The organism is Dokdonella sp. (assembly GCF_039926425.1).
GTDB lineage: Bacteria > Pseudomonadota > Gammaproteobacteria > Xanthomonadales > Rhodanobacteraceae > Dokdonella_A.
In genome coordinates this window covers 1-57,671 of the sequence record NZ_JBDSWZ010000087.1, presented here as the reverse complement: position 1 = coordinate 57,671, position 57,671 = coordinate 1, and the positions used below count along the sequence as shown (strand labels likewise).

Here is a 57,671-nt window from a genome sequence, read left to right as displayed (position 1 = left end):
CCCATCCGCCTGCGGAGTCGGTCAATGTTCAAGAAACTGTTCGGTCGCAAGGCAGCGGTACCGGGTAAAGCGGAGTCGGACGACCATCGGGTTCAACTAGCGCCCACCGAACCGCTCGACGTATTGATCGCGCAAGGCAATGCACTCGAAGATGCAGGCGACGTGCGTGCCGCAGCAGACGTGTACGAGGACGTCGTCCGCCGGGCTCCGGACTACTGGCGCGGTTTTCTCAACCTCGGAAACGCATTGCGACTGCTTGGTCGGATGGAGGAAGCCGCGTCACGGTACCGGCAGGCGATTGCACTGGAGCCATCGAGCCCCGCCGGCCATCTCAATCTCGCCAACGTACTTCTTGCGAGCGGGGAAAACGGACCCGCTGCGGAAAGCTACCGCAACGCGTTGCGCCATCGGCCTGGATGGGCGGACGCATGGTTCGGGCTGGGCGGCGCACTCGACCGCGATGAGACGCGCATGGAAGCGATCGACGCATTTGAGCGCGCGCTTGACGCGGATCCTGGCCATGGAATGGCGCCTGCAAGGCTGGCGCGAGCGCTCGTGAAAAATGGCGGATTCGCGTCGGCGCGAGCAGTGATTGCTTCGGCGCTCGCTCGGGAACCAGGAAACAGCCACGCACTGGCCGCAAGAGGCTCACTTGAACAGGACAGCGGCGACAGCGTGGCCGCGGCTCAAACGTGGCGCACGGTCGTCACCGCTGATCCCGCAAACTGGGAAACCTGGAGCAGCTACCTCTTCGCGCTCAATTTCATCGTCGGCGTCGACAACGAAACCATCCTTGCCGAACACCGACGCTTCGAAGAGCAGTTGACCTCGTCCGTGACGCCGATGCGACCAGCGATCCCATCGAATGGAGGCAAACGACTTCGAATCGGTTACGTGTCGGCAGACTTCAGGCGGCACTCGGTGTCGTGCTTCATCGAAGGGCTGCTCCGCCACCATGATCACGCCAACTTCGAGGTGTACTGCTATTACAACCATGCCTCGCTCGACGAGATAACCGCGCGTTTACGCGCATTGTCCGATCACTGGTGTGACATTGCCGGCGTCGACGACGACGCCGTGGCGCAACGCATCGCCGATGACGGGATTGATATCCTCGTCGATCTCGGGGGACATACGACCGGCAATCGTCTCCCCGTCTTCGCCCGCAAGCCGGCACCGCTTCAGTTCACGTGGCTTGGCTATCTGTGCACGACGGGCCTCGACTCGATTGACTATCGCATTTGCGATGCGATCACCGATCCCGTCGGCATCACGGAGCGTTGGCAGGTGGAGACGCCGGCGCGGCTCCCGGGCGCGCAGTGGTGCTATCAACCGCAGGTCGCGCTCCCTGACGTCACACGACTGCCGATGCTCGACAACGGCTATTGGACTTTCGGTTCGTTCAACCAGTCGTCCAAGCTCAACGTGGAATTGCTGCACACCTGGGCAGGCATCATTGCCGCGTTCCCGGAAAGCCGCATGCGTTTCGTCGGCGTCACGGACCCGATCCTGAGGGAGAGAATCCTTGCAGCCTTCTCGGCCCACGCCGTTTCACCGGATCGCATCGACATTGAAGGCCGCATCCCGATCGATGCGTACTTTGCCGCGCACGCAGACATCGATATCGCGTTTGATTCGTTTCCCTACAACGGAGCGACGACGACATGCGACGCACTTGTCATGGGCGTACCGGTCGTCACAGTTCTGGGTGATCGCGCAATCTCCCGTGGTGCCATGAGCCTGCTGACAAATCTCGACATGGCCGACTGGGTCGCACCATCCCCCGACGCCCTCTCGGACCTTCTCAAGCATCACCTGCGGGATCCTGAGCGCGTGGCTGGAATCCGCGCCGGATTGCGATCGAGGATGCAAGGCTCCAGCCTGATGGATGCCGAGCGGTTCACTCGCGAGATGGAGTCGATCTTTCGCGGGGCGTGGCGTCAGCGCTGTCCAGGCTGAGCCTAAATCGTCCTACAGCGCACTGCATTCCGACAAAAACGGAATCGCTTCAACGCCGCCTGCACAGCGCCATGGTCCACGGCAATGGCGAATGCACGTCGATCACCTCGAAACGCCGTTCGAGAAGCTTCAGGAATGCCGACCGACTCCAGTGATTGACGTGCCCCGGCGTGTTCCCGAAGTCCGCCAGATATTTTCCGCGCGCCATGTTCAACACTCGCCACAGCGGCTCTCGTGGCACGCTGACGACCAAGTGCGAAAGGGTCAGCTCCGCGAGGACATCGACCGCGCGTTGGGGATCGTCGAGGTGCTCAAGCACTTCGCAGCAGATCACCAGTGGCGCGCGCTCCGAGACGACATCGATCGATTCGATGGGTTGCGTCCAGAACGCGGCATCCACCCGCGCAGCGATCGCCCGCGAGCGTGCCTCTTCAATGATTTCGGGAGATATGTCGCATCCGCGGACAGTGAATCCGCGCCCCGCCAAGCGGATCGACAGTTCTCCTTCGCCACAGCCGATTTCCAATGCTGCGCTGATCGGAACTTGCGCGCAAAGCGAATCGAACGCACCGAGAAACCCGTCCATCAGCCGTCGTGCGATGGGATTGCCGGTGCGGTACTTGTCGTAGAAATTGCCTGCGGGCTGTGGTCGTGTGCTCACTCGGCGCGCTCGCTCGTGGCCGGTTCGTGCCGGTCGGATGCACACGTGGTGGCTTGCTCAACCCGACGCAGCCGCCAGTCGATGCCTTCGAGCAACCGGCGATTCACCGCGAGAAGATCGGCGAGGAACCCGATCAGGAACGCGATCAGACCGATCGTGATCGATGCGGCGGCGAGCATTGCAGACTGGACATGACCCGAGCCTTGGCCCATCGCCTTGTAGACGAGGTACCAGCCCGCAGCTGCAACGCCGAGCAGCAGGAAAAACGCCGCAATCATCCAGAAGAACATCAACGGGCGATAGGTCGCGAAAATGCGAACGATCGTCGATGCGGATCGCCAGACATACCGACCGATGCTCTTCACGAGCCGGGACGGACGAAGATCCGGATTGGTGCGGATCGGCACGGACAGAACGCGAATGTTGCTGTGCCCGGCCTGGATGATCGTCTCCAGCGTGTAGGTGTACGAACTGAACACGTTGAGACGCTGAGCCGCCTCGCGCGTGAACGCGCGGAACCCGCTCGGCGCATCGGCGACCTGCGTATTGCTGGCCATCCGCACGACCTTGCTGCCGAGTCCCTGCAGTTTTTTCTTGAGCCAGGAAAAATGCTCGGTATCCGCGATCGGGCGTGAGCCGATCACCATCTCGGCGCGGCCTTCGATGATCGGCCGCACGAGGGTCTCGATGTCGCGGGCGTCGTATTGGTTGTCGGCGTCGGTATTGACGATGATGTCAGCACCACTGTCGATCGCAGTCTGCAGACCGGTCATGAAGGCGGCAGCCAGGCCGCGATTCACCGGATGGCGCACGATACGATCGACGCCGAGCTCGGCTGCAACCCTGCTTGTCTGGTCCGACGATCCATCGTCGATCACCAGCCACTCCACGACATCGCAGCCGGCGACCTGGCGCGGAAGTTGAGGGATTGCGTGCGGCAGCGATTGCGCTTCGTTGTAGCAGGGAACCTGGATGACCAGCTTCATCGTGAACCCTCAACCGAAGTGGGCATTCGACGGCCGTTCCCGATAATCATGCATCCGAAGCCCTCATGGGTGACTTGATTTGCAAGTCTAGTCGAAGCCGTTGGCGAACACGGTGTCATAGGCTGGCTGGGCCAACTCGTAGGCCCCGATGTCCGCCCGTGACCCGGCAACTCGCGGGGCACCGCGCTGGTCCGTTGGCAGGCCAAAGAAATTGTCGCCGGCGTCTATGGCGGGACTGCCGGACAGCAACGCGTGACTCCACGTCGGGCCGCCATTGTCGGCAAGCGCACCCAGCATCGGGTCGGACACCAGCGTGTCGGAGGGCACGGTGATCAATGTGTCCCATGATGCGATCAGGTTGGAGTTGCCAGCGACCGACACGGGAGCAGTAAAAGGTCCTCCGTTGGCCGTGGACAAATCAGCCGCGTGAGTCGATGTGTCGGCAGCCGTGTTGTTGGCGATGATGCTGCTGTGAATCAGCAGCGCGTCTGGAAAACCGAGGAAATAAACGCCGCCAGTCGAGTGCGTCGCGTGATTGCCAGTGATCGTGCTGTTCTCGATGGTCAACGCGTACAGTCCGCCGAGTCCGCCATCGAACTGGGCGGAGTTTCCGGAGATCGTGGTGTCGATGATCGTCACGCCACGTGAATAGTGATCGATGTCGTTGCGGTCCTCCGATTTCGACAGGCCACCGCCGCCAAACGAGGATATGTTTCCCGTGACCAGCGATTTCTCGAGCACGATGTTGCGCAGTCCCAGGACGCCGCCGCCATACGCAACTTGCGTTCCGCTGGCTTCATTCGCGCTGATCGTGGACTCGACGATGTGAATGTCGCCGACGGCGAACACGCCTCCCCCGCCCGTGAAGCCGAACGCTGAAAGCCCGGTGCCTGCGACCGAATTTCCGTTGACGACACTTCGCGTGAGCAGCAATTGTCCACCCACGAACATTCCACCACCGGCGGCGTCTGCCACGGCATTCGAAGCGCTCGATGCGCTGATCGTGCTGGACGTGACGTCGAGATCGCCGAGCACGCCGATCGCGCCACCCTGCACGGACTGCACCGATGCTGATACATGACAATCGGTGACCGTGACGTGATCGAGGCTGACATTTCCGGAGGATGCGATGCAGGCGGCCTGCTCACTGGTCGAATACCCATGCGCGATCGTCAGATGCGTGATCTTCAACGACCCGATGTTGGGCGGCGCATTGCCATGCACGAACACCTGGTCTGCACCGCCGCCGTCGATCGTCAGCATCGCATCCGTCGGGCCACGGATCGTCACGGAGCCCAGCGGATGCGGGCCGGTGGCGCTCATGTCGATCGGACCCTGCGTCAACGTGATCGAGCTGCACGTGAGGCCACCGAGATCCACGTCGGCACCTCCAGCCGCTTCGGACAGGATTGTCCGCAAGGTTCCCGGACTCCCATCGTCCAGGCAGCTGGTGACCGGAACTGCGACTAGCGACGTCGCTCCGGCGTGAGACGCATTGCATGCGAACAGAGTCACCAGCGCCGCCGCCAGCGGGCTTAGCTTGCAGGAACGTTTGATCGTATTCGAGTCTTTCACCGTTTCCCCTCCATGTGACGATCAAACGTGCGCTCGTGCGCTCGGACCGTTCGCCGGATCTTAACCCCCGGGGCATACAGAACGCGCTGTTCCGGACAAGAAGGCTCAGGGTATCCAGAGTCCACGAATGGCGGCGACTCCCTGCGCGCCGGACATCTGCGCGGCAACGATGTCATCCGATTCCAGGCCGCCCAACGCGTACACCGGCAACGTCGCGCGCGCGACGATTTCGGCAAAGCGGTCCCATTCCAGTGGCTCGGCGTCTGGATGATCCGGTGTGGCATACACCGGCGACAGGGTCACGAAATCCGCGCCGATGCGAGTGGCGTGGGCGATCTCCGCCTCGTCGTGACAGGAGACGCCGACAAGATGACTGGCCGACAGCGGGCGCTGGACCAGCGAAGCAGCGACGCGTGCCGGCAGATGCACGCCGTCGAGACCGAGCACGCCAGCAAGGCGCCAATCGGAATTGACGAGAAGTTGTGCGCCGTAGGTGTGGCAGAGATTGCGTGCGCTGCGGGCAACGCGCCCAAGTGCATCAAGCGGCCATCCTGGCAGTCGCAGCTGGATCAGGCGGACGCCACGACGGCATGCGCGCTCGATGCCTTGCATCACCGCGTCGGATTCGGTCGGCTTCAGTGCGGGCGTGATGAGATAGCGATCGGGCAGGCGCAGCGCGGTGAGCACCGGGCGATCGGCGGGCGGCATGGGTACGCGATCGAGATCCGAGGAGGCCATCCAGGCAATGCGCTGCCCTTCGTTCGACTGCGGCGTTCCCGACCATGCGGTGACGTGCCACACGTCGAGCACGATGTCCTTTCCGGGGTACGAATGCGGAATGCCGATCAGCGGGCGAGCCGATTCAACGGTGATGCCGATCTCTTCGCGCAACTCGCGTGCAAGCGCATCGACCGGCGCCTCGCCGTCTTCGCATTTGCCACCGGGAAACTCCCACAGCCCGGCGAGGTGCTTGCCGGGGGGGCGTTCGGTGAGGAGGATGCGTCCGTTCGCGTCGCGCAGGACGCCGGCAACCACGTGGATCGGCGCGGTCACCGGCACGAACGGAGTCGGATCAGTCGATCCGGCCGTGGCACTGCTTGAACTTCTTCCCGGATCCGCAGGGGCATGGATCGTTGCGACCGACTTTCGGCGTGTCGCGCTGCATCGGCAACTGCTGCAATGTCGTCGGCTGCATCACGCCTGCCTCGGGGTCTGCCGGCAGGTCGGCTGCGGAAAATCCTGCGGCGTCGGCGTGCTGGAACTGCATGGCGCGGGCTTGTGCCTCGGCCTGCTCGCGCTGCTGTCGCTCCATCGCTTCGACTTCGTCTTCACTGCGGATCCGGATGCGCGCGATCATCTGCACGACCTCGTGCTTGATCCTGCCGAGCATGCTTTCGAACAGCTCGAAGGCCTCGCGCTGGAATTCCTGCTTCGGCTGCTTCTGCGCATATCCGCGCAGGTAAATGCCCTGCCGCAGGTAATCCATGTTCGACAGATGATCTTTCCAGCTGTTGTCGACGACGGTCAGCATCACGTGCTTTTCGAGCCCGCGCATCACCTCGGAGCCGATCATCGCTTCCTTCTCGCGGAACAGGCGATCGACTCCCGACTGGACGTGCTCCAGAACCGCATTCGCATCCGCTTCGGTCTGATCGTCAAGCCATTGCTTGAGATTCATCTGCAGGCCGAAGTCGGACAGCAGCTCGGCTTCGAGCCCGGCAAAATTCCATTGTTCGTCGATCGAATCGCGCGGCACGTAGCGATGGACGAGATCGACGACGACATCCTGACGGATGTTGGCGATCGTCTCGGCGACGCTTTCGCTGTCGAGAAGCTCGTTGCGCTGCTGGTAGATCACCTTGCGCTGGTCGTTGGCGGTGTCGTCGAACTCGAGCAGGTGCTTGCGGATGTCGAAGTTGTGCGCTTCGACCTTGCGTTGAGCCTTTTCGATCTGCCGGCTGACCATGCGGTCCTGGATCGCGTCGTCTTCCTTCATGCCGAACATGCGCATCAGACGCGCGACGCCCTCGCCCATGAAGATGCGGATCAGGTTGTCTTCGAGCGACAGGTAGAAGCGGCTGGAGCCGGCATCGCCCTGGCGACCGGAACGTCCGCGCAGCTGGTTGTCGATGCGGCGCGACTCGTGCCGCTCGGTGCCGACGATGCGCAGGCCGCCCAGCGCCAGCACTTCGTCGTGGCGCTTCTGCCAGTCTTCCGTCACGCGTTGGCGTTCGGCCGGCGTCGCATCTTCGGGAAGTGCTTCCAGCTCCGCCTCGAGGTTTCCGCCGAGCTTGATGTCGGTGCCGCGACCGGCCATGTTCGTCGCGATGGTGATTGCGTTCGGGCGGCCGGCCTGCCCGACGATGTGCGCCTCGCGCTCGTGCTGCTTGGCGTTCAACACTTCGTGCGGCACGCCGCGCTTTTTCAGCAGATCTGAAAGCAGTTCGGACATCTCGATCGATGCGGTTCCGACGAGCACCGGCTGGCCGCGCTCGTGCGTCTCCTTGATGTCCTCGACAATCGCGTCGTACTTCGGCCCGACCTTGAGAAAGATGACGTCGGCTTCGTCCTTGCGCACCATCGGGCGGTGCGTCGGAATCACCACCACTTCGAGGCCATAGATCGACTGGAACTCGTACGCTTCGGTATCCGCCGTGCCGGTCATGCCGGACAGCTTCTTGTACATGCGGAACAGGTTCTGGAACGTGATCGACGCGAGCGTCTGATTCTCGCGCTGGATCGGCACGCCTTCCTTCGCTTCGACCGCCTGGTGCAGGCCGTCGGACCAGCGACGTCCGGCAAGCGTGCGTCCGGTGAACTCGTCGACGATGATCACTTCGCCGTCGCGCACAATGTAATCGACGTCGCGCTGATAGATCACGTTCGCGCGCAACGCGGCATTGAGGTGATGCACCACCGCGATGTGCTGCGAGTCGTACAGGCCTTCGTCTTCGCCGATGATGCCGTCCTCGCGCAACAGATCCTCGGCGTGCTGCATGCCCTCTTCGGACAGGTGCGCCTGCTTCTGTTTCTCGTCGACCCAGTAATCGCCGGGCGGCGGCGGCTCGTTCGGGGTCGGTTCCTTCGTCTGGCGCGTCATCCGCGGCACGATGCGGTTGACCTTCACGTAGAGCTGTGGCGATTCGTCCGACGGACCCGAGATGATCAGCGGCGTGCGGGCCTCATCGATCAGGATCGAGTCCACCTCGTCGACGATCGCGTAGTTCAGACCGCGCTGATAGCGCTGGTCCTTGCTCAACGTCATGTTGTCGCGCAGGTAGTCGAAGCCGAATTCGTTGTTGGTGCCGTACGTGATGTCGGCCGCGTAGGCGGCGCGCTTGTCGGCGTGATCCATGCCCGGCCAGACGACGCCCACCTCGAGTCCGAGGAATTCGTACACCTTGCCCATCCAGGCGGCATCGCGCTTCGCCAGATAGTCGTTGACGGTGATGACATGGACGCCCTTTCCTTCAAGGGCATTGAGATACACGGGCAGCGTGCCGACCAGGGTCTTGCCTTCGCCGGTGCGCATCTCGGCGATCTTGCCGCTGTGCAACACCATGCCGCCGATCATCTGCACATCGTAGTGTCGCTGCCCAAGGACGCGGTGCGCCGCTTCCCTGACCGTCGCGAACGCTTCCGGAAGAAGGCTGTCGAGCGTGGCGCCGTCGGCCAGACGTTGACGGAATTCGACCGTTTTGGCTTTCAGCTGGTCGTCGGAGAGCGCTTGGCACTGCGGCTCCAGCGCATTGATCTGCGCCACGGATTTGCCGAGCTGGCGCAACACGCGTTCGTTGCGGCTGCCGAAAATGCGCGTCAGGAAGCTGTTGAGCATGGATGGTCTTCGATTGAGAGTCGGATGCCGCGCGGGCGCGGTCAGGTCTTTGCGGGACGTCCGGCATGGACGGCGGGTCTCGCGTGCGATACGTCCGCATGCGCGACGCAGCCGACGATGATACGGCTCCCCCACGACACAAGCCAGTTTTGTGCGGGTGGTCGCCCTTTCAAGTGCGCCGATGATTCTGCGAACGGGCGGGTGTCGGCTCTGTCGTCCGCGGCGCCTGTGCTACCGGACGCGCCTGCGCAGCCGCGATCGGCGTGACCAGAAGCCGTTCAGCCGCGCGCCGCGCGGGTCGACTTGACGTAGGCCATCGGATTGACCGCGTGGCCGTTCAACCACACTTCGAAGTGGCAATGCGCTCCGGTCGAACGCCCGGTGGAACCCACCTTGGCGACGATCTGCCCGGCGTGCACACGCGTGCCCACTTCGGTGATGAGAGCCGAGTTGTGCGCGTAGCGCGTCATGTACCCGTTGCCGTGATCGATCTCGATGACATTTCCATAGCCATTTCGCTCGCCCGCAAAGGTGACGACGCCATCGGCCACGGCACTGACCTGCGTTCCCATCGGCGCGGAGAAGTCGACCCCCATGTGGATCGCCTGATGCCCGTCGAACGGGTCGGAGCGGTCACCAAAACCCGACGAGATGTAACCCTGGGCCACAGGCATGCCACTGGGAAGCAACGCATTGTCGATTTTGCGATCACGCAGGAGGTTTTCCAGCACGTCCAGCTGCGACTGCTGGCGGTCGAACTCGGCGCGCAGATTGTCGATGCCGCTCTGGAAGGGCAACGCCATCGTGACGCCGTTCGCGGGCTCCTCCGGACCACCGAGAGCTGGCTCGGAGGCAAAGTCGAATTCGCCATCGTCGAGCTTGCCCACTTGGGTCAGGCGCTCGCCGAGGGCATTGAGTCGGGTTGCCTGCGCCTGCAATTTTCCGAGCTGCAGCGCGAGTGCATCGAGGTTGCGGTGGGAATCGGTATCCAGTGCCCCCAACCGATCCCGCTGGGCGGCAACGAGTGTCTGCAGTTGCGCCACTTCGCCCAGATCTGCACGCCGCGGATTGTCCAGCAGCAGGGTCGCGCCGACACCCATCGCAACGAAGAACAGCGCGCATCCGCCGACCACCGCCGCTGCGAGCATTCGGCCGCGCCGTCCTGCCAGATCGATTGTTGCTGGCAGGAAACGCGCGTTGCGGACGATAATGATATTCATGCTTCAGCTGACCGGTTCGTGTTCGTCATGCCGCCACGTCGCAATCTCCTCAGTGACCCCGCGAAAGGCCTGAAGCCTGTCGCGGAGTGCATCGCGCTCGATGCGCTCGCGGACCGCGCGCGCGCACTGGATGCACTCGATGAGAGACTGCGCCACCTTTTGCCTGCCGCGGTTGCCCGCGAGACGAGGCTCGCGGACGTGCGCAACGGGCGAATCGTCTTCCTGGCGTCCAGCGCGACATGGGCCAGCCGAATCAGACTCCATCAATCGAGCCTGCTTGCCGAAGCCCGCATCGCCGTGGGCGACACTGTCGAACGTTTCGCCGTGAAAGTGGCGCCCTTGCCGACTGTCCCCCCGGACCCGACAAAGCCGAAACCGCTTTCCTCCGCCACCGCACGCCACCTGCGCGCAACAGCGAAATCCCTTTCCGATCCTGAAATGCAGGACCTCTACCTGAAGCTTGCGTCCATTGCCTCGGACGAATGATTTCCTTGATCCCGGCCGGGGCGGCTCGGGCTGACGCGCACGACCTTCAGGCGAAGGTCCTGGATTCATCTGCGGGCCGGGCGTCCTGCCTTGGCCTGCGTCGGACGATGTCCCTCGGGAGGACACTTGCCGCTCCGATTCGACGTCTTCGCGCCTTCACCGGACTGGCACCTTACCCGTGCCGACATTCAATTCCTGTGATGCGCGTCGCTCAAGGCGCGACGAGTACACTTTTTCGCAATGTGCTAGACCGCCTGCGCCGGATGGGCATAGGAAATCGGGGCGGAACTCTCGTCCTCGAAGCTCACTTCTTCCCACGCCGCCGCGTCGGCGATCAGGGTGCGAAGCAGCTTGTTGTTGAGCTCGTGACCGGATTTGTAGCCGTAGAACGCGCCAATCAAGCTGTGTCCAAGAAGGTACAGATCGCCAATCGCGTCGAGGATCTTGTGCTTGACGAATTCGTCCTCGTAACGGAGGCCGTCCTCGTTCAGCACGCGGTAGTCGTCGAGCACGATGGCGTTGTCCATCGAACCGCCCAGTGCGAGGTTCTTCTCGCGCAGCATCTCGATGTCGCGCATGAAGCCGAACGTTCGCGCGCGGCTTACTTCCTTGACGAATGAGGTCGTCGAGAAGTCGATCTCCGAGGTGGAGGTCCGCTTGGTGAACATCGGATGGTTGAAGTCGATCGAGAACCCAACCTTGAAGCCGTCGAACGGCTCGAACCGTGCCCACTTGTCGCCGTCACGCACGGTGATCGGCTTCTTGATGCGAATGAAGCGCTTCGCCTTCGCCTGTTCCTCGATTCCGGCCGACTGCAGCAGGAAGACGAAGGGACCGGCGCTGCCGTCCATGATCGGCACTTCGGGCGCCGAAAGGTCGACGTAGGCATTGTCGATACCCAGCCCGGCCATGGCCGAGAGAAGGTGTTCGATCGTCGCGACGCGGACGTCACCCTTCACGAGGGTCGTGGAGAGGCGGGTGTCGCCTACGTTTTCGCAACAGGAGCGGATATCCACCGGGTTCGGCAGATCGACGCGGCGAAAAACAATGCCGGTGTCGACGGTTGCCGGTCGCAAGGTCATGTAAACCTTGTCGCCCGTGTGAAGACCCACGCCCGTCGCCCTGATGACGTTCTTGAGCGTGCGCTGTCTGATCATTTTTATGGTTTGACCCCTGGGGCAGGAGTTTGCAAAACGCCGGCGAGGTTAACACAGGGTGAAGGGGCTGAGAAGTTCAGGCGATGTATACGCCCCACACTCTGTAGTTTTTTCGCAACACCTACCGACCCGCGTGGGCATGAAACACTGTTTTTCAGGGTCGACCGCGATCGCCACCCTGCCTGCGCAGGGGAGCGATCGGGGCCGGCGACGTGTTCGAGCGCCGCCGGCAAAACCACCGCCCGTCGTGCCGACGGGATCGATGGTCAGGATGGGTATGCAGCGTGCGTCAGTCGGCCTGGCGACGCAGGAACGCAGGAATGTCGAGATAGTCGCCCGACGTTTCCGCGGCAGCAACGGGATGATCGACCGCCGTTCGCATCGGCTGTCCCGGAATGCCGAGATAGTCCACTTCGCCCGTGGACGCGTTGCGCACGACGCGCATCGACGGCCGCTGGGTGGAAATGATTTCGCGCTCGCGGGTATCGCGCAGCGGTTGCCGCACGACCGCCCTGTTGAGCCCTGTCGCCACCACCGTCACACGGACGTCATCGCCCAGCTCCGGATCGAGCGCGGTACCGACCACGACCGTTGCGTCCTCGCTGGCGAACTCGTGGATCACCTGACCGATGTCGTCGAACTCGCGCATGGTGAGGTTGGTACCGGCAGTGACGTTCACCAGGATGCCGCAGGCGCCCGCCAGATTGACGTCGTCGAGCAGCGGATTGTTGATCGCGGCCTCAGCGGCTGCCACAGCGCGGTCGTCGCCGCGCGCAGTGCCAGTGCCCATCATTGCCATGCCCATCTCGCTCATCACCGTGCGCACGTCGGCGAAGTCGACGTTGATGAGGCCTGGCCGGGTGATCAGGTCGGCGATGCCCTGGACCGCACCGAGCAGCACGTCGTTCGCCTGCTTGAAGGCGCTGAGAAGGGTCACGTCGCGACCGAGCACGGTCAGCAGTTTTTCGTTGGGCACGGTGATCAGCGAGTCGCAGTACTGGCCGAGATCCTCGATGCCCTTCAGCGCGACCTGCATGCGCCGACGGCCTTCGAACGGAAACGGCTTGGTCACCACCGCAACGGTGAGGATGCCCATCTCCTTTGCCAGCTGCGCCACCACCGGTGCCGCTCCGGTGCCGGTGCCGCCACCCATACCGCAGGTGATGAACGCCATGTCGGCGCCGGTCAGCAGTTCGACGATGCGCTCACGATCTTCCAGCGCGGCCTGGCGGCCGACCTCCGGATTCGCACCGGCACCGAGTCCCTTGGTGACGTTCGCACCAAGTTGCAGGGTGAACTTTGCACCGCTGCTCTTCAGCGCCTGCGCATCGGTGTTCGCACACACGAAATCGACGCCTTCGACATTTGCCTGCACCATGTGGCTGACTGCATTGCCGCCGCCGCCGCCCACACCGATCACCTTGATGATCGCATTCGGTGCCATTCTTTCAACGAGCTCGAACATTTCCCATCCTCCGCAAAAAGTTAAGTGCCGCTTTTCTATTTATCGTTTCCGGGCCCGTGATCGACTCCCCGATCCGTCCCGTATGCAGCAGCTGGCACGCTGCCGGTTTGCGACCGTTTCGGTCGCCCGCGATGCTCCGCATCGCGGTTGGAGAAACCCGTCAGAATTCGCCTTTGAACCAGGTCGAGACCCGATTCCACAATCCACCCGCCGTCGATCCGGCCGTCGCGCTGACGTTGCGCGTCCCGTCACGTCGACTGCCATGCAGAAGAAGACCCACGCCGGTGGCCTGCATCGGATTCGCAACCACGTCTGCCAACCCGCTGACATGCTGCGGCGTTCCCAGCCGCACCGGCATGTGGAACAGTTCTTCGGCAAGATCGAGCGCGCCTTCCATGCGCGCCGCGCCGCCGGTCAGCACGATGCCCGCGCGCACGAGTTCCTCGCGTCCGCTGCGGCGCAGATCTGCCTGCACCATCTCGAAGATTTCCTCGTAGCGCGGCTGCACCGCTTCGGCGAGGTTCTGCCGCGCGAGACGCCGCGGCGGACGGTCGCCGACGCTCGGCACCTGGATGGTCTCCTCCGCATGCGCAAGTTGCGCGAGAGCGCAGGCATAGCGCACCTTCAGTTCCTCGGCATGCGCGGTCGGAGTGCGCATCAGATGCGCGATGTCGGACGTCACCTGGTCGCCGCCGATCGCAAGAGACGTCGTGTGACGCAACGCTCCGCCGGTGTAGATCGCGATGTCGGTGGTGCCGGCGCCGATGTCGACCAGGCACACGCCCAGTTCGCGCTCGTCGTCTGTCAACACCGCGCGCGCCGACGCGACAGCGGCCGGCAACAATTCGTCGACCTGCAACCCGCAGCGGTTGATGCACTTGGTGATGTTCTGGATCGCGCTGGCGGCACCAGTGACCAGATGCACGTTGGCTTCGAGACGCACACCCGACATGCCGACCGGGTGGCGGATGCCTTCCTGGCCGTCGATCAGGTATTCCTGCGGTTCGCGGTACAGCACCGTGCGGTCGGCCGGAATGGCGATCGCGCACGCGGAGTTGAGGACCGCGTCGAGGTCGCTGGCGGTGACTTCCCGGTCGCGGATCGGCGCGGTGCCGTGCGAGTTCTCGTCCCTGATGTGGCTGCCGGAAATCGATGCGTACACCGAGCGGATCTGGCAACCCGCCATCAGCTCGGCCTCTTCGATCGCACGCTGGATCGAATGCACGGTTGAATCGATATCCACCACGACTCCGCGCTTGAGACCATGCGCCGGGTGCGAGCCGATGCCGATGATTTCGACCGCCTCGCCCGGCGCGTGTTCGCCGACGATCGCGACGATCTTCGACGTACCGACATCGAGGCCGACGATCAGGTTTTTTTCGCTCTTTCGATTCATGTCGGAGCCGGGATTCGGGATTGGGGATTCGGGATTTGTGTCACCAGACGCAGGTCGTCGCGAGCGGGAATGTGCAGTCCCCGATCTCGTATCCCCAGACCTACAGGCGGCGGCGCGACAGGCAGCGACTCGGCCCAGCGCATTGCAAACCCGTTTTCGTAGCGCAGGTCCACGTAGGCGAGCGAACCGGCGTGCGAGCCGGCGAGGCGCGGCCAGACGTCAAGGAAGCGCTTCAACCGACGCTTCGAACCCTCGTGGCCCAGTTCGATGACAGCGCCAGACGCGAGATCCAGCCTCCAGCCACCGCGCGGCGACAGCGTCAGTGCATCGATGACCAAGCCGCTGCCGGTCAGTTCACGGAGGCAGTCTGCGTAGAACACGAGCACATCGCCCAGACGGTCGTCGGGACCCGCGAGCTTGGGCAGACCTTGCAGGCCGTCGGTGCCGGCGACGGTGAAGATCTTGCCGTGGCGATTGACCAGCCGGTCCTCGCCCCAGCGCGCATAAGGCTGCTGTTCGTAGACGACGAGATCGATCGTGTCGGGCCAGCGCTTGCGCGCCTCGGTGTACTCGACCCACGGAAGTCGCGCGACTGAATCACGCACGTTGTCGAGCTTGATCGCGAAGAAACCTTCACCGAGCAGCGGTTGGGCCGCCGCACGGATCTGCTCGGCATTGACGTGATCGAACTCGGCACGGACGCTCAGCTTCGTGACGGGCCAGCGGTCGCTCGCGAACCAGCCGTTGAGCACACCGACAATCGGCAGCGCGACCAACGTCAACGCGATCGCCCAAGCCACGAATTTCAGAAGGCCGTTCATGGCTCGTCCCTCCCGAACGAGGTTTCCAGAACGCGCCAGCAGAGCGTCTCGAAATCGATGCCGACCGTGCCTGCGGATTTGGGAACCAGCGAATGGCTGGTCATTCCCGGCGCGGTGTTCACTTCGAGGAGAAAATTGTCGCCGCCACGGTTGCGCATCACGTCGACGCGTCCCCACCCGGAACACCCGACTGCGTCGAACGCGGCGAGCGCGAGCGCGCGGATCTGCGTCTCGGCATCGCCGTCGAGGCCTGGACACAGATACTGCGTGTCCTCCGCCACGTACTTGGCGTGGTAGTCGTAGAACGCAGTCTTCGGCACGATGCGGATCGACGGCAGTGCGTCGCGACCAAGGATCGCAACCGTGAGCTCGTCGCCTTCGATCATCTCCTCCACCAGAAGATCGCCCGGGTAGCGCGCAGCAAGCGCCGCTGCTGCGGCGAGATCGGATTCTTCGAACACGCGCGTCACACCGACGCTCGACCCTTCGCAGGCCGGCTTCACGATGACCGGCAAGCCGATTGTCGCGGCAGCCGCGTGCACATCGACTCCACCCGACCCAACACCCTTGCGCAATGCGACGTAGCGCGGCGTCGGCAAGCCTTCGGCGATCCACACCTGCTTGGTGCGCACCTTGTCCATCGACAGCGCGGAGCCCAGCACGCCCGATCCGGTGTACGGAACATGCAGTGATTCGAGTGCGCCCTGCAGAACGCCGTCCTCTCCGCCACCATGCTGGCCGTGGAGGATGTTGAATACGCGTGCGTAGTGACCCGCACGCAACGCATCGAGCAAGGCGGGAATTCCATCGACCGCATGTGCATCGACATTGCGCGCGCGCAGCGCCGCGAGCACGTTGCGACCGGAGTCGAGCGACACCTCACGCTCGGCCGACTGTCCGCCCATGACCACGGCGACGCGGCCGAATTCGCGTGCATCGTGGATCGTCATGCGTGCGTCTCCGTGCGCAAATGGCCGCGAGCGCCGAGCTCGCTGGCCGCGGCACCGATGTCGCCGGCACCGAGCAGAAGCAGCAGGTCGCCGTCACGCAGCAGCGGCGGCAATGCGACTCGCAGGTCACGTGGGTGCTCGACCAATACCGGATCGACCTTGCCACGCCCGCGTACCGCACGCGCGAGTGCGCGACCGTCGGCGTTGGTGATCGGCGCTTCACCGGCCGGATAGACTTCCGTCAGCACCAGCACGTCCGTTTCAGCAAGGATATTCGCAAAGTCGTCGAGCAGGTCGCGCGTGCGCGAATAACGGTGCGGCTGGAACGCGACCACCAGCCGTCGATCCGACCAGCCCGCACGTGCAGCCGCAAAGACCGCCGCAAGCTCTCGTGGATGGTGGCCGTAGTCATCGACGAGCAGCACGTGCCCGTGATCGAGAGCGATGTCGCCGCGCAGTTGGAAGCGGCGCCCGACGCCCTGGAATTTCGCCAACGCGCGCTGCATCGCTGCCGGCTGGACGCCGAGCTGCCACCCCACCGCGCATGCCGCCAGCGCATTCAACACGTTGTGCGCGCCCGGCAGATTGAGCGTGATGTCCACATCGTCGACGCCGCCAGGAAGATGAAGCGTGAATTGCGTGGAGCCGCCAAGCTGGCGCAGATCGGACGCGCGCACATCGGCGACGATGTCCGCATCACCATGCGCCGAGCCTTCGATGCCGTAGGTCAGCACACGACGATGGGTTTCCTGCGCCAGCGCCGCGACCTCCGGATCGTCGATGCACAGCGCCGCCACGCCATAAAACGGCAGGCGATGGAGGAAATCCGCAAACGCCTTCTTCACCCGCTCGAAATCGCCGCCATAGTTCTCAAGATGATCGGCATCGATGTTCGTGACGATCGCAACGACCGGCGACAACAGGAGGAACGAACCATCCGACTCGTCGGCCTCAGCGACGAGGAATTCGCCCGTGCCGAGGCGTGCGTTTGCGCCGGCGGCGATCAGCTGGCCGCCGATGACGAACGTCGGATCGAGTCCCGCCTCGGCAAGCACGCTCGCGGTGAGACTCGTCGTTGTGGTCTTGCCATGCGTGCCGGCGACCGCGATGCCGCGACGGAAGCGCATCAACTCACCGAGCATTTCCGCGCGCGGAACCACCGGAATACGGCGTGCGCGTGCAGCGACGAGTTCGGGATTGTCCGGCTGTATCGCACTCGACACGACGAGCACATCGACATCGACGACGTGCGCGGCGTCATGGCCGTGATCGACGCGAACGCCGAGGCTGGCGAGTCGGCGCGTCGTTGCATTGTCCGCCTTGTCCGATCCCGAGACCGAATAGCCAAGCGTGCACAACACTTCGGCAATGCCGCTCATGCCGACGCCACCGATCCCGACGAAATGGACGCGTCGGAAGTCCTGCATGATGTCCGCGTGGTGGGCGAGGCGCTCGGGCGTCATGCACCCACCTGCACGCAGATGTCCGCGATCTGGCGAGCTGCATCGGGCTTCGCCAGCGTGCGGGCGGCGATCGCCATTTGCAGAAGCTGCGACCGCTGACTGATCTCTTCGAATGCGATGCCGAGCCGTTTGACGAACTCGTCGTCTTCGGCGACGAGGCGCGCCGCGCCCGCATCGACCATGGCCTGCGCGTTTTTTGTCTGATGATCATCCACTGCGTGCGGATAAGGCACCAGAATCGCAGGCACACCCGCGGCAGCGAGCTCCGCGAGGGTCAACGCGCCCGCTCGGCAAATGACCAGATCGGCCCATGCGTACGCGGCAGCCATGTCTTCCTCGAACGGAACGACGTCGGCTTCGATCCCGGCATTCATGTATGCCGCGCGCGCCTTGTCGAAATGCTTCGCGCCGCACTGATGGCGCACCGTCACCGGCAGCCGCGATCCACGCCGGCGCAACACCTCCGGCAATGCCGCATTGAGGCTTTGCGCGCCCTGGCTGCCACCCAGCACGAGCAGCTGCAATGGTCCTTCGCGACGGGCGTATCGGCGCGCGGGTTCCTCGATGCCGGTGATGGAGGCGCGCACTGGATTGCCGACCCATTCACCACGCGGGAACACATCTGCAAAACCGGTCAGCACGCGCTGCGCGTAGCGAGCGAGAAGCCGGTTGGTCAGTCCTGGAACACGGTTTTGTTCGTGAACGACCAGCGGCAATTTTGCGAATCGCGCAGCGATTCCGCCGGGGGCGGCCGCGTATCCGCCAAGGGAAATCACACTGCGCGGCGCATGCCGCTTCAGCACGGCGCGCGCGGCGACGATCGCGCGGATGAGGCGAAACGGCATCGCCAGCGCCGTCATGAGGTTTTTCCCGCGCACGCCGCCGATGTCGATTGTCTCGATGTGGATGCCATTCGGCGGGACGAGTCGCGTCTCGAGGCCACCGGTTGCACCGAGCCAGATCACCGGAATCCTGCGCGCTGCCAGTTCGGCCGCGACGGCGAGACCTGGGAAGATGTGTCCGCCGGTGCCGCCGGCCATGATCAGCACCGGCCCCCCGGATTTGGCGACGGGCGCGTTCACGGCTGCACCTCGACAAACTGCCGTTCCGCGATGGCCTGCATCACCGCATTTTCATCGCGGCTGACCTCATAGCTGACGCGCACCAGCAGCCCGATCGCCGCGCACGTCATCATCACGCTGGATCCGCCGGAACTGATCAGTGGAAGCGTCAGGCCTTTCGTCGGCAGCACACCCAGATTCACGCCGATCGAGACGAGCGCTTGCAGCGCAAGCATCATGGAAACGCCGAAAGCACAGTATCCGGCGAAGCGCTGGTTCTGATTGATCGCGCGGAGGCCGATCATGAAACCCCGGCCGACCAGCCAGGCGAAGAGGCCCAGAACGAGCACGATGCCGGCGAGTCCCAGTTCCTCGGCGATGACAGCAAGGATGAAATCCGTGTGCGCTTCGGGCAGGTAGGACAGTTTCTGGATCGACGCGCCGAGACCCACGCCGAACCATTCACCACGACCGATCGCGATCAGGGCCTGCGTCAACTGAAAGCCGTCCTTGAATGGATCGGCCCACGGATCGAGGAACGACGTCATGCGCTTGACGCGGTAATCCTGGCTCATCGCGACGGCGGCAAGTGCGGGGACAGCGATCGCACCGAGCAACGCGAGATGCCGCACACGCGCCCCGCCGAGCCAGACCATCCCGATCGTTACCGCCCCCAGCAGCGTCGCGGATCCGAAATCCGGTTGCGCAAGCAGCATCACCATCAGCAAACCGGCGATCGACAGAGGCTTGATCACGCCGAACAGCCGGGTCTGGACGTTCTCGCGATGGCGTACGAGGTAGCTCGCCATGTAGACGATCAGAATGAGCTTCACGGCCTCGACCGACTGAAACCCGACGAAGCCGAGGCGGATCCACCGTCGCGCGCCGTTGACGCGGATGCCGATGAACGGCACAAACACGAGAAGCAACAGCATGATGCCGCCGAGCAGCAGGAGGACCGCATTTTTCTCGACCCAACGCAATTCGATCCGCGAAACGACGACCGCGGCCGTCAGGCCGAGCGCGATGAACGCAAGGTGGCGAGCCAGGTAGTAGAACGGTCCGACGTGCGCGGTTTCGGCGACCGCGATCGAACTGGACGCGACCATCACGATGCCGAGGCTCGCCAGCATCATGGCTGCGAGCACGAGGCCGAGGTCGTAGCGACCTTTTGCGTCGCTGAAGCGCGTCGCCTGCGATTCGTTGTTGAAATCAAACAGCAGCATCAGCGCACCTTGAGGGTCGCGAGACCGATCAGCACCAGCACCACGCTGATGATCCAGAAACGCACGATCACGCGGGGCTCCGGCCAGCCCTTCAGTTCAAAATGATGGTGGATCGGCGCCATGCGAAAGATGCGCTTGCCGGTGAGCTTGAAACTCGCAACCTGCAGGATGACCGACACGGTTTCCATCACGAACACGCCACCCATGATCAGCAGAACGACTTCCTGCCGAACGATCACCGCAACGCAACCGAGTGCCGCGCCGATGGCGAGCGCACCGATGTCTCCCATGAAGACCTGCGCCGGATACGTGTTGAACCACAGGAATCCGAGGCCTGCGCCGCCGAGCGCACTGCAGAACACGGCCAGTTCGCCGGCACCCGGAATCGCCGGAATGCCGAGATACTCGGAAAAGACGCGGTTGCCGGCGAGGTAGGCAAACACACCAAGCGCGGTGCCGACCAGCACGCTCGGCATGATCGCAAGTCCATCGAGACCATCGGTGAGGTTCACCGCGTTGGAGAATCCAACAATGATGAAATATGCGAGACCGATGAACGCAATGGCGCCGAATCCGGCGAGCCACGGCGAGCTTGCCGCTGTCGTTGCCGCGTACGCGAGCGGAACCTGTGCGTGCTTGATCAAAGGCAGGTAGAAGGTCGTCGCCGCCGGCGTGTCCGCGGTGAAATACAGGAACAGTGCAACCGCCAAGCCAAACACCGACTGCCACAAATACTTCCAGCGTGCGGCGAGGCCGCGGCTGTCTTTCAACACGAGCTTCTTGTAGTCGTCGTAGAAGCCGATGGCCCCGAACGCGAGCATCACGCCAAGCACGAGCCACACATAGCGATTGCGAAGGTCGGCCCACAGCAGCGTCGACACCGAGATCGACGCAATGATCAGCACGCCACCCATCGTCGGCGTTCCGGCCTTCACCAGATGCGATTGCGGACCGTCGCTGCGGATCACCTGACCGGCCTTCACCGCGGCGAGTTTGCGGATGATCGCGGGGCCCGCCAGCAGCGACACCGCGAGCGCGGTGAGCGTGCTCATGATCGCGCGGAACGTAAGGTACTGGAAAAGGTGGAAGCCGCTCACCCAGGCTTTGAGCAGATCGGCGAGTTCAAGCAACATGGCGCTCGCCTCCATGCGCGTGCTGACGCTCGAGCAGTGCGTCCACCACGCGGTCCATCGCAGACGAACGCGATCCCTTCACCAGCAACGTCACACCTTCGCGCACGTCGCGGCGCAATGCATCGGAAAGCTGTGCCTGGTCGCCGAAGTGGATTGCGTCACCCTTGAATGCGTCGACCGCCGCACGGCTCAACTTTCCAACGGCGCGCAGCTTCTGGATGCCACTGCGTTTCGCGAGCGCACCGACTTCGCCGTGCAGTCGTTCGGCGTCCGGCCCGAGTTCGGCCATGTCTCCCATCACCAGCACGCGCTCGCCGGGTTCATCGGCAAGTGTCGCGATCGCTGCCGCAAACGAACCTGGATTCGCGTTGTAGCTGTCATCGATGAGGACAGCACCCGACGCGTGGGCATGTCGCATCAGGCGGCCGGCGACGGACGGTGCCGCTTCGAGACCTGCACGAATCGTCGACAACGGCACACCAAGCGCCATCGCCACGGCACTTGCCGCAAGCGCGTTCATCACGTTGTGACGGCCCGCCAGCGGCAGCGCGACATCGGTACTGACATTCGGCGTGAGCAGTCGGATGTGGCCTTCCGCGTTCACTTCGGAATCGAGATTCGCACTGATGTCCGCACGCCGGAGCAAGCCGAAGCGCAGCGTCTTGCGCGCACTTGAAATGCGCGCGAAGTATTCGGCGAATGCGTCATCCGCATTGATCACCGCAACGCCGTCCACGGGAAGCGAGCGGTAAATCGCTCCCTTGGTCTCGGCGACGCCTTGCAACGAACCCATCCGTTCCAGGTGCGCAGCAGCGACGTTGTTGACCAGAGCGACATCCGGCTGCGCAATACGTGCGAGATACGCGATGTCTCCCGGCTTGCCAGCTCCCATTTCGACAACCGCGTATTCGGCATCCTCCGGCATTGCGAGAAGGGTCAGTGGAAGACCGATCTCGTTGTTGAAGTTGCCGGCATTGACGTGGGTGCGACCGTGCCGTTCGAGGATCGATGCAACCAGCGTCTTCACCGTGGTCTTGCCGTTCGAGCCGGTGATCCCGACGACGCGTGCACGGCTGCGCGCGCGCACCACGCGCGCCAGTTCGCCGAGTGCGAGCAGCGTATCGGCGACGACGACCTGTGGCACATCGATCGCCAGTTCGCGCGACACCAGAAGCCCTGCTGCCCCGCGCGCAGCGGCGGCACCTGCGAAATCGTGCGCGTCATGGTGTTCGCCGACCAATGCCACGAACAGGCTGCCCGCTTCCAGCGTCCGGCTGTCGATCCACACCCTGTCGATCACCGCGTCCGTACCGAACAGGCGGCCGCCTGTCCACTTCGCGATGTCGGTCAGGCGAAGGTTCAACATGCGCGTTGCTCCAACGTCTGGCGTGCGACCTTCAGGTCGTCGAAGGGATAACGCGTCCCGCCAATTTCCTGGTACGGCTCGTGTCCTTTCCCTGCGACCAGTACGACGTCGCTGCGGGTTGCCTGTTCGATCGCGCTGCGGATTGCAGCAGCGCGGTCGCGTTCGATGATCGCTTCCTGCGGTCGCGCGAGCCCCGCAACAATCTGGGCAACGATGAGGTCGCCGTCCTCGGAGCGTGGATTGTCGTCGGTCACGATGATCGTATTGGCCAGCGCCTCGGCGATCGCACCCATCTGCGGGCGCTTGCCTTCGTCGCGCTCGCCACCGCAGCCGAAGACACAGATGAGCCGGCCGCTGCAATGTGCGCGGAGGCTGGTCAACGCTTGCTCGAGCGCGTCGGGCGTATGCGCGTAGTCGACAACGACCAGCGGTTGCTCCGCGCTGCCGCCGAGGCGGCTCATGCGCCCTGCGACCGGCTCGAGCGTCATCAGCGCCGACTGGATGTCGTCGAATCCGAAGCCGAGCTGCCCGAGACACGCGGCAACCGCCAGCAGGTTCGAAATGTTGAATCGCCCGAGCAGAGGCGTGCGAACGCGCCCTTCACCCCATGGCGTAATCAGGTCGAACTCCTGTCCCGACGCTGCGGTTTCCAAGGCCCTCGCAATGACGTCTGCATCGTCGCGCTCGATGCCGTAGCGCAACACCGCGATTCCGTGCGGAATCGTCGTCGCCAGAGCCCGACCGAACGCATCGTCAAAATTGATGATGGCCGCGCGCAGCCCTGGCCATGAGAACAATCGCTGTTTCGCAGCGCCGTAGGCGGCCATCGAGCCGTGATAGTCGAGATGATCCCGCGTGAGATTGGTGAACACCGCGAGATCGAACGCGACCGCATTGACGCGCCCCTGTTCGAGCGCGTGCGACGACACTTCCATGGCGACGTGGGTCGCGCCCTCCTCCAGGAACTGCCCCAGCAATCCGTGCACGGCGATCGCGTCGGGCGTGGTGCGCTCGCTCGCTTCGACGTGTCCGTACATGCCTGCGCCAAGCGTACCAATGGTTGCGGATGTTCGGCCGGTCTGCTGGAGCGCCTGCGCCAGCAACTGCACGGCCGATGTCTTGCCGTTGGTGCCGGTCACTCCGACGATGGTGAGGTGATGCGACGGATCGCCATTGAAACGCGAGGCAATCGAACCGAGCGTGTCGCGCAAGTCGTCGATCCACACGACTGGAACAGGGTCTCCGGCGTCCTTGCCGGAGGTGGAGACGTCGGGCGCGGATGCGGAAGTGACCGGCGTTTCCGCCAGGACAACCACCGCACCGCGATCCGACGCCGCCGGGGCAAACGTGATGCCGTGCATCCGCGTTCCGGCAAGCGCGACGAATGCATCGCCGGCACTGACGCGACGCGAATCAAGAGCGAGTCCGCTGACGCGGATATCACCCGACGAGCCCGGGATGTTGCGACCTTCAAGAAGGTCGCGAACGCTCATGGCGCGGCGTGGGAGATTCATTCGGGCACGCCTTCCGAAAAATCCGGCTCCACAGCCGTGCCGCCGGGCGCCTGATGCGCAGCATTCAGGGTGCGCCCGCTTTCGGGCGCCGCGGTGTACCAGTTCTGGACGTCGTCGGGCGGAACGTCCAACAGCCGGAGGGCGCCTTCCATGACCTTGCCGAACACCGGCGCGGACACCAGCGCACCGTAGTAGACGCCCTGCGGATCGTGAATCACGACCACACCCACCAGACGCGGCGCACTGACAGGAACCATGCCGGCGAACAGCGAGATATATTTTTTCTGATAACCACCACCGATCGCCGTTCGCGACGTGCCCGTCTTGCCCGCCACGCGGTAATTGGTGATCGACGCCTTGATTCCGCCACCCGGCGGATGGACGACAGTTTCGAGCATCGTGTTGAGGCTCGCCGCAATCTGTGGATCGATGACGGCGCGATCCGGGCTCTGTGCGCCCTTCACGAACGTCGGCGAACGCAGGCGCCCCTGATTGGCGAGCGCGGCGTAACCCTGCGCAAGTTGCAAGGGCGTGACGCTCAGGCCGTAGCCATAGGCGATCGTCGCTTGTTCAACAGGCCCCCAGTTCTTGGAAATCGGCAAATTGCCCGGCGATTCCCCCGGGAATCCGCATCCGGTCACCTCACCGAATCCGAACCGGTGGAAGACGTCGTACATGTGTTCACGCGTCATGGTGCCGGCAATCCTTGCGGCACCGACGTTGCTGGAATAGGTGATCACGCCCGTGACGTCGATCAGTCCCTTGTTGTGGACGTCGCTGATCGTGTGCCCGTACAGCGTGTACGTGCCGGGCGACGTGTCGATCGGTGTATGCGCTTTCCATTTGCCGCTTTCCAGCGCGGCTGAAATCGTGAAGGCCTTCATGGTTGAACCCGGCTCGACGACGTCGGTGACCGCGCGATTTCGCCGGTATGCCGGATCGATGTTTGCGCGCGCGTTCGGGTTGAACGATGGCTGGTTGACCATGGCGAGAATTTCGCCGGTCGGCACATCGAGAATCACCATCGACCCCGACGAGGCGTGATGTTCCGCCAGTGCAGCCTTCAATTCGCGGTACGCGAGATACTGGATGCGCCGGTCGATCGAGATCGTCAGGTCCTTCCCAGGGCGCGCTTCGCGGACCAGTTCGACGTTCTCGACCTCGTGACCGAGTCGATCGCGAATCACACGCTTCACGCCCTTTTCACCGGCCAGCCACTGGTTGAAGGCGAGTTCCAGACCCTCCTGCCCGGCGTCGTCGATGTTTGTGAAGCCGAGCACGTGGGCGACCACTTCGCCGCTCGGGTAATAGCGGCGAAACTCTCGCTGGCTGGCGACTCCGGGAATGTCGAGCTTGAGGATTGCCTGCGCATCATCCGGATTCAGATGTCGCTTGAGATAGACGAATTCCTTGTCGGAGTAAACCGCCAGCTTCTGTTTGAGTGCGTCCTCGTCGAGGCCGGCTGCATTCGCAAGCTCTGACAGCCGGTCGGCGTGATCAAGCAAGGTCGACGGATGGGCCCAGATCGACTCGACCGGGGTCGAGACCGCGAGCGGCTCGCCGTTGCGATCGAAGATCGTTCCACGCGAGACCGGAATCTCCAGATCACGCAGATAGCGCGCGTCCCCTTGCTCCTGGTAGAAATCCTTGCGCACGACCTGCAGGTCGACCGCGCGCACGACGAGCGCGCTCGACGCCAGCCCGAGCATGGCAACCACGACGTACAGTCGCGTTCGCGGATTGATCGGCTGCACGCGCTCGTTCATTGCATTGCCGCCAGTCCATCGACGCATGCGCGAGCGTTCAAGTCCAAGACCAATGCGTGATGAGCGCGAGCAATGGAGGCGCGGGAGGGGAGCATGATCGTCACCGCTTGATCACGATGGTTTCAGTAGCCTTGGGCGAAATCATCCCGAGCCGGCCGCGTGCGATCTGGTCGATCCTGTTGTTTTCTGCCCAGGTGGCCTGCTCGAGCTGCAGTCGGCCGAACTCGACGTTGAGGTCGTCACGCTCGTTCCCGAGGCGGGTGAGTTCGCCGAATGCGAGGCGGCTCTCCTGGCGCGCATACACCACGCCGATCGCGGTCACGAGCGTGGCCGTCAGCAAGATCGCCATGGCGACCGAACGCACGATCACGAACGCTTCTCCGCAACGCGCAATACCGCACTGCGCGCGCGCGGATTCGCTGCAAGCTCCGCCTCACCCGCGAACTGCGCCTTGCCGATTGCGATCAATGCAGACGGAACAGAATCCGGAAGTGGCAGGCCGCGTCGGACCGGCTTCGCAATCTCGCCGCGGACAAACTGCTTGACCACGCGGTCTTCGAGCGAGTGGAAACTGATGACGACCAGCCGACCGCCGGGCTTCAAATGCTCGGTCGCCGCATCGAGCCCCTGCCGCAGTGCGCCGATCTCGTCGTTCGCGTGAATTCGCAGCGCCTGAAACGTGCGCGTCGCGGGATGTTTGTGCCGCTCGCGGTAGCCGATGGTCTTTGCCACAAGGTCGGCAAGTTCACGCGTCGTCGCCAACGGACGCTCACGTTCCACGATTGCCCGGGCGATGCGTCGACTCATCTTTTCCTCACCAAGACGCCACAGGACATCCGCAATGTCCGTTGCGTCCGCCGCTGCCAACCACTGCGCCACACTTGAGCCACGCGTCGGGTCCATGCGCATGTCCAGCGGCCCGTCATTCTGGAAACTGAAACCACGCACCGGATCGTCCAGTTGCGGCGAGGACACACCCAGATCCAGCAATACGCCGTCGAGGCCCGCCTCTGCCTGTACCCAATCCGCCATCGCCGCAAAATTCGCGTGATGGATTTCCACCCGCTCGTCGCCTGCAAATTCACCACGCGCTGTCGCGATGGCTTCCGGATCACGGTCCATCAAAAGGAGCCGACCCTTCGGCCCCAGTCGTGCGAGCACTTCCCGCGCATGTCCACCGCGACCGAAGGTGCCGTCCAGATACACTCCGTCAGACCGAACGCGGAGGCCCTCCACGGCTTCCGCCAACATCACCGGCACATGCCCCCGCTGGGCGGCGCTCATGGACGAGCCGCCTTCACAACTTCAGCTCGAGCATGTCCTCCGTGATCTGGTCCTCTCCGATCGTTTCGCGGATCTTCGCCAGATGAGCCTGTTCGCCCCACAATTCGAATTTATTGCCCATGCCAAGCAGAACCGCACGCTTCTCGATGCCGGTCGCGGCACGTTGGCTGGACGGCAGTGAGATGCGTCCATTGCCATCCGGCTCGACGTGCGCGGCCGCGCCGACCAGCTTCATCTGCAGGTTGCGATGGACCGACTTCACACTCGGCAGCAGATTGACCTCGTCACGAACGCGTTCCCATTCCTTCTCCGGGAAAATCCACAGACAGCCGTGCTCGAACGGGTTGTACGTCACGACCAGCCGGTTTGCGCTCGCCTGTGCAACGAGCTCACGATAGGCCGCCGGGATCGCTACCCTGCCCTTGTCGTCCAGCGTGACTGCCGATTCGCCCTGCAACATGATCCACTAAACACCACTAAAAACCACTTGAATCCACATTAGGCCGCAAGTCATGGGCTGTCAAGGAAAATCCGGCCGCAAACCGCCCGCAATCCAGCGATTTGTGAGGGCAAATGGGCTGATATTTCAGAGACCACGTGAGGAGAGGACGCCAACGTATTGAAAGCAATACGTGCGGACAGGCGCGTGGACGCGCGGCCCTTTCAGTACGGGATGACGCGGGACGCGGCACCGCGAGACGAGTCCCGGCACAGTCGCGCCGGGACCGACGAAGTGGGAGCCGGCCGATAAGCCGGGTTCTGTCGTGGGCAGCCATTCCTCTAGACCCTGCGTCACCGCAGGGCTCAAGCAACCAACCCGGGAACGACGCGGGCCACGTCATGGTTCCCCTATTTGGTCTTGCTCCAGGTGGGGTTTGCCGTGCCACGCGACGTTGTCCCCGCGTGCGGTGTGCTCTTACCACACCGTTTCACCCTTACCACGCGCATCTTTCGATGCCGTTCGGCGGTTTGTTTTCTGTTGCACTTTCCGTCGGCTTGCGCCGCCCAGGCGTTACCTGGCACCTTGCCCTGTGGAGCCCGGACTTTCCTCGGCGCTTCATCAGCGACGCGGCTGCCTGGCCGGCTCCCGAGCCAAGTCTAACCGGCGCGGCGATCACACGACAGCTGCGCAGATGGATCCGGCACGCGACGCCTCGCGCTCAGACGGGGTTGAGTACTTCCTGAAGTGGGATGGGCTTGCCGACCAGCCAGCCCTGCGCGTAACGGCACCCGAGTTTGTGCAGGACCTCGCGCTGCTCGTGCGTCTCGACACCTTCGGCGATCAGGTCGCAATCGAGCGCACGCGCCATTGCGACAATCACGCCGACGACCGCGACGCCGCGGGAGGTGTCGAGCGCCTTGACAAAGCTTCCATCCAACTTGATCTGGTCGAAGCTGAGCGTCAGCAACGGCCCGAGATTCGAATAGCCGGTGCCGAAGTCATCCAGCGCGACGTGCATTCCGGCGGCATGGCAACGCGCGAGGAATTCGGCAATGTGGGCCGAGTTGAGCACGAGGCTCTCGGTCACTTCGAGCTTCAATCGGTCCGCCGGCAATCCACGCGAATGCAGCAGGGCCAGAATGCGCTCGACCATCTTCGGATCATCGAGCTGCCGGGCCGACATGTTCACGGCGATGAAAGGCAGCCGTTTGTCGCCTCGCTGCTTGAATTCCAGAAGCATGTCGCACACCCGCTCCAGAACATAGTCACCGACCGGGAGGATCAGCGACGTCTCTTCGGCAAGACGGATGAATTCGGCCGGCGATACAGCGCCGCGCTCCGGATGCTGCCATCGTACGAGTGCTTCGTACCCTGCGATGCGGCCACTGACAATTTCCTCGATCGGCTGGAGACGTACTTCGAGTTCCTTTCGCTCCAGCGCAGCACGCAGCTCGCTTTCCAGCCGGATCTTGCCGAACGCGTCAGCGTTGCCGTGCCGACCGAGGGCGACGTTCTCCGTGCCTGGCGTGCCACCCGTCAGTGTCGCAAGTGCGGAGCGATAGCGCGTGAGCTGACTCATGAGCAGCGCGCGAACGATCGGATCGGCCGCGGCCAGTCGCTCGGCGAATTGATCGGCATCAATGGGGGTCAATGCGCAGTCAGTGACGGCGCGGGCCGTTGCGGTCCTCGGTGAATCGTCGAGCACGGCCATTTCGCCGAGGAGCATTCCGGGGCCGAGCTCGTCGAGAACGCGGTGCTCGCCGAATTGCCGGGTGCTGATTTCGATGCGGCCGGACTCGATCAGGTAGGCGCCAGTCGGCGAATCACCCTCCGCAAATATGATCGAGCCCGTTTTGAATGACTCGCTGTAGGGCTGCACCGCGCGACTCCCCGGAAATGCGTACACGCGCCGCGGAATGAGGGCGACGAACCGATGCTACACAAAAAAAGGGCCGCATTGCTGCGGCCCTTCGTTGTCGAGCTCAGGTGAATCGAATCAGGGCGTCGGCGGACACGTCGGCGGACTGAAGTCGTTGCACGTTGCGGTCCCGCTGAACGTCACGGTCGCACTGCCGCTGCCGGGAGTCGAGAACACGCAGCTACCCGTGCCCGTCGTCGGCGGCGTGCCCGCGGAGACGAATCCGCTGGCGGCGGCCGAAAACGTGGCGGTTCCGGACGCGGACGTCGATGCGCTTGAAGGCGTCAACGTGATCGTTCCCTGCGACGCGGAACACGTGCCGGTGATCACTGCGCCCGGAACCACAGAGCCGCTCGCTGTGCGCGCGGTGACCGTGATCAACGTCGTGTTGCCCGCGGTAGGTACATGCACCGAATTGGGCGAAACCTGCAGCGTCGCGACCTGGACAGAGATGTTCACGCTGGTTGTCTGCCCTGCCGCACTCAGATTCAGCACACCACCCGCGGCGCCCGCTGGAATGCCCGCGGTGACGACGACGCCAGTCGCGCATCCGCTGGTATTGGTGAGGTCGGCAAACACGCCGCTGCCAGGAACGCCATCGATCGAGCCGGTGCCACCGCCCGTCAACACGAACTGGAAGCCAACCGGCAGACCGCGCAGAGGAATGCCCAAAGCGTCTGCAACGCAAACGGTGACCTCTGAGGTGGTGTCTCCGATGATTGGATCCGGGGACGCCGAAATCGTCGCCGGTGCGACACCCGGGTAGGTCAGGGTTCCAGCGTCGGTCACAACGTTCGCTCCGTTGGTGACCCGATCGATTCCATCACCTTGTGCCCAGATGGCCACCGAACTACCTACGGTGCTGACGGTGTATGTCAACGAGGCATGCGCAACGCCCGAAGCGTCTGTCGTGCTCACTGCCGTGATGCTGCCATGACGCGAACGTCCGATGAGATACGGAAGGATCGGGCCCTGATCCACGCTTGCGCCAGTGGTGTCGTTGCGATTGAACGCGGGTCTGACCGTGAGGTTCGTGGCACTGTTCACCGACGTCACCGTAACTGCGCTTTCAAGATCGGCATTGCCAGGAACCGCCTGCCCGAAGACGACCAGTGCGTCACCGGGACCCGCGCCGTTTGCTCCGGTGAAATGGCCTGTCGGAGCTGTGAACGTCGTTCCGCCTTCCTGCGGATTGCCATCGAACCCGGAGAGAAGAAATTCATTGTCATTGGATGCGCCGGGCGCGCCGACCGGTTCGTCGACCGAACCGAACCGGATCGGTGTGCCTGGAAGTACCGGATTACCCTGACGATCCTGCGCCTTTGCCGTCACAACGAGACTGAGCGTGGCGTCCGGGTTCGGCGGAATATTCACGTCGGCAGACACGTTGCCGGTGCTGTCCGGGCACGGATCGGTCACGCAATTGATCGTGATTCCCGGAAGGCTCGGAGCAATGATCGGCGAGGTGATCTGGATCGAGTACAACTTGCCGTCGGAGACGATCACGGACGTCGTCTGCGACACCGGATCCTGAATGCCGTTGGAGACATTGTTGTCCGCGCGATCAACGGTTGCCCGGATTTGAATCGGCGCCAGCGGCGTTGTGTCGCCGGCCTGGAAGGAGGCAGTCGCCTGGCCTTGCACCGTGTGCGAAGTAACCGTGGTTCCCGACACGGGACCGGTGACCGAATTGGACGAGAGCGTCGCGTTTCCGGCGTCGCTGATGATCTGGAACTGGACATTGTCGACGCCGGAATTGCCTGTGGCCGGATCGGGCACAAACTGGCCGCCGCCGTCACGAACGGTCGCCTTGATGGACGAGGCGTTGTTGCCTCCGGAGCTCGGCAGGTAAACGCCCGACGGACTCGCCGCGAGGTCGACCGTCGCGGGAGAATTGCCGACACCACTGGTGACGGTGAACGTCAGCGTCTGACTGATTGTGCGACCAGTGCTCGCGTCCTGCGTCGTCGCGGTAAACACCGTCGTGCCGGCGACAAGACGGGCGTTGACAAACGCCGTTGCGACACCGTTGCTTCCCTTGATCGGGTAGGTTCCGAAGAGCTGATCCGAGGTGGCTGTACCGTCATTGAGGACGGAGATTGCCGCCACGTTGACGGGGGAAATCGCGACAGTGATATCGCCAGGCATCAGCGAACCATTCGGGTTTCGCGCAGTGATGGTGATCTCAGCCTGATTTGGACCGTGGTCGTCCGGGGAGTAGTTTCCCGTATTCGTCGGCAACGTCGTCGTCGTCGCGCTGAGTGTCAACGTGCCACTGGTGGGGGCCTGGAAGCTACCGCCACCGCCGCCACCGCCGCAACTCGCCATTGCCAGACTGGCGAGCACCAGTCCCAGGATCTTGCCGGAAACATTCATTTTGGATCTCCAAGCCTTCATATTCGTTTCACCGGGGATGCCGGATCGGCATCCTGCGCGTGTTGCGTTACACCGGCCGGTCACTTGAGGTTGTCGCTCAGGATACGCGGCGTGACGAAGATCAGGAGCTCCGCCTTGGTGTCATTGCGTCCCTTGTTCTTGAACAGGTTGCCGAGGACGGGAACATCACCCAACAACGGTACCTTCTTGACGTTGTCGGACTTGCTGACCTCGTATACGCCGCCCAGCACCACCGTCTGACCATTGTCGACCAGCACCTCAGTGCTGATCTCCCGCTTGTCGATCGTCGGGGTCTGTCCGCCCCCGGGACTGTTCACGTATCCGGCAACGGCATCTTTCTTCACGTTGAGATTCAGCACCACGCGGTCGTCGGCGGTGATGGTCGGAGTCACCTTCAACTCCAGCACTACATCCTTGAAGTTCACGGTCGGAGTGCCGGTGCTGCCACCCACACCCGCCTGATACGTCACATAGCCAATTTCCTGACCCTGTTTGATGTCGGCTTCACGCTGATTCGCCGTGATGACGCGTGGACTTGAAACCACCTCGCTGCGTCCTTCCGTCTGGGCGGCGGAGAGCTCGAGATCCAGCAGGTAATCGGCACCGAGGATTGCGAGACCGAAACTTCCCGCGGGATTGGCAGCCGGCATGTTCACATTGAGGCGGTTGCTCAGATTGTTGTCGGTTTGCGTGACGCGGCCACCCTCGAGACCCGGCGGATAAATCGGATAGGGAACTCCGTTCGCGAGCCGACCGGCGAAAGCCTGGTCAGCCATGTAGTCTGCACCTGCAATATTGCCACTCGTCACGGCGACATTTCCGTTCGAATCGGTGTGAGCACCGCTGACGCCGAACTTGACACCCAGCTCACGCGCGAAACTGTCCGTTGCAATGACGATGCGTGCCTCGATCAGTACCTGCTGGACCGGTCGATCCAGAACCGCGATGAGCTGGCGAATTTCCAGGATCTTGGACGGAATGTCGCTGACCAACAGGGTATTCGTGCGGTCATCGAAGGTGACGCTTCCGCGCGACGACAGAAAGCCGCGCTGTTGCTGGCCCGCAGTACTGCTGCTGCCTGACTGCCCGGACTTCGCATCTGACGTGAGCAGGGACGCAATGTCCTTGGCCTTGCCATAGCTCACGGGAATGTAGTCGGAAACCAGCGCTTCCTTGTCCTCGAGTTTCAGGCGCGCGTCGGCGATCGATTCCTCGCGCTCCGCGATCTCTTTTTGCGGAGCCACCCAGATCACATTTCCGCGACGTCGCTTGTCGAGGCCTTTGGCCTGCAGCACGATGTCGAGTGCCTGGTCCCACGGAACATTGATCAGGCGCAATGTGACATTGCCCTGCACGCTGTCGGCTACGACGATGTTGAGATCCGAGACGTCGGCAATCAGCTGAAGCACCGATCGTGCGGGAATATCCTGGAAGTTGAATGTGACGCGGCTGCCGGAATACTCCGGCTCGGCGTTCTTTCCCTTCAACTTCGGATCGTCTTTCTTCTGCGACACCTCGACCACGTATTCGCTACCGGTCTGGTACGCCAACTGCTCGAAAGGCGGCTTCGCGACGATCTGCATATGGATGCCGCCGTTCTTGGCGCGCGTGTCGATCGATTGCACCGGAGTGGCAAAGTCGAGAACGTCGAGATGCTGCGCCTGATTGGGTGGCAACTTGACGTTGAGCAGATCGAGGTTGATCGTTCCGCCTTCGCGCTTGAGGTTGGCCGAAGCACCGGGACCGGTGAAGCTGATGACGACACGGCCTTCGCCGTTCTTGCCGCGTCGGAAATCGATGTTCGATACCTCGACAGTCTGTGGTGCCACCACGGCTTTCGTGGGATCGCTCTTCGAAACCGCGGCTGCGATGCTGCTCGAACCCATCACGCCATTGTTGATTGTAAGAACCAGATTGTTGCCATTGACGCGCGTTTCATACCCCGCGATGCGGAAGAGGTCCACAACCACGCGCGTTCGTCCGGCGGCTTCGATCGCCGATACCGCGGAAGTCGCTCCCGCACTGACATCGATATGCCGCTTCGCAAACCCGTTTCGCGTGTCGGCGAAGTCAAGTGCAATACTCGGAGGCGTCTCGGTGGAGAACACCTGGGGAACGGTTGCCGGGTTCGCGAACTTCAGCGTCACCTCAACTTTCCCGCCAGGCAACGCAGTCGAACTGAGATCCTCAAGCACGTTCTCGGCACGGGCGACCGGGCCCAGCAGGATACCGATGAGGAGCAGCATCCCGCAGACACAGATGCGGATCGGCCCGGAGGCAAACCTGTGCTTGGAGGTGGCGGCGAATGTGGTAGTCATGAGCTTTGTCCCCAATGAAGCGATCATTTCTTGGTGTCGTCCAGGGCAATCGTCGCTTGCCGTTCCATCCAGCTACCGGCTCCGTTCGGAACGAGTTCAACCAGATCGATACGGTCCTCTTCGACGGCGGTGACGCGGCCGTAGTTCTGGCCCAGATAGTTACCGACATGTATGCGGTGAACGACGCCGTCCGGGTCGCGCACCAGCCCTTCGATCTTCTTGGCCACTCCCAATGTTCCGGACATTTTCAGTCCGTCGAGTGGAAATGACTCCAGCGGTTCGCGCGGCCTGTTCTGGTCTGGCTGCGGACCGTTGCTGGCACTCTGCTGCTGTTCTTCCGCACTCAGCGCAAACGGGTCACGAAGATCCTGATCCTTGTAGATGAAGGTCTCGAACGTCTTGATGACCGGCAGCGGCTGTAACGGTTGACCCTTTTTGGCCTTCTCACGCGCGACCCATTGCCTCGGGTCCTCGCTCGGTGTGCAGGCTACGAGGAGCAGCAATATGACAATCACCGCGCAACTACGAGCCGAGGCGAGGGAAGTTTTCATGCTCATTTCGCTCCCGCCGCCGGCTTGCCGCCGGGGTTCTTGGCATCTGCAGCCTGTTTCGCCGTCGCTTGCTCGTCGTCGTCCAGATAACGGTATGTCTTCACGGTTCCCTCCAAAAGCAACTCGGAACCGGCCGCGCTTGCACCTTGAGTACTCGGAGTCACTGCCTTGAAGGGTCGCAGCGAAACATCGTGCATCGTGAGGATGACAACACGCGGTAACGAGGCGACGTTGCTGATGAACGTGCCAAACTGGTGGTAGGTTCCGCGCATCTTCAACTGGATGGGCTTCTCGGCGTAGAAGTCCTTCATGAGTTCCGCACCCGGTTGGAACAGCTCCGTTTCGATGCCTGCACCAAGCGCCGCTTGTGTAATGTCGTTCAAAAGATCCGGCATTTCAGTCTTGCTCGGCAATTGCCGAAGCATCGTCTGCAGCATCGCCGTCATGTCTGCCAGTTGCTTCCGATACGGCTCGAGATTGACGACCTTGGCCTGTTTGTCGGCAAAATCCTTTTTGAGTGAAATCTCTTTCCTTTCAGAAGCTTTGAGATCGTCCTGCTGCGTACTGATCTTGAAATACCAGCCGAGTGCAAAGATAGCGATAACGATCAGGCTTGCGAAGAAAACCTTGACCGACTTCGGCCATGCACCAATGTTGTTGCGATCGAGATTGCGAAGATCTGCGAAGAAGCTCATTTCTGCTCCCCTGCACTCGAAGTTGCCGGTTTGGCTGTGACGGGAGAATTTTGGCCTTCGGTGACTGACGGCGCTGGCACCGATGTGCCCTCTTCATTCACTTCCTGATCCGCCTTGGGTGTACGCAGCTGGACGTCAAGCGAGAACGCGTACGGCAACTTTTTTTCGGCATCCTTTAAATCGGACTGGTTTTCGATCTTCTTCAGATCACTGTGACCCATCCAGGGCGACACGTTGATATTGCGCATGTAGCTGGCAACGCGCGAATTCGACTCCGCCACTCCTTCGATGGTCAACACTTCTCCAAGCTGCTTCATGGTTCCCATGCGCGCACCATCGGGAATCGTCTTCACCATCTCGTCGAACAAATGCACCATTTGCGACCGGTTCGACTGAAGTTGCTCGATGATTTCCTTGCGGGTCAGCAGTGCGGAGCGCTGCTTGTCGAGTTCCTTGATTTCTTCGATCTGCTTGTCGAGATTCTTGATCTCGCCCTGCAAATAGGCGTTGCGCGAATCCTGGTTGTCGATCAGCTGTCCCATCCACAGGATTGCGACCAGCAAAATCGCCGCTGCCGCTACGGCCGTGCCGAGCAGCATCATGTAGAACTCGCGCTCGCGCTGCTTGCGCCGGTCGGCGCGCCACGGCAGAAGGTTGATGTTGGCCATCAGTCGTAACTCCTGAGAGCGAGACCGCAGGCGATCATCAAGGCCGGTGCGTCCTGGGCAAGCGTCTGCGCCTGCACCCGACCAGAGAGCGTCATGTCGGCCAGCGGATTGGCAACGATGCATGGAACGCCGAGGTGTTCCTCGACCATGTCGGCGACGCCGGCAATGGCGGCACAACCACCCGCGAGCACCACCTGATCGACGCGGCTGTATTCGCTGCCGGCGAAGAAGAACTGCAGGAGACGGCTGATCTGCTGGACCATCGCTTCCTTGAAAGGCTCCAGCACCTCGACTTCGTACGATTCCGGCAATCCGCCCTGCCGCTTGGCAAGACCTGCTTCTTCGTAGCTGAGCCCGTAGCGGCGCATCACTTCGTCGGTCAACTGCTTCCCGCCGAAGACCTGCTCGCGCGAATAGATGGTGCGCTGGCTCTTGAGCACGATCAGCGTGGTCATGGTTGCGCCGACGTCGACGACCGCGACGACCGCATCCTTCGGAACCGATAGCTGGTCGGAGATGAGTTTGAACGCGTTTTCCATCGCAAACGCTTCGACGTCCATCACCTTGGCGCCGAGGCCCCCGAGGTCGAGCGCTGCGATGCGCAGGTCGACGTTCTCGGTTCGCGATGCCGCGAGCAGGACGTTGACCATGTCCGGGTTGTCCTTGACGCGACCCAGCACCTCGAAGTCGAGGCTCACTTCCTCAATCGGATAGGGAATGTACTGGTTTGCCTCGATCTGGATCTGCGCTTCCATGTCGTCTTCCGACAGGTCGCCCGGCATCGGGATCACCTTGGTGATCACGGCCGACCCCGCAACGGCGGCGGCGGCAAACTTGGTCTTGGCACCGGAACGACTGAGCGCGCGACGGATCGCATCACCCACCGCCTCGACCTCGACGATGTTTTTCTCGACGACCGCGTTCGGCGGCAGCGGCTCCACCGCGTAGTGTTCAACGCGATAACGACCACCGACCTGCACGAGCTGAAGCAGCTTGACTGCGGTCGAACTGATGTCGACGCCGATCAACGGCGGCGCTTTTGGTGTGAATAGGCCCACACTTTTTCCCCTTCCCACGCGCCCTTACGAGCGAAAGATGCGCCGTTACATTAAATACGATCATTAACGGTTTTTCAACGGCTGTCCACAACAATTTCAAATTCGATGCCGGACAGAGACTTGCGTCTCACTCGGCACCCCAGTCGCCGCCCCGACGGGAGAGTGACTGCTGTATCGTGCAATCACATACCCTATATACTCCGATACTTACGGTGCATACCTTGACTGGCATCACAAGTCCCGCCGCATGACCTTATTTCTTCGTTTGCTGCGCTATGCGCTCTACCTCGCGCTGGCCGGCGTCCTGCTGGGCACAATCGCTCTTGGCACCGCCTACTGGCTGATCTCGCCACGCCTGCCGTCTGTCGACACCCTCAAGGACGTGCGCCTCCAGGTGCCGATGCGGGTGAGATCTGCCGATGACAAGCTGATCGCCACGTTCGGCGAAACCAAGCGCACGCCCGTGCGCATCGAGGACGTGCCGGAGCGCCTCAAGAACGCGTTCCTCGCGGCCGAAGACGCGGACTTCTACTCTCACCGCGGAATCGACATCGGCGGAATCGCGCGTGCCGTGTGGCTGACTGTCACGACCGGCAGCAAGCATGTGGCAGGCGGAAGCACGATCACGCAACAGGTCGCGCGAATGTTCTTCCTCAGTTCCGAGGTCAGCTACACGCGCAAGCTGTCGGAAATCTTCCTCGCGTTCCGGATCGAAGGCGCGCTGACGAAGGACGAAATTCTGGCGCTCTACCTCAACAAGAGCTTCTTTGGCCACCGCTCCTACGGGATTGTCGCAGCTGCCGAGTTCTACTATGGGAAGACGCTCGACCAGCTGACGCTGGCGGAGTGCGCGATGCTGGCATCGATCCCCAAGTTTCCGTCGACGGGCAATCCGCTGAGCCGCCCGCAACGCGCCCTGGAGCGCCGCGGCTATGTGCTTGGACGGATGCTGGAGAACCACTTCATCAGCCCGGCGGAACACGCGGACGCGCTCAATCAACCCGATCTTGCCCAGGCACACGAGGCTCCGGTCGAAGTCGATGCACAGTATTTTGCGGAGCTCGTGCGACTCGAGGCGATCGAGCGTTTGGGCAACAACGCGCTGACCGATGGCTACGTGGTCAAGACGACGCTTGATTCGGTGCAGCAGGAAGGCGCAACGCGCGCATTGCGCGGAGCGTTGATGAGCTACGACCAGCGCCATGGCTACCGCGGTGCGGAAGCCCATATCGACCTGGCGCCCGCTTCCAATGGATCCGATTGGGACGACACGCTTGCGGACTACCGCTCGGTGGCCGGACTGGAGCCTGCACTCGTCACTGCGAGCGGCAAGGAAGGCGTCACTCTCTACCTCGGCGACAACCACACCACGATGCTCGATCCGGTATCGATCGCCTGGGCGAAACGCGGGAGCTCCAAGAGCCTCGCCGAGTTGTTCAAGCCAGGTGACATCGTGCGGCTCGCGCATGCCGAGGGCGACAAGCAAGCCGAGGGGGAGAAGAAAGCCGAGGGTGAGAAGAAAGCCGAGGGCGCGAGGAATGAGTGGAAGCTCACTCAGATCCCTGCAGCGGAAGCCGCGATGGTGGCGTTGAATCCGGACGATGGCGCAGTGGAGAGCATGGTCGGTGGACTCAGCTTCCAGCGCAGCAAATTCAACCGCGCAACCCAAGCCGCCCGACAGCCCGGTTCCGGATTCAAGCCGTTCCTTTATTCGGCTGCGTTCGAGCGCGGGTTCACGCCTGCTTCGGTCCTCAACGATGCGCCAGTCCAGTTCCCCGACCCTTCCAAGCCCGACGGCATGTGGTCGCCGAAGAACGACGACGACGCCTTCCAGGGTCCCATGCGCCTGCGCGAGGCACTCGTCAAATCGGTCAACCTGGTATCGGTCCGCCTGCTCGATGCAATCGGCGTCCGCTACGGTCGCGAATACATCACGCGCTTCGGCCTCACGCTCGACCAGATTCCGGAGAATCTGTCGATGGCTCTCGGCACCGCCGCCGTCGCGCCACTTGCGATGGCGCGCGGTTACGCCGTATTCGCCAATGGCGGCTACCTGATCGATCCGTACATGATCAGGGAGATCGTCGACCGTGACGGCAAAGTGGTTTGGCGCGCGGACCCTGTCGTCGCCTGTGCGAGTTGCAGCGGACGCGGCCAGGCGGACGCCGGACTCCCTGCGCGTCCAACCGGTGCTGCAAGCGCAATGAACCCGATGGGTACGGCCAAGGCGGATACGCCAGCGACCGCTGAAGCAGCCGCGCAGCCGCATCTTGCGCCCCGGGCGATCGATGCACGCAACGCGTATCTGATGACCTCCATGCTGCGCGACGTCATTCGTCGCGGGACGGGCTCGGCAGCCATGGTTCTCAAGCGCAACGACCTCGCTGGCAAGACCGGATCGACCAACGATCACCGCGACGCGTGGTTCACCGGATACAACGCCAAGCTCGTTGCCAGTTGCTGGGTCGGATTTGACGACTTCAGCTCGCTCGGCAGAGGCGAATTCGGCGCAAAGGCGGCGCTGCCGATCTGGATCGACTTCATGCGCGTTGCGCTGAAGGACGTTCCCGAGCAGCCGTTCGACATGCCGCCCGGAATCACTCGGGTGCGCATCGATCCGGGCAGTGGACTGCTGGCGGCGTCAGGTGATCCCGGCGCGATCCTCGAGGTGATGAAGGCGGAGGATGCGACGCGTCTTGCGACCCAGCCGGAGCAGACCGATGACCCCAATGGCGAGCAGCGCGAAGCCTACGACGTGTTCTGATGGCCTCGCGGCGCGGCAATGATCCACATGTCCAGGAAACCCGGCGCCGCATCGCGCTCGAAGCAGCGCGGCTGATGAGCGAAAGCGGCCTGCGCGACTATGGCCACGCCAAGCAGAAGGCGGCCACCCGACTCGGAGTGTTCGACGAGGCCAGTCTTCCGAAGAACAGCGAGGTCGAGGATGCGCTCCGGGAACATCAGCGCCTTTTTCAGCGGAGTGCGCACACGCGCAGCGTGAAGCAGTTGCGCGAAGTGGCGCGCGAAGCGATGCGCTTTCTGGCGCGTCACGAACCCAGGCTGGTCGGCGCGGTGCTTGAAGGAACCGCCGATGAACATTCAGCGGTGTGTCTTCATCTCTACTCGGACCAGCATGCCGATGTCATCGCCCAGCTGCGCGAAAGCGGGATCCCGTACGAAGAACGAAGCCGGCGCCTGAGGCTCGATCGCGACACGGCGCAGGATTTCACGGTGCTGCAGTTCAGCGCCGACGGCACGCCGATCGACCTGACCTTGTTGCCCTACGACATCCTTCGCCAGGCACCGCTCGACCGCATCAGCGAGAAGCCGATGCAGCGCGCGACGGCGGCGGCACTCGACCTGTTGATCAAGCTCGAAGATCGGGCTTGACCGGACGGAAACTCAGCGCTTCGACGGTTCCACGTAATCGCGTTGCGGTGCGCCAGTGTAGATCTGGCGCGGGCGACCAATGCGGGTCTCAGGATCGAGATGCTGTTCGAGCCAGTGAGCGACCCACCCTGCAGTCCTCGCGATGCCGAACATCACCGTGAACATCTCGGTCGGGATCTTCAGCGCCTTGTAGATCAGCCCGGAATAGAAATCGACGTTTGGATACAGCTTGCGCTCGATGAAGTAGTCGTCCTTCAGTGCCGCCTGTTCGAGTTCGAGCGCGACATCCAGAAGCGGATCACTGACCTTGAGATCGGCCAGTACCTTGTGGCACATCTCGCGGATGATCGTCGCGCGCGGGTCAAAATTCTTGTAGACGCGATGACCGAAACCCATCAGGCGGAATCCGGAGTTCTTGTCCTTCGCCTTGTCGACCGCCTTGCTGACGTTCTTCGAGTCACCGATCTCGCCGAGCATTTTCAGCACCGCTTCATTCGCGCCGCCGTGCGCGGGGCCCCAAAGCGCTGCGATGCCTGCCGCGACGCACGCGTACGGATTCGCTCCGGTGGAACCGACCAGTCGAACGGTTGACGTCGACGCATTCTGCTCGTGATCCGCATGCAGGATAAAGAGCAGATCGAGCGCCTTGGTGGCGACCGGATTGAGCTCAAGTGGTTCGCTCGGCACTTCGAACATCATGTGCAGGAAACGCGTGACGTAGTCCTGATTGTTGCGCGGATAGCGCACCGGCCAGCCGATCGAATACCGATACGCCGCCGCCGCGATCGTCGGCACCTTGGCAATCAGCCGGATGGCCGCCAATCGGCGCTGCTCCGGATCGTTCATGTCGAGGGTGTCGTGGTAGAACGCCGACAACGATGCGACGGAGGCGCACAGCATCGCCATCGGATGCGCGTCGTAATGGAAGCCATGAAGGAAGTTCTTCAGCGACTCATGCATCATCGTGTGATGCGTCACCTCGTCTTCGAACGCCGACATCTTCGCCGTGTCGGGGAGTTCGCCATTGATCAGCAGGTACGCAACTTCGAGGAAGTTGGACTGCTGGGCCAGCTGCTCGATCGGGTAACCGCGATACAGCAATACACCGGCGTCACCATCGATGAAGGTGACCGCACTACGCGTCGCGGCGGTCGACCCGAAGCCCGGATCGAACGTGAAATAGCCGGTCTCCTTGTTGAGCCGTGCGATATCGATCGCCGGATCCCCCAGAGTGCCTGTCACGACCGGGAACGTGCTGCTCTTGTTCGTGGCGGAATCGGTGAGCTGGACGGTTTTGTCGGACACGGCGTAACTCCTTGCTGCGGACGGCGGCCCCGCGAATCATCGCGGCAAGCGGCAGACGAGAAATGCGTTGGGGGCCGTCATGATCATGCACGGCCAATGCATAATTATTGCACGGCAACATCCGCACGCGCAGTGCTTGACTCCAGAGACGGGGATGCTGCGCGGCAGTGAAATCGCACGTCACGCCGAGCGTTGCGCGCAAACGCAGACACCGGCCATTCGGGCCGGTGTCTGGGAATGCTGCTGTCGTCGCCGCGCGATGCGGCGAGTGACCCGCGTCGTTACTTCGCGTAGCGGCGGCGGAACTTGTCCACGCGACCCGCGGTGTCGACGATCTTCTGCTTGCCGGTGAAGAACGGGTGCGAGTGGCTGGAAATTTCCACCTTGATCAGCGGATATTCCTGTCCGTCTTCCCACTTGATCTTGTCCTTGCTGGACATGGTCGACTGGGTGAGAAACGAGAAATCGCTGGAAATGTCCTGGAACACGACCGGCTTGTAGTTCGGATGGATATCGGCTTTCATGGTGGGTCCTGATCCGCGGAGTCGGCGGGATAAAAGAGCGGCAGTTTATCCTGCGCCGCATGGGGCACGCAAGTTCGACCACAGCCCGGCTTCATCGGCTCGGCGGCGCTTCCCGTGCGCCCAGCGCGCACGCAACGAGTTCCTCGAATCGGTGCCGGTCGACATCGAGCACGATGTTTGCGTTTGCGCGCTGGCCGAGCCGGTTGTCCCAGTCGACGACCGTTGCTCCCCGTGTGAGATGTCCACTCATTTCGATCGCAACATGGTGCCGCTCGGACCGGGTCACGATTGCCGGATCGAGCGCCACGGCCATGGCCAGCGCGTCGGCGAGAATCATTCCGGATCGTTCATGCGAAAGACTGAAGGCGTGCGCCTTGCGCGAGATCGCGGTATAGAAACGGGCTCGCGCGTCTCCGCTGCCAAGCAGATCGTCGAAGCGTGCGAATCCGATCGCATGCCGCATGCAGGCCTCCCAGTCGACCAGATCAAAAGCCGGCCACTCGGAGAATACGATGTGCGCCGATTCGGGATCGAAGCCGATGTTGAACTCGGCTGGCGCCCGATGCGTATTGCCACGGCCATTCACTGCACCGCCCATCACGACAAGTCGCTTGATCCGCGTCGGCAACGCGTGATCGAGACGCAGTGCCAACGCAATGTTGGTCAGTGGCGCCAGCGCGACCAGGGTGAGCTCTCCCGGACGCTCTTTTGCCAGACGGACGATGGCCATGGCCGCGTGTTCAGCGCTTGCGGTTCGCCGTGACGGAAGGCCGCCGGTGTCGCCAAACCCGTCTGCACCGTGCACGAACCCCGCGTCGTCCGCAGGAAAAACAAGTGGCACCGAGCAGCCGGCGAATACCGGAGTTTCGGCACCGACACGATCGATCAGGTTCAACGCATTTCCAACAGTGTGCGCGAGCCCGACATTGCCTGCGGCAATCGTCAGAGCCACGACGTTCGCGCTCGCATGCGCCATCAGGATCGCCAGAGCGTCGTCCACGCCCGGGTCCGTGTCGATCAACAATTCCGGCGCTGGCACGTCCACTCCTTCATGACCGTCACGACATCAGGCTCCAGCGAATCGAGCTGCGCTGCCGATCCAGCGCGCGATCAGTCGTTCGGCCAAATCCGGATGGTCGCGCGCAAGGACTTCACCAACCGCCTGGACCGAAGACAGCAACCCCGCATCCCGGGCGAGGTCGGCGACGCGGAATTCGAGCTGCCCGGTCTGGCGCGTGCCAAGCAGTTCGCCCGGACCGCGAAGCTCCAGATCCTTTTCGGCGATGCGAAAACCGTCACTGGTTTCGCGCATGACCGCGAGCCGGGCGCGGGCGGCCTGCGACAACGGCGGCTGATACAGCAGCACACAGCTCGATGCCGCGCTGCCGCGGCCGACACGTCCGCGCAGCTGATGCAGCTGTGCCAATCCGAGCCGCTCCGCGTTCTCGATCACCATCAAGCTCGCGTTCGGCACATCCACGCCAACCTCGATCACAGTGGTCGCGACCAGCACGCGGAGCGCACCGGACTTGAACGACTCCATGGCGGCCTGTTTTTCTTTCGCCTTCAACCGGCCATGCACCAGACCGATGCTCAACTCCGGAAGCGCCGCGGTGAGCTCGGCGAAAGCCACCTCTGCGGCCTGCGCTTCCAGTTGCTCGGACTCCTCGATCAACGTGCATACCCAGTACGCCTGGCGTCCTTCGGCGCACGCAGCGCGGATGCGCTCGATCACTTCGATGCGGCGAGCCGCCGAGATCGCGACCGTCTGTACGGGCGTGCGACCCGGCGGAAGTTCGTCGATGACCGACACATCGAGGTCGGCGTACGCCGTCATCGCCAGGGTTCGCGGAATCGGCGTCGCCGTAAGAACGAGTTGATGCGGAACGCTGTCACCGGCGCGCCCCTTGTCGCGCAGGCTGAGCCGCTGGTGCACACCGAATCGATGCTGCTCGTCGATGATCGCAAGTCCCAATCGCTTGAACACGACACCTTCCTGCATCAGCGCATGCGTGCCGATCACCAACGGAGCGCCGGCTGCCACTGCAGCGCGTGCCACGTCGCGCGATCGGCCTGTCACCTTGCCGGCCAGCCACACCGGTTCAACACCCAGCGGTTGCAGCCACTTCTGGAACAGGCGCCAATGCTGCTCTGCGAGCAACTCGGTCGGCGCAACGAGCGCTGCCTGCCAGCCCGCTTCAATCGCGGAGAGAGCAGCCATGGCCGCCACCACGGTCTTCCCGGAGCCGACATCCCCTTGAACAAGCCGCAACATCGGCACGGGCTTGCGTAGATCGCCTTCGATGTCCGCCACGACGCGCTGCTGGGCGCCCGTCAATGCGAAAGGAAGCTCCGCCCTGAAGGCCGTTCGCAACGCTCCGTCGCCGTCGAATGCAGGTGCGGCATGTCGTCGAACCTGCGCGCGCAGACGCTTCAGACTCAGATGGTGGGTCAGCAATTCCTCGAACGCCAGACGCTGCTGGGCCGGATGACGTCCGGCCATCAACGCCGCGATGTCCGCGTCGGCCGACGGTCGATGCACGGTCAACAGCGCATCCCGCAACGATGCGAAGTGCAGCGGCGCGCGCAACGCCTCCGGAATCAGTTCCAGCACGCCCGATTCGGGCAGGCTCGCGAGCGATCGTTCAATGACGCTGGCGAGACGCTTCTGCCCCAGGCCCTCGGTGGTCGGATAGACGGGAGTGAGGCGTTCTTCGGGCAGCGCTGCGAGTGTGCCGGAAACACGTTTGTATTCCGGATGCACCATCTCCGGACCCTGCGCACCGTGGCGGACTTCGCCAAAGCATAGAACACGCGTTCCGGGAGCGAGCTGTTCCGCTTGGGCGCGATTGAAATGGAAGAACCGCAGCGTCAACGTCGACTGGGAAGAATCCCCGACCGCGACGCGCAACTGCGGGCGAAACCGAAAACCGCGTTCGACGGCTTCGACGATTCCTTCGACCTGGGCGCTTTCGCCGATGCGCAAATCGCGGATGGCTGTAATGCGCGTGCGATCCTCGTATCGCAGCGGCAAGTGGAACCACAGATCCTGCACGCAGGCGATGCCGATTCGCGCAAGCGTGTGCTCGAGCGCGGGCCCGACGCCGCTCAGGGACGAGACTGGCGCAGACCCCGAATCCGTGGATCGTTCACTGGACTGACGCGGTGCGGAACGAGGCATGCGGGGCGTCTCGATCGATGGCCCGAACGCGCCGCGCGCACTGCTCAGTCGAACGTCGCGACGAGATCGATCTCCACTGCGGCTCCGCGTGGCAACGCGGCGACGCCAATGGTCGAGCGGGCAGGATACGGTTCGCTGAAATGGCGCTTCATCACCTCGTTGACCGCAGCGAAATTTCCGAGGTCCGTGAGATAGACGCCGACGCGTACGACATGATCGAATGAAGCGCCTGCCGCAGTGAGCACCGCTTTCAGGTTCTCGAACACCTGCTGTGTCTGCGCCGAGATGTCGCCGGCTGCCAGTTCACCGGTCGACGGAACCAGCGGAATCTGGCCGGACAGGTACAGCGTGTTGCCGCTGCGCACGGCCTGGGAATAGGGGCCGATCGCCTTGGGCGCGTGGTCGCTGTGGATGATCGTGCGGGACATGGCCGTCCGGAATCGGGAAAGGGTTCGGCAGGATAGCAAACGGCGGCGACCCGGTATTCCGTTCGGCAACGCCGATTCGCGTCAGACCGGATGACGTCGCACTGCGGTGACGACGTGCAATCGCCGCACGCGACGCATCACGTCGGCAAGACTCTTGCGGTTCTGCACTTCGATCGTGAAGAGCATCGTCGCGGTCATCGCATCGCGTTCCTTGTATTCGACGTTCTCGATGTTCGAGCCGGCCTCGGCGATCGCAGCGGCAACCTGCGCCAGCACACCCGGTTTGTTGGTCACCTCGATGCGCAACTCGACCTTGTAGTCGCCTTGCACGCTGTCGTCCCACGCGATCTCGATGCAGCGCTCCGGCGACTTGCGCAATTCCGGCACGTTCGGACACTCGTCGCGATGCACCACGATCCCCTTGCCCGCGGACAGGTATCCCATGATGTTGTCGCCCGGAAGCGGGTGGCAGCAGTTGCTGAAACTCAGCACGCCCCGCTCGGCCCCGGTGATCATGATTTTTTCGTGTCCGCGAAGCCGCGACGCCCGCGTCGACTCGCCCTGACCGGACAGCAGCGCCTGCGCGACAGTGTCCGCGACGCGATTGCCCAGTGCGATGTCGGCGAGAAGTTCTTCCAGCCGCTTGAACTTGTGCTCGGTCAGGTAGCGATCGAGCGCGGCATGCGGAATCGCCTCCAGCGACATTCCCTGCAGGTCCAGCGCGCGATCGAGCATGCGATGACCGAAGTCGACCGCATCCTCGTGTTGCAGGCGCTTGAGGTGATGACGGATGGCGGTCCGCGCACGTCCCGAAACGACCCAGTCGAGCCATTGCGGGCTCGGTGTCGCGGACGGCGCGGTGACGATCTCGACCGTCTGCCCGCTCGCCAGCGGCGTGCGCAGCGGAACGAGCTTGCGATCGGCACGTGCGGCCACTGCATGGTCGCCGACATCCGTGTGCACGAAATACGCGAAATCGAGCGCCGTCGCATTGCGCGGCAGTGCGAGGATCTGCCCCTTCGGCGTGAAGAGATAGACCTCATCCGGAAACAGGTCGATCTTGACGTTCTCGATGAACTCCAGCGAGGACGGCATGTCGGACTGCCGGTCCATCAGGTTCGACACCCATTCGCGTGCGCGCGTTTGCGCACTGTTGGAGGGCGACGTCTCCGTCTTGTACACCCAGTGGGCAGCGACGCCGCGTTCAGCGACCGCGTCCATCTCCTCGGTGCGGATCTGGATCTCGATCGGCGCGCCGAACGGTCCGAACAACACCGTATGCAGCGACTGGTAGCCATTCGCCTTTGGAATTGCAATGAAGTCCCGAAACCGGCCTTCCAGCGGTTTGTACAGACCGTGAGCGGAACCGAGCGCGTGATAGCAGTGCGCTGCGCTGTCGACGACGATGCGCAAGCCGTAGACATCCATGACCTGCGCAAATGATTTGTTTTCGCTGCGCATCTTCGTGTAGATGCTGTAAGGCGATTTGATCCGGCTGACCACGCGATGCGCGATCTGCTCGGCTGCAAGGCGCGTATTCAACGCAACTTCGATGCGTGCCATCGCTTCACGGCGATTGCCGAGCACGGCGCGGATCCGTTCCGCGATGACGCGATGGCGATCGGGATACAGCGCGCGAAAGCCGAGATCCTGCAACTCGGACTTGAAGCGGTTCATGCCGAGGCGCTGGGCGATCGGTGCGTAGATGTCGAGCGTCTCGCGCGCGATGCGGCGACGCGAGTCGGCCTCCATCGAGCCGAGCGTCCGCATGTTGTGCAGCCGGTCGGCGAGCTTGATGAGAATGACGCGCAAGTCGCGCGCCATCGCGAGAAGCATTTTGCGGAAACTCTCCGCCGCCGCTTCCTGGCGATTGCGGAAGCGCACCTTGTCGAGCTTGGTGACCCCGTCGACCAGCTCGATCACCACCGGCCCGAAGTCGGCGCCGATCTGCTCGGCGCTCAGTTCCGTATCTTCGAGCGTGTCGTGCAGAATCGCGGCAATGATCGTTTCGGCATCCATCCCGAGTTCGGCAAGGATGCTCGCCACAGCGACCGGATGCGTGATGTACGGCTCGCCGCTCTTGCGGGTCTGGCCGGAATGGGCGTTGGCACCGATTTCGTAGGCCTTGCGGACTCGCGCGACCTGCTCAGCCGGAAGGTAGGCGGCGAGTTGATGCTCGAGCGCACGCACGTCGGCGGGAGGCTGGCTCACCGCCGGCACCCTTTTCTGCTCGGGCGCGGTCGTGGCCATGGTGCCCGGGCAGCCTCTCAGGCCGCCCCGTCGTCAAGGCACTGGCGCCAGCTCAGAGCCATCAGAGGTCGTCGCCGCCCTTGCCCAGATCGTCGTCCACTTCCGCGGCGGCCCACTCCAGCGCCTCGCGTTCGGCCTTTTCGCGTTCCTGCTTGTCGATCTCGTCGATCAACTTTTGATCCACCTTCCGCTCGGCAATCTCGCGCAGGGCAAGCACCGTCGGCTTGTCGTTGTGGACCTCGACCGCGGACGTCGCTCCTTTTGCCAGCTGCCGGGCGCGCTTGGTCGCCATCAGCACGAGCTCGAAGCGGTTGTCGACGACTTTCAGGCAATCTTCTACGGTGATACGGGCCATGCATCCCTCTCCGAAACAAAATTGAAGCCAATTCATGGCTTTAGCAAGGGCGGATTGTAGCGCGCCGCTCTTGTGCAGCGCAATCGCGCGTTCGGTCGCAGGTCGTTGGAGCACACTTATGGCGTGCACGCGGACCCCGCTTTCGCGTAGCCTTGTGGCGCGGAAGGGATAGCCAGCTGCCGCGGTCGATTTCGTCCGCGCGCCCCAGAGAAAAAATAACGACCCATGCAATCCAAAACCATCCAGCGCCAGCTTCGTGCAGGCCTGATTGCCCTGAGCGTCCTTTTGCTTGCCGGTTGCACCATCGCCAAACCCCGGAACGACGATCCGTGGGAAGGATTCAACCGCAAGGTCTACAAGTTCAACGATGCGGCCGACAAGGCTGTCATCCGACCCGTCGCCGCGGGGTATCGAAAGATCACCTCGTCCGACATGCGACGCATCGTGTCGAACTTCTTCGCCAACGCGCGGATGCCGATCACGATCGTCAACGACGTCCTGCAGGTGGCACCGAAGGCCGCCCTGCACAACACCGGGCGGTTTGTGATCAATTCCACGGTGGGTTTCGCCGGGCTTTTTGATCCGGCAAGCGAACTCAAACTGCCTCCGGACGATACAGACTTCGGCGTCACGCTCGCGAAGTGGGGATTACCCGAGGGTCCGTTTCTGGTCTTGCCACTCATCGGTCCCAGCAGCGCGCGGGACGTCTTGCGTCTTCCCGTCGACAGCTACTTCGATCCGCTTTCCTGGTATGCCAAGGATCACGATCTGCGGCTGCATGCGGAGGAATTTCCCTCGATCCTGTATCTCATCACGCTGCGGGCGCGCGGAATCGATGCCGAAGGCCTCCTCGACGGCATCTATGATCCATACGTTTTTTATCGAGATGCGTACCGGCAACGACGTCTGTACGACATTTATGACGGAACCCCGCCAGCCGAGGTGACCGACCAGTTGCAGGGCACCGGCGACATGGACGTGGACAAGCTGCTCGACGAACAGCATGCCTATGAAAAGAAACAGGGTGCTGGCACGACGAACGACCAGCACTGATCCAGCGGCGTTGATGGATCAGGCGATGCCGAGCATCGGTTCGGCGTCGCACAAGTGGGCGAGTGCGCGCAGCCCGACAGGCACGCCTGTGTAGCGGATCCGTTTCCCGTCCGTTTGCGCCCGTGCGGCCCAGGCCAGCAGTACTGCGAGGGTTGCACTGTCCACGGCTTCGACGCCGGCGACATCAACGGACATTTCGCTTGCCGCGCCATTCAGCAATTCTTCGCTACGCGCAAAAGCGGCCGGCGCTTCGATGAAGCCGAGACGGCCAGTCACTCTCGCGTGACTGGCGTCGCTGCGCTCGATCCGCAGCGCAGGCAATGTCACTGACCGCCCTTCTGATCGTGCTCCATCGAATCGAGCACCTTGTCGCCCTGTGTTTCCAGGCGGCTGATCAATGCGTCGAGGTTGGACTTCTGGATTTCAGCACCGACCTGGTTGCGGTAATTGGTGATGTACGAAATGCCCTCGATCACCACGTCATACGCCTTCCACTCTCCTTCGCGCGTCTTTCGGAATGCGTAGTCGACAGCGAGCTTCTTGCCATCGTCCAGAACCACTTCGGTACGAACGATCGTCCGCTTGTCACTCATTTCGCCTTTGGTCGGGAGCACCCGCACGGCGCCACGCGTGTAGTTGAGCAGACCTTCGGCGTAACGGTGGGCAATCGAGTTGTAGAACGCCTTCGCGAAACGTGCACGCTGCTCCGGCGTGGCCGTGCGCGCGTACTGGCCAAGGACCAGGATCGATGCGTAATCGATGTCGAATCTCGGCAGCAAAATGCCGTCGATGATCTTGATCAGCTTGTCACGGTCGGCTTTGAGCTCGTCCTTGTGACCGACAATGGCCTTTCCGAGCTCGTCCGCAATCCCCTGCACGACGGCATCTGGCGTCTGCACATCAGCACGCGCCTTCGGTGCCGATGCGATTCCGAAAGAAAAAACGAGTGCGAGCGCGATGGTACGCAAAAGCATGGTGTCACTCCTTGGATTCAGTGCTTTGGATCAGGTGTGGTGCTGGTGGGTTCGCTGGCTGGCTTGTCCGCAACCGGCGCCGTTGCGGGCGGCGCATCGGCGGATTTTTGCGGAGAACCGTTGACCAGGAATTTTCCGATCAGATCTTCGAGCTGCATCGAGGACTGCGTGAGAATGAACTCGTCGCCGTCCTTGAACATGTCGGGCGACCCTCCCGGCTGGATCCCAACGTACTGGTCGCCGAGTAAACCGCTGGTGAATATTGCGGCCGCGGAATCGTCAGGGAGATTGTTGTAGCGGTTGTCGATCGAGATGCGCACCTGCGCATCGAGTTTGGCCGGATCCACCTCGATCGACTCGACCGAACCAATGCGCACACCTGCAAGCTTCACCGGCGCCCGCAGTTTCAACTGCCCGATGTTGGTGAAACGCGCATTCAACACGTAGCTCGCGCCCTGTCGGAAATTCGCGAGCGAGGTGGTTTGCGTCGCTAGATACGCAAGCGCGACAAACCCGAGCAGGATGAAGAGTCCAGTGCCGATCTGGTACGAACGTCGTTGGGTCATCTGGAGAGTCCTGTGGCCTTTCGGGTGGACGAGACGCCGGAAGCGAAGGCCAGGCATGGCCCGCGCAGTCGGGATCGGTCTACATCAAGAATGCGGTCATGACGAAGTCGATCGCCAGCACGACGATCGAAGAGGACACCACCGTCCGCGTCGTCGCGTAAGCGACGCCTTCACTGGTCGGTGGCGTGGTGTAGCCCTGGAAAACTGCAATGAGGGCGATGACTGCACCGAATGCCGTGCTCTTCCACGTCCCGTTGATCACATCCTTCCAGACATCCACGCTGGAGGTCATGTTCGACCAGAAGGTGCCGTTATCGAGTCCGAGCCAGGTGACGCCGATCAAGTGCGCGCCGAGGATGCCCATGGCGTTGAACACGCAGGCGAGCAGCGGCATTGCGACGATGCACGCGAGAAAGCGCGGCGCGGCGACATAGGCGAGCGGATCGACCGCCATCATCTCCATCGCCGACAGCTGGTCGGTTGCACGCATCAGGCCGATCTCGGCCGTGATCGAGGTGCCTGCACGTCCTGCGAACAACAACGCGGTGACGACCGGACCCAACTCGCGATACAGCGACAGCGACACGACCGTGCCGAGCGCGGCGGTGCCGCCGAAGATCGAGAGCACGTAATACAGCTGCAAACCGAGCACCATGCCGACGAACAATCCGCACGTCATGATGATGACGAGACTCATTGCACCGACGAACCAGATCTGCCGAATCGTCTCGCGGACATGACGAAGGCTTTTTGGAATCGCTGCCAGAATCTGCAGCAGGAACAAGCCGCAGGCGCCGATCTGCGCGAGTGCATTGCCAATCATCGAAGACTGTTCGGGAGGATCCTTGCGCACGGCGTTCATGCGGCACCCCGCACGTTCGTTGTCGCAGGAAAACCCAGCTCTGTCGCGTAGTCGAGTGCCGGATACTGGAAGGGTACGGGGCCATCCGATTCGCCGCCGAAGAACTGTTTCGTCCACGCCGACTCGCCGCGGGCGAGTTCCGCAGGGGTGCCGCGGGCGACGACCTTGCCCGCAGCGATCAGATAGACGAGGTCGGCAGCGCGTGCAACCGCGGCGAGTTCGTGCGCGACCAGGATGCTGGTGATGCCGAGTGTCTCATTCAAGGTGCGAATGAGGCGAAGCACCTGGTTGAGCGCGATCGGATCGAGCCCGACGAAAGGCTCGTCGTAGAGAATCAGCATCGGATCACGGATCATCGCCCGCGCCAGCGCAACCCGGCGTGCCATGCCGCCGGACAGTTCGCTCGGCATCAGGTCCGCTGCGCCGCGCAGGCCCACGGCCTGCAGCTTGGTCAGCACGATGTTGAGAACGAGTTCCTCCGGCAGTTTCAGATGCTGGCGCAGCGGAAACGCGACATTCTCGAACACGCTGAAATCGGTCAGCAAAGCCGAGTTCTGGAACAGGAAACCGATCTTCTCGCGCAGCTCGAACAGAGCATTGCGCGAAAGCGACGGTACGTTCTGGCCATCGACACGGATTGTTCCCGCATCCGGCATCAATTGACCCGTGATGTGGCGCAGCAGGGTGGTCTTGCCGGTCCCGCTCGGGCCCATGATCGCAACGATCCTGCCGCGCGGAATATCGAGATCGAGGCCATCGAAGATCGTCTTTCCGCCGAGCACGGTCTGCAAGCCGCGCACCTGCACGAGGGCGGCTTCGGTCGTCGATGCTGGCGGATGGATATCGGTCACTGGGCTAGGCTCGTGGTTCGGGTTCGACGGTGCCGCGTGCCGGTTCGCTCCAGGGAGCGGCGAGCTACCTTAGCCGAAGGTGGGCGGCGGCTGCACACGGGCGCCATGCGCATTCAATCGGCCTTCAGCAGATCGTCGATCAGCGCTGCGTGCCGCGCAAGCTGCGCGCTTCGGCGCAAGCGCTGGCAACACACTATTGATCGCAGATCGGTCAGCGCATCGGCGAAATCGTCGTTGATCACGAGAAAATCGAAATCCGCGGCATGGGCGATCTCCAGGCGCGAGTCGACCAGTCGCCGCGCGATCGCGTCGGCGTGATCGGACGCGCGCGTGCGCAGTCGCCTTTCAAGCTCGGCACGGGAAGGGGGGAGGATGAAGACGCTGACGAAATCCGGCCGACCCGACACGGGACCCTGCGACAGCTTCGCGCGGATCTGCCTGGCCCCCTGCCAGTCGATCTCCAGCAGCACATCGCGGCCCTGCGAAAGGATCGGTTCAACAGCACTGCGCGCAGTGCCCTTCAGGTCGCCGTGCACGCTTGCGTATTCGTAGAACGCATCGGCGCCGGCCATGTGCTCGAATACCTCGCGCGACACGAAGTGGTAATGCCGGCCATCGACTTCGCCAGGACGCGGCATGCGCGAGGTGTACGACACCGAGAGGCTGATGCCCGGCTCCCGTTCCAACAGCGCGTGCACGAGACTCGTCTTGCCGGCGCCGGACGGCGCCGCAACGATGAAAAGCGTTCCGCTCATTCGAGGTTCTGGACCTGCTCGCGCATCTGCTCGATCAGCACCTTGAGCTCGACCGCAGCGTTGGTGGTGCGCGAATCGGCGGACTTGGAGCCGAGGGTGTTCGCTTCGCGATTGAATTCCTGCATGAGGAAATCGAGGCGGCGACCGACTGCTTCCTTCAGACCGAAGATGCGCCGCGCCTCGGCGATGTGCGCCGTGAGTCGATCCAGCTCCTCGTCCACGTCGATGCGCTGCACCTGCAGCACCACTTCCTGCTCGATCCGACCGGGCTCGAGTGGCATCTTGAGTTCCGCCAGCTTCGCATCGAATCGCGCCCGCAGCGCGGCGCGGATTTCGGGCAGAAACGTGCGCACGTCGGCAACGATGCGTTCCATGCCGTCGAGCCGTTCGCGCATGAAGCCTCCGAGTCGCTCGCCTTCGCGCGCGCGCGTCGCAACCATGTCGTCCAGCGCGTCGTCGAGCAGCTTGAGTGCCGCGTCGCGCAGAAACTCCTGGTCGGTGTCGCGATCGAGCAAAACGCCGGGCCAGCCCAGCAACGAGGTGAAATCCACGTTGAGCTGAGGGAACCGTGCCGCAAGCGACTGCGCCGTGTCGGCAAGCCGTGTCACCAGCGCCTCGTCCACCTTGATGGCCGACGCATCGGCAACCGCTGCCTTGAACCGCATTCCGAGATCGACCTTGCCTCGCGACAGCCTGGCGGCGACGCGCTCGCGCACCACGGCTTCCAGGCTTCGCAATTCCTCGGGCAGGCGCAGGCCGAACTCGAGGTAGCGATGATTGACCGAGCGCAACTCGATCGCGAGAGTGCCGTGCCCGGTATCGGCTTCGGCGCTGGCAAAGGCGGTCATGCTACGCAGCATCGACAAGTTCCACGAAGGCCAAGGGGGCGCAATGGTAAGCTCCACGGCCCATTTGCCAAAGCAAATCCTCGCATGACGGGTTTCTCTGCATGACTTCGGCCTCTCCGACTTCCACCACGAACGCGAACGCCCGACCTTCCGGACGCGCGCCCGACGAATTGCGCTGCGTGAGCATCCAGCGTCGCTTCACCCGCCACGCCGAAGGCTCGGTGCTGGTCTGCTTCGGCGATACGCAAGTGCTGTGCACCGCGAGTGTCGAGGAAAAGGTGCCGCCATTCCTGCGCGGCAAGGGTGAGGGCTGGGTGACCGCGGAGTACGGCATGTTGCCGCGCGCGACCGGGAGCCGGACCCAGCGCGAAGCTGCGCGAGGTGGCCAGGGCGGACGGACGATGGAAATCCAGCGCCTGATCGGACGCAGCTTGCGCGCATGCATCGATCGCCACGCGCTCGGCGAACGCACGATCACGCTCGACTGCGACGTGTTGCAGGCCGACGGCGGCACGCGCACGGCCGCGATCACCGGCGCGTATGTCGCGCTCGTCGATGCAATCAGCTGGCTCAAGTCGCGCAACCAGATCAAGCGTGATCCGATCTTCGGCTCGGTTGCGGCGGTGTCCGTCGGCATCCACAAGGGAATGCCGGTGCTCGACCTCGACTACGCAGAGGACTCGGCGTGCGACACCGACATGAACGTGGTGATGAACGATGGCGGCGGGTTCATCGAATTGCAGGGCACCGCTGAGGGTCATGCATTTCGCCGCGATGAACTCGACGCGCTGCTCGCGCTCGCCAGCAAGGGCATTGCGGAATTGTGCGTGAAACAGCGCGAGGCGTTGGCCGGCGCGTGACCGCGCTGTCGCGCTTTTCCAGTTCCGGCATTCGACGACCGCGACCATGCGCCGAATCGTTCTCGCCAGCAGCAACGCCGGCAAACTGACCGAGATGCGCGCGATCCTGGCCGGCCTCGACGTCGAGCTGATTGCGCAGTCGGACCTCGGTATCTGCGACGCCGAGGAAACCGGAACGACGTTCGTCGAAAACGCAGTGCTGAAGGCGCGTCACGCGTCGGCGAATTCCGGCCTTCCCGCACTCGGGGATGATTCCGGCCTCTGCGTGGACGTGTTGGGTGGCGCGCCCGGGCTCTATTCCGCCCGTTACGCCGGCGCGCATGGCGACGCGGCCGCGAACATCGCAAAGCTGCTTTCCGCACTCCACGGCGTCGACGAAGATCGCCGTACGGCGCATTTCCATTGCTCGATCGTCTTGCTGGCTTCCGCTGCGGATCCCGCGCCGCTGATTGCAGAAGGTCGTTGGGCCGGTCGCATCCTGCACGCCGTGCGGGGGCATGGAGGGTTCGGTTATGACCCGATCTTCTTCGATCCGGCAACGAACCTCGGTGCTGGCGAACTCGACGCGTCGACAAAGAACCGGGTGAGCCATCGCGGCCAGGCGCTGGCTGGCCTGCGCGAGCGGATCGGCGGGTAGCCCCGACGCGCTGGCACGCCGCACCTACAATACCGGCATGTCCATCATTGCCCCGCCGCTGTCCCTCTACATTCACATTCCATGGTGCGTGAAGAAGTGTCCGTACTGCGATTTCAATTCGCACGCGCAGAATGGCGAGCTGCCGGTGCAGGCCTACGTCGACGCCCTGCTGGCCGATCTTGATCGCGACATCGAATCCTTCGCGGGTGCAGTCGCCGGCCGACCGCTGCACAGCATCTTTTTCGGGGGCGGCACGCCGAGCTTGTTCGCGCCCGATGCGATCGCGCGCATTCTCGATGGTGTCGGATTGCGACTCGCGCTTCCCGACGGTATCGAAGTGACGCTTGAGACCAATCCGGGCACCGTCGAACACGGGCGATTCGACCAGTACCTTCGCGCCGGCGTGTCGCGCCTCAGCTTCGGCGTGCAGAGCTTCGACGATTCCAAGCTCGCACGACTCGGGCGCATCCACTCGGCCAGCGACGCCGAACGCGCGATCCGCGACGCACAGGATGCTGGCTACTCGAACATCAATCTGGACCTGATGTACGCGCTGCCGGAACAGACACTGGCTCAGGCACTGGACGATGTCGAGCGCGCGATCTCGCTCGAGCCGACGCACCTCTCCCACTATCAGCTGACCCTCGAACCGAACACGCTGTTCGCATCGCGGCCACCTCCTCTGCCCGACGAAGACAGCGCATGGGACATGCAGGACGCCTGTCAGGAGCGCATGTCGGTCGCCGGCTTTGCGCAGTACGAGGTGTCGGCGTATGCCAAAGACAGCCGGCACAGCCTCCACAACCTCAACTACTGGCAGTTCGGGGATTACCTCGGCATCGGTGCCGGCGCCCACGGCAAGCTGACAGACGTGGATCGCGGAACCATCGTGCGCACCGCCAAAGTCAAACTGCCGCGCAGTTATCTCGAGCGCGCCGCACGGGACGAACCGGCCGGCACATTGAATCCGGTCGACGCGGCCGAGCGCCCGTTCGAATTCATGATGAATGCGCTGCGGCTGAACGCCGGGGTCGATCTCCGTCTGTTCGTCGAGCGATGCGGAATGGATTCAAGCGCCATCGCCGATGCACTGCGATCGGCGCGTAAACGCGGCTGGATCAGCGACGACCCCGAGCGCATCGTCGCGACCGAACTCGGTCGGCGGTTTCTCAACGACGTGATCGGCCTGTTTCTGCCGGATCGTCCGGGGAAGGCTTGAAAACCGCATTGATCGGGCTGACGACGTGTGAGTGCCCGGCCACGAACCATCGGGTATCGTGACGGGCCTATCCGCCGCGCACCCGCTTCCGATCATGATCACTCCCATCGTTCTTCACTGCCCGTATTGCGGCGAGTCGTTCGAAACGCAGGCCGATCTGTCGGAAGGATCATCCCGCTACATCGAGGACTGCGCTGTCTGCTGCCGACCGATCGAGGTGAGTGTCCGGGTCGGCGACGACG

Annotated in this window: 51 protein-coding genes and 1 other RNA gene; 9 read left to right on the top strand and 43 right to left on the bottom strand. The window is 62.9% G+C overall.

Features of this window, described 5'->3' with window-relative positions; all coding sequences use genetic code 11:
• Window positions 1-24 precede the first annotated feature (24 nt).
• Window positions 25-1,959 (top strand): tetratricopeptide repeat protein, encoded by a 1,935-nt coding sequence (locus ABIV12_RS05750; RefSeq protein WP_348057157.1) that lies wholly within the window; start codon window positions 25-27, stop codon window positions 1,957-1,959.
• Window positions 1,960-2,008: 49 nt separating this feature from the next.
• On the opposite strand, the gene ABIV12_RS05745 is transcribed toward ABIV12_RS05750, so the two are convergent.
• The 6 genes from ABIV12_RS05745 to ABIV12_RS05720 form a co-directional block, all read right to left on the bottom strand.
• On the bottom strand, window positions 2,009-2,620 hold the full coding sequence (locus ABIV12_RS05745; protein ID WP_348057155.1) for a methyltransferase domain-containing protein: 612 nt from the start codon (window positions 2,618-2,620) through the stop codon (window positions 2,009-2,011).
• Window positions 2,617-3,606 (bottom strand): glycosyltransferase family 2 protein, encoded by a 990-nt coding sequence (locus ABIV12_RS05740; protein WP_348057153.1) that lies wholly within the window; start codon window positions 3,604-3,606, stop codon window positions 2,617-2,619. The genes ABIV12_RS05745 and ABIV12_RS05740 overlap by 4 nt, the downstream gene beginning before the upstream one ends.
• Before the next feature lie 87 nt (window positions 3,607-3,693).
• Window positions 3,694-5,025 carry a choice-of-anchor Q domain-containing protein gene (locus ABIV12_RS05735; RefSeq protein WP_348057151.1) on the bottom strand — a complete coding sequence of 444 codons (1,332 nt, stop codon included), beginning with the start codon at window positions 5,023-5,025 and terminating at the stop codon, window positions 3,694-3,696.
• Between the two features lie 261 nt (window positions 5,026-5,286).
• The gene (locus tag ABIV12_RS05730) at window positions 5,287-6,234 is read right to left on the bottom strand and encodes a Nudix family hydrolase (RefSeq protein WP_348057149.1); all 948 of its coding nucleotides are present in this window, start codon (window positions 6,232-6,234) and stop codon (window positions 5,287-5,289) included.
• 19 nt (window positions 6,235-6,253) lie between these two features.
• Window positions 6,254-9,016: a preprotein translocase subunit SecA gene (secA, locus tag ABIV12_RS05725; protein WP_348057147.1), complete on the bottom strand. Its 2,763-nt coding sequence runs from the start codon at window positions 9,014-9,016 to the stop codon at window positions 6,254-6,256.
• 278 nt (window positions 9,017-9,294) lie between these two features.
• On the bottom strand, window positions 9,295-9,588 hold the full coding sequence (locus ABIV12_RS05720; RefSeq protein WP_348057145.1) for a M23 family metallopeptidase: 294 nt from the start codon (window positions 9,586-9,588) through the stop codon (window positions 9,295-9,297).
• Here ABIV12_RS05720 and ABIV12_RS05715 point away from each other — a divergent pair.
• The gene (locus ABIV12_RS05715; RefSeq protein WP_348057140.1) at window positions 9,499-10,722 is read left to right on the top strand and encodes a DciA family protein; all 1,224 of its coding nucleotides are present in this window, start codon (window positions 9,499-9,501) and stop codon (window positions 10,720-10,722) included. The two genes, ABIV12_RS05720 and ABIV12_RS05715, sit on opposite strands and share 90 nt — an antisense overlap.
• Window positions 10,723-10,967: 245 nt before the next feature.
• Here ABIV12_RS05715 and lpxC read toward each other — a convergent pair whose 3' ends face one another.
• The 23 genes from lpxC to ABIV12_RS05600 form a co-directional block, all read right to left on the bottom strand.
• Window positions 10,968-11,879 (bottom strand): UDP-3-O-acyl-N-acetylglucosamine deacetylase, encoded by a 912-nt coding sequence (gene lpxC / locus ABIV12_RS05710; RefSeq protein WP_348057138.1) that lies wholly within the window; start codon window positions 11,877-11,879, stop codon window positions 10,968-10,970.
• Window positions 11,880-12,168: 289 nt separating this feature from the next.
• Window positions 12,169-13,344, bottom strand: coding sequence for a cell division protein FtsZ (gene ftsZ / locus ABIV12_RS05705; protein WP_348057136.1), 1,176 nt, complete (start codon window positions 13,342-13,344; stop codon window positions 12,169-12,171).
• A 160-nt stretch (window positions 13,345-13,504) separates the two neighbouring features.
• Window positions 13,505-14,740, bottom strand: coding sequence for a cell division protein FtsA (ftsA, locus tag ABIV12_RS05700; protein WP_348057134.1), 1,236 nt, complete (start codon window positions 14,738-14,740; stop codon window positions 13,505-13,507).
• Window positions 14,737-15,561 (bottom strand): cell division protein FtsQ/DivIB, encoded by an 825-nt coding sequence (locus ABIV12_RS05695; RefSeq protein ID WP_348057132.1) that lies wholly within the window; start codon window positions 15,559-15,561, stop codon window positions 14,737-14,739. The genes ftsA and ABIV12_RS05695 overlap by 4 nt, the downstream gene beginning before the upstream one ends.
• Window positions 15,558-16,511, bottom strand: a complete 954-nt coding sequence (locus ABIV12_RS05690) for a D-alanine--D-alanine ligase (RefSeq protein WP_348057130.1) — start codon at window positions 16,509-16,511, stop codon at window positions 15,558-15,560. The genes ABIV12_RS05695 and ABIV12_RS05690 overlap by 4 nt, the downstream gene beginning before the upstream one ends.
• Window positions 16,508-17,974, bottom strand: a complete 1,467-nt coding sequence (gene murC, locus ABIV12_RS05685; protein ID WP_348057128.1) for a UDP-N-acetylmuramate--L-alanine ligase — start codon at window positions 17,972-17,974, stop codon at window positions 16,508-16,510. The genes ABIV12_RS05690 and murC overlap by 4 nt, the downstream gene beginning before the upstream one ends.
• Window positions 17,971-19,014: an undecaprenyldiphospho-muramoylpentapeptide beta-N-acetylglucosaminyltransferase gene (murG, locus tag ABIV12_RS05680; protein WP_348057169.1), complete on the bottom strand. Its 1,044-nt coding sequence runs from the start codon at window positions 19,012-19,014 to the stop codon at window positions 17,971-17,973. Before murG ends, murC begins: the two co-directional genes overlap by 4 nt.
• 38 nt (window positions 19,015-19,052) lie before the next feature.
• Window positions 19,053-20,261 carry a putative lipid II flippase FtsW gene (gene ftsW, locus ABIV12_RS05675; RefSeq protein WP_348057126.1) on the bottom strand — a complete coding sequence of 403 codons (1,209 nt, stop codon included), beginning with the start codon at window positions 20,259-20,261 and terminating at the stop codon, window positions 19,053-19,055.
• On the bottom strand, window positions 20,261-21,394 hold the full coding sequence (gene mraY / locus ABIV12_RS05670; protein ID WP_348057124.1) for a phospho-N-acetylmuramoyl-pentapeptide-transferase: 1,134 nt from the start codon (window positions 21,392-21,394) through the stop codon (window positions 20,261-20,263). Before mraY ends, ftsW begins: the two co-directional genes overlap by 1 nt.
• Window positions 21,384-22,760, bottom strand: coding sequence for a UDP-N-acetylmuramoyl-tripeptide--D-alanyl-D-alanine ligase (gene murF, locus ABIV12_RS05665; protein WP_348057122.1), 1,377 nt, complete (start codon window positions 22,758-22,760; stop codon window positions 21,384-21,386). The genes mraY and murF overlap by 11 nt, the downstream gene beginning before the upstream one ends.
• Window positions 22,754-24,274: a UDP-N-acetylmuramoyl-L-alanyl-D-glutamate--2,6-diaminopimelate ligase gene (locus ABIV12_RS05660; RefSeq protein WP_348057120.1), complete on the bottom strand. Its 1,521-nt coding sequence runs from the start codon at window positions 24,272-24,274 to the stop codon at window positions 22,754-22,756. The genes murF and ABIV12_RS05660 overlap by 7 nt, the downstream gene beginning before the upstream one ends.
• Window positions 24,271-26,067, bottom strand: a complete 1,797-nt coding sequence (locus tag ABIV12_RS05655) for a penicillin-binding protein 2 (protein WP_348057118.1) — start codon at window positions 26,065-26,067, stop codon at window positions 24,271-24,273. Before ABIV12_RS05655 ends, ABIV12_RS05660 begins: the two co-directional genes overlap by 4 nt.
• Before the next feature lie 73 nt (window positions 26,068-26,140).
• On the bottom strand, window positions 26,141-26,404 hold the full coding sequence (gene ftsL / locus ABIV12_RS05650) for a cell division protein FtsL (protein WP_348057167.1): 264 nt from the start codon (window positions 26,402-26,404) through the stop codon (window positions 26,141-26,143).
• 2 nt (window positions 26,405-26,406) lie between these two features.
• Window positions 26,407-27,324 (bottom strand): 16S rRNA (cytosine(1402)-N(4))-methyltransferase RsmH, encoded by a 918-nt coding sequence (gene rsmH, locus ABIV12_RS05645; RefSeq protein ID WP_348057116.1) that lies wholly within the window; start codon window positions 27,322-27,324, stop codon window positions 26,407-26,409.
• A gap of 13 nt (window positions 27,325-27,337) precedes the next feature.
• Window positions 27,338-27,784: a division/cell wall cluster transcriptional repressor MraZ gene (gene mraZ / locus ABIV12_RS05640; protein ID WP_348057114.1), complete on the bottom strand. Its 447-nt coding sequence runs from the start codon at window positions 27,782-27,784 to the stop codon at window positions 27,338-27,340.
• Between the two features lie 272 nt (window positions 27,785-28,056).
• An RNA gene (gene rnpB / locus ABIV12_RS05635) (RNase P RNA component class A) lies at window positions 28,057-28,412 on the bottom strand.
• A gap of 72 nt (window positions 28,413-28,484) precedes the next feature.
• The gene (locus tag ABIV12_RS05630) at window positions 28,485-29,645 is read right to left on the bottom strand and encodes an EAL domain-containing protein (RefSeq protein ID WP_348057112.1); all 1,161 of its coding nucleotides are present in this window, start codon (window positions 29,643-29,645) and stop codon (window positions 28,485-28,487) included.
• A 117-nt stretch (window positions 29,646-29,762) separates the two neighbouring features.
• Window positions 29,763-32,060: a hypothetical protein gene (locus tag ABIV12_RS05625; RefSeq protein WP_348057110.1), complete on the bottom strand. Its 2,298-nt coding sequence runs from the start codon at window positions 32,058-32,060 to the stop codon at window positions 29,763-29,765.
• Between the two features lie 80 nt (window positions 32,061-32,140).
• The gene (gene pilQ / locus ABIV12_RS05620) at window positions 32,141-34,399 is read right to left on the bottom strand and encodes a type IV pilus secretin PilQ (protein ID WP_348057108.1); all 2,259 of its coding nucleotides are present in this window, start codon (window positions 34,397-34,399) and stop codon (window positions 32,141-32,143) included.
• Window positions 34,400-34,422: 23 nt separating this feature from the next.
• Window positions 34,423-34,950: a pilus assembly protein PilP gene (locus ABIV12_RS05615; protein ID WP_348057106.1), complete on the bottom strand. Its 528-nt coding sequence runs from the start codon at window positions 34,948-34,950 to the stop codon at window positions 34,423-34,425.
• 2 nt (window positions 34,951-34,952) lie between these two features.
• Complete coding sequence (gene pilO / locus ABIV12_RS05610; RefSeq protein WP_348057104.1) at window positions 34,953-35,645, bottom strand: type 4a pilus biogenesis protein PilO; 693 nt, start codon at window positions 35,643-35,645, stop codon at window positions 34,953-34,955.
• On the bottom strand, window positions 35,642-36,247 hold the full coding sequence (locus ABIV12_RS05605; RefSeq protein ID WP_348057102.1) for a PilN domain-containing protein: 606 nt from the start codon (window positions 36,245-36,247) through the stop codon (window positions 35,642-35,644). Before ABIV12_RS05605 ends, pilO begins: the two co-directional genes overlap by 4 nt.
• A gap of 65 nt (window positions 36,248-36,312) precedes the next feature.
• Complete coding sequence (locus tag ABIV12_RS05600; protein WP_348057097.1) at window positions 36,313-37,371, bottom strand: pilus assembly protein PilM; 1,059 nt, start codon at window positions 37,369-37,371, stop codon at window positions 36,313-36,315.
• A 247-nt stretch (window positions 37,372-37,618) separates the two neighbouring features.
• Here ABIV12_RS05600 and ABIV12_RS05595 point away from each other — a divergent pair, with 247 nt between their 5' ends.
• Complete coding sequence (locus tag ABIV12_RS05595; protein ID WP_348057094.1) at window positions 37,619-40,135, top strand: penicillin-binding protein 1A; 2,517 nt, start codon at window positions 37,619-37,621, stop codon at window positions 40,133-40,135.
• Window positions 40,135-40,761: a hypothetical protein gene (locus ABIV12_RS05590; protein WP_348057092.1), complete on the top strand. Its 627-nt coding sequence runs from the start codon at window positions 40,135-40,137 to the stop codon at window positions 40,759-40,761. The genes ABIV12_RS05595 and ABIV12_RS05590 overlap by 1 nt, the downstream gene beginning before the upstream one ends.
• 12 nt (window positions 40,762-40,773) lie before the next feature.
• Here the strand turns inward: ABIV12_RS05590 and ABIV12_RS05585 are convergent, their stop codons facing one another.
• The 7 genes from ABIV12_RS05585 to rpoZ form a co-directional block, all read right to left on the bottom strand.
• A complete protein-coding gene (locus tag ABIV12_RS05585; protein WP_348057090.1) occupies window positions 40,774-42,066 on the bottom strand; it encodes a citrate synthase in 1,293 nt (430 codons plus the stop codon).
• A gap of 281 nt (window positions 42,067-42,347) precedes the next feature.
• The gene (locus ABIV12_RS05580) at window positions 42,348-42,590 is read right to left on the bottom strand and encodes a type B 50S ribosomal protein L31 (RefSeq protein WP_348057088.1); all 243 of its coding nucleotides are present in this window, start codon (window positions 42,588-42,590) and stop codon (window positions 42,348-42,350) included.
• A gap of 91 nt (window positions 42,591-42,681) precedes the next feature.
• Complete coding sequence (locus ABIV12_RS05575; RefSeq protein WP_348057086.1) at window positions 42,682-43,629, bottom strand: nucleoside hydrolase; 948 nt, start codon at window positions 43,627-43,629, stop codon at window positions 42,682-42,684.
• A 27-nt stretch (window positions 43,630-43,656) separates the two neighbouring features.
• Entirely contained in the window at window positions 43,657-45,771 is a 2,115-nt protein-coding gene (gene recG, locus ABIV12_RS05570) for an ATP-dependent DNA helicase RecG (protein ID WP_348057084.1), read from the bottom strand.
• A 44-nt stretch (window positions 45,772-45,815) separates the two neighbouring features.
• Window positions 45,816-46,199 (bottom strand): RidA family protein, encoded by a 384-nt coding sequence (locus ABIV12_RS05565; protein WP_348057082.1) that lies wholly within the window; start codon window positions 46,197-46,199, stop codon window positions 45,816-45,818.
• 81 nt (window positions 46,200-46,280) lie between these two features.
• The gene (locus tag ABIV12_RS05560; protein ID WP_348057080.1) at window positions 46,281-48,410 is read right to left on the bottom strand and encodes a bifunctional (p)ppGpp synthetase/guanosine-3',5'-bis(diphosphate) 3'-pyrophosphohydrolase; all 2,130 of its coding nucleotides are present in this window, start codon (window positions 48,408-48,410) and stop codon (window positions 46,281-46,283) included.
• A gap of 100 nt (window positions 48,411-48,510) precedes the next feature.
• A complete protein-coding gene (rpoZ, locus tag ABIV12_RS05555; protein ID WP_348057165.1) occupies window positions 48,511-48,804 on the bottom strand; it encodes a DNA-directed RNA polymerase subunit omega in 294 nt (97 codons plus the stop codon).
• Between the two features lie 225 nt (window positions 48,805-49,029).
• On the opposite strand from rpoZ, the gene ABIV12_RS05550 reads away from it, so the two are divergent.
• Window positions 49,030-49,857: a VacJ family lipoprotein gene (locus tag ABIV12_RS05550; RefSeq protein WP_348057078.1), complete on the top strand. Its 828-nt coding sequence runs from the start codon at window positions 49,030-49,032 to the stop codon at window positions 49,855-49,857.
• A gap of 18 nt (window positions 49,858-49,875) precedes the next feature.
• On the opposite strand, the gene ABIV12_RS05545 is transcribed toward ABIV12_RS05550, so the two are convergent.
• The 7 genes from ABIV12_RS05545 to ABIV12_RS05515 form a co-directional block, all read right to left on the bottom strand.
• Complete coding sequence (locus ABIV12_RS05545; RefSeq protein WP_348057076.1) at window positions 49,876-50,184, bottom strand: STAS domain-containing protein; 309 nt, start codon at window positions 50,182-50,184, stop codon at window positions 49,876-49,878.
• Window positions 50,181-50,831 (bottom strand): ABC transporter substrate-binding protein, encoded by a 651-nt coding sequence (locus ABIV12_RS05540; protein ID WP_348057074.1) that lies wholly within the window; start codon window positions 50,829-50,831, stop codon window positions 50,181-50,183. The genes ABIV12_RS05545 and ABIV12_RS05540 overlap by 4 nt, the downstream gene beginning before the upstream one ends.
• A gap of 17 nt (window positions 50,832-50,848) precedes the next feature.
• The gene (gene mlaD / locus ABIV12_RS05535) at window positions 50,849-51,397 is read right to left on the bottom strand and encodes an outer membrane lipid asymmetry maintenance protein MlaD (RefSeq protein ID WP_348057072.1); all 549 of its coding nucleotides are present in this window, start codon (window positions 51,395-51,397) and stop codon (window positions 50,849-50,851) included.
• A gap of 79 nt (window positions 51,398-51,476) precedes the next feature.
• Complete coding sequence (gene mlaE, locus ABIV12_RS05530) at window positions 51,477-52,259, bottom strand: lipid asymmetry maintenance ABC transporter permease subunit MlaE (protein WP_348057070.1); 783 nt, start codon at window positions 52,257-52,259, stop codon at window positions 51,477-51,479.
• Window positions 52,256-53,101, bottom strand: coding sequence for an ATP-binding cassette domain-containing protein (locus ABIV12_RS05525; RefSeq protein ID WP_348057163.1), 846 nt, complete (start codon window positions 53,099-53,101; stop codon window positions 52,256-52,258). The genes mlaE and ABIV12_RS05525 overlap by 4 nt, the downstream gene beginning before the upstream one ends.
• Window positions 53,102-53,223: 122 nt before the next feature.
• Window positions 53,224-53,865 carry a guanylate kinase gene (gene gmk / locus ABIV12_RS05520; protein WP_348057068.1) on the bottom strand — a complete coding sequence of 214 codons (642 nt, stop codon included), beginning with the start codon at window positions 53,863-53,865 and terminating at the stop codon, window positions 53,224-53,226.
• Entirely contained in the window at window positions 53,862-54,725 is an 864-nt protein-coding gene (locus ABIV12_RS05515) for a YicC/YloC family endoribonuclease (protein WP_348057066.1), read from the bottom strand. The genes gmk and ABIV12_RS05515 overlap by 4 nt, the downstream gene beginning before the upstream one ends.
• An 89-nt stretch (window positions 54,726-54,814) precedes the next feature.
• On the opposite strand from ABIV12_RS05515, the gene rph reads away from it, so the two are divergent.
• From rph to ABIV12_RS05495, 4 genes are all read left to right on the top strand, one after another.
• Entirely contained in the window at window positions 54,815-55,573 is a 759-nt protein-coding gene (gene rph / locus ABIV12_RS05510) for a ribonuclease PH (protein ID WP_348057064.1), read from the top strand.
• Between the two features lie 46 nt (window positions 55,574-55,619).
• Window positions 55,620-56,210 (top strand): RdgB/HAM1 family non-canonical purine NTP pyrophosphatase, encoded by a 591-nt coding sequence (rdgB, locus tag ABIV12_RS05505; protein ID WP_348057062.1) that lies wholly within the window; start codon window positions 55,620-55,622, stop codon window positions 56,208-56,210.
• A 37-nt stretch (window positions 56,211-56,247) separates the two neighbouring features.
• Window positions 56,248-57,429, top strand: a complete 1,182-nt coding sequence (gene hemW, locus ABIV12_RS05500; RefSeq protein WP_348057060.1) for a radical SAM family heme chaperone HemW — start codon at window positions 56,248-56,250, stop codon at window positions 57,427-57,429.
• A gap of 94 nt (window positions 57,430-57,523) precedes the next feature.
• Window positions 57,524-57,671, top strand: a 148-nt coding sequence (locus ABIV12_RS05495; protein ID WP_348057161.1) for a CPXCG motif-containing cysteine-rich protein, incomplete at its 3' end; no start/stop codon positions are given.

Bases quoted from the DNA above. Each gene is read 5' to 3' on its own strand.
- gmk (WP_348057068.1), bottom strand. From the start codon at position 53,865: ATGAGCGGAACGCTTTTCATCGTTGCGGCGCCGTCCGGCGCCGGCAAG.
- pilQ (WP_348057108.1), bottom strand. From the start codon at position 34,399: ATGACTACCACATTCGCCGCCACCTCCAAGCACAGGTTTGCCTCCGGG.
- secA (WP_348057147.1), bottom strand. From the start codon at position 9,016: ATGCTCAACAGCTTCCTGACGCGCATTTTCGGCAGCCGCAACGAACGC.
- mlaD (WP_348057072.1), bottom strand. From the start codon at position 51,397: ATGACCCAACGACGTTCGTACCAGATCGGCACTGGACTCTTCATCCTG.
- ABIV12_RS05625 (WP_348057110.1), bottom strand. From the start codon at position 32,060: ATGAATGTTTCCGGCAAGATCCTGGGACTGGTGCTCGCCAGTCTGGCA.
- ABIV12_RS05750 (WP_348057157.1), top strand. From the start codon at position 25: ATGTTCAAGAAACTGTTCGGTCGCAAGGCAGCGGTACCGGGTAAAGCG.
- murF (WP_348057122.1), bottom strand. From the start codon at position 22,760: ATGTTGAACCTTCGCCTGACCGACATCGCGAAGTGGACAGGCGGCCGC.
- ABIV12_RS05720 (WP_348057145.1), bottom strand. From the start codon at position 9,588: ATGGGAACGCAGGTCAGTGCCGTGGCCGATGGCGTCGTCACCTTTGCG.
- rpoZ (WP_348057165.1), bottom strand. From the start codon at position 48,804: ATGGCCCGTATCACCGTAGAAGATTGCCTGAAAGTCGTCGACAACCGC.
- mraZ (WP_348057114.1), bottom strand. From the start codon at position 27,784: ATGTTGCAGGGCGAATCGGCAGTCACGCTGGACGACAAGGGCAGGGTA.
- mlaE (WP_348057070.1), bottom strand. From the start codon at position 52,259: ATGAACGCCGTGCGCAAGGATCCTCCCGAACAGTCTTCGATGATTGGC.
- ABIV12_RS05690 (WP_348057130.1), bottom strand. From the start codon at position 16,511: ATGACGATCCACGATGCACGCGAATTCGGCCGCGTCGCCGTGGTCATG.
- ABIV12_RS05605 (WP_348057102.1), bottom strand. From the start codon at position 36,247: ATGATGCTGCTCGGCACGGCCGTAGCGGCAGCGGCGATTTTGCTGGTC.
- rph (WP_348057064.1), top strand. From the start codon at position 54,815: ATGACTTCGGCCTCTCCGACTTCCACCACGAACGCGAACGCCCGACCT.
- ABIV12_RS05615 (WP_348057106.1), bottom strand. From the start codon at position 34,950: ATGAAAACTTCCCTCGCCTCGGCTCGTAGTTGCGCGGTGATTGTCATA.
- ABIV12_RS05695 (WP_348057132.1), bottom strand. From the start codon at position 15,561: ATGAACGGCCTTCTGAAATTCGTGGCTTGGGCGATCGCGTTGACGTTG.
- ftsZ (WP_348057136.1), bottom strand. From the start codon at position 13,344: ATGTTCGAGCTCGTTGAAAGAATGGCACCGAATGCGATCATCAAGGTG.
- ABIV12_RS05550 (WP_348057078.1), top strand. From the start codon at position 49,030: ATGCAATCCAAAACCATCCAGCGCCAGCTTCGTGCAGGCCTGATTGCC.
- ABIV12_RS05740 (WP_348057153.1), bottom strand. From the start codon at position 3,606: ATGAAGCTGGTCATCCAGGTTCCCTGCTACAACGAAGCGCAATCGCTG.
- ABIV12_RS05515 (WP_348057066.1), bottom strand. From the start codon at position 54,725: ATGCTGCGTAGCATGACCGCCTTTGCCAGCGCCGAAGCCGATACCGGG.
- ABIV12_RS05565 (WP_348057082.1), bottom strand. From the start codon at position 46,199: ATGTCCCGCACGATCATCCACAGCGACCACGCGCCCAAGGCGATCGGC.
- rsmH (WP_348057116.1), bottom strand. From the start codon at position 27,324: ATGAGCGCCGCCCAGCGGGGGCATGTGCCGGTGATGTTGGCGGAAGCC.
- ABIV12_RS05595 (WP_348057094.1), top strand. From the start codon at position 37,619: ATGACCTTATTTCTTCGTTTGCTGCGCTATGCGCTCTACCTCGCGCTG.
- ABIV12_RS05590 (WP_348057092.1), top strand. From the start codon at position 40,135: ATGGCCTCGCGGCGCGGCAATGATCCACATGTCCAGGAAACCCGGCGC.
- pilO (WP_348057104.1), bottom strand. From the start codon at position 35,645: ATGAGCTTCTTCGCAGATCTTCGCAATCTCGATCGCAACAACATTGGT.
- ABIV12_RS05580 (WP_348057088.1), bottom strand. From the start codon at position 42,590: ATGAAAGCCGATATCCATCCGAACTACAAGCCGGTCGTGTTCCAGGAC.
- murG (WP_348057169.1), bottom strand. From the start codon at position 19,014: ATGGCCGGCGGCACCGGCGGACACATCTTCCCAGGTCTCGCCGTCGCG.
- hemW (WP_348057060.1), top strand. From the start codon at position 56,248: ATGTCCATCATTGCCCCGCCGCTGTCCCTCTACATTCACATTCCATGG.
- rdgB (WP_348057062.1), top strand. From the start codon at position 55,620: ATGCGCCGAATCGTTCTCGCCAGCAGCAACGCCGGCAAACTGACCGAG.
- murC (WP_348057128.1), bottom strand. From the start codon at position 17,974: ATGACGCCCGAGCGCCTCGCCCACCACGCGGACATCATGCAGGACTTC.
- mraY (WP_348057124.1), bottom strand. From the start codon at position 21,394: ATGTTGCTTGAACTCGCCGATCTGCTCAAAGCCTGGGTGAGCGGCTTC.
- ftsW (WP_348057126.1), bottom strand. From the start codon at position 20,261: ATGCTGCTGTTTGATTTCAACAACGAATCGCAGGCGACGCGCTTCAGC.
- ftsA (WP_348057134.1), bottom strand. From the start codon at position 14,740: ATGAATCGAAAGAGCGAAAAAAACCTGATCGTCGGCCTCGATGTCGGT.
- lpxC (WP_348057138.1), bottom strand. From the start codon at position 11,879: ATGATCAGACAGCGCACGCTCAAGAACGTCATCAGGGCGACGGGCGTG.
- ABIV12_RS05540 (WP_348057074.1), bottom strand. From the start codon at position 50,831: ATGCTTTTGCGTACCATCGCGCTCGCACTCGTTTTTTCTTTCGGAATC.
- recG (WP_348057084.1), bottom strand. From the start codon at position 45,771: ATGCCTCGTTCCGCACCGCGTCAGTCCAGTGAACGATCCACGGATTCG.
- ABIV12_RS05660 (WP_348057120.1), bottom strand. From the start codon at position 24,274: ATGAATCTCCCACGCCGCGCCATGAGCGTTCGCGACCTTCTTGAAGGT.
- ABIV12_RS05655 (WP_348057118.1), bottom strand. From the start codon at position 26,067: ATGCGTCGATGGACTGGCGGCAATGCAATGAACGAGCGCGTGCAGCCG.